We start from the raw sequence: 56,910 nt of genomic DNA, 5'->3' as shown, positions 1-56,910 counted from the left end.
GCGAAGGCCTCGCCGTCGCGCGCGATGGCGCGGGCCCGTCGGACGTCGTCGTCGGCCTCGACCCAGATGCGGTGCGTAGCCAGCGCCGCCGCGATCCGCGTGAGGGACCCGCAGCCCTCGACCACGAGCGGCCGGTCGGGGTCGAGGTCGTGCCACTCGGCGGGCGCGTCGGCCGCCCAGTCCCAGCGGCGCCACCGGGGGCGCCCGCCCGGCCGCATCTCCGGCAGGACGTGCCGCTCGAGGTGCCGTGACGCCCGCTCGAGACCGTCCCAGCCCGGGTAGACGTCGTCGAGGCGGAGCAGCTGCGCGCCCGGCGGGAGCTGCGCGGCCGGATCGCCGTCGCGGACGAGGGCGTCGGCGAGCGTCGACTTGCCGGATCCGCTCGGGCCGTCGACGAGGACCAGCGCGGGGCGCCGCTCCCCCGCGTCAGGCGGCAACGAAGTCCCACGTCCCGGCCGCGACGGCCGCGCCGACGGACACCGCGGCGACGAGCACGGCCACCACGACCACCAGGTGCTCGCGCCGACCGACGACGCTGGGGCGCGCCCAGGTCCGGGCGCCCGGTCCGCCGAAGCCGCGCGCCTCCATCGCGGTCGCGAGCTTGCTGCCGCGGCGGATGGAGAGGACCAGCAGCGCGAACGCCTGCCCCGCGAACCGACGCACGCGGCCCCGGTCGGCGACCCCGCGGGCCCGCCGGGCGAGCTCGAGCGAGCGCCAGTCGTCGAGCAGCAGCCCGACCAGGCGGACGCCCGCGAGGGCACCCAGGACGAACCGCGACGGGAGGCGCCACACCTGCGCGAGGCCGTCGGCGAGGTCGGTCGGGTCCACGTCCGAGAAGAGGATGAGCGACGCGATGCCGACCGCGAGCACGCGGAGCGTCGTCGCGAGGGCCAGCAGCACGGAACCCTCGCTCACCACCACGAGGAGGAACTGCGCGTAGACGTCTCCCGAGGTGCGCCCGTAGAGCAGGATCGTGAGGCCCGCGCCCGGGGCCGCGATCCAGATCGGGATGCCCCGGACGAGGAGGGACCGGACGCGGATCCCGGTGAGCGGGAGCAGCAGCAGCTCGAGCGCGAGCGCGGCACCGGCGGACACCACGTCGAGGCTGAGGACGAGCGCGAGGGTCAGGACGAGCGCGGCGGCGAGCCGGGCGACCGGGTTCACGGCGGCGAGGCCGGTCGCACGCGCGGCGGGCGCTGGCTCGCGGATCGCGGCGCTCACCGGACCACCCGGAGCCGCGCGGGTGCCGCGGCGGCGGGAGCCAGGCGGAGCACGTCGTCCGCGAGCGCCTCCACGAGGTCCTCGTCGTGCGTCACGGCGAGCACGCCGACGCCCTCGCGGTCGACGAGGTCGGCGAGCAGCGCGACGAGCTCCGCCCAGGTGCGGGCGTCCTGGCCGAAGGTCGGCTCGTCGAGGACGAGGAGGCGCGGGGCCGTCGCGAGCGCGGTGGCCACGGACAGCCGGCGCTTCTCGCCCCCGGACAGCGTGAAGGGGTTGGCCTGGGCGAGGCCGTCGAGCCGGAGGCGCACGAGGAGCTCGTCGACGCGTCGCGCGGACGTCGCCGGGTCGGCGCCGACGGCGCGGGGCCCCACCTTCAGCTCTGCGCGGACGGTCGCCGCGAGGAACTGGTGCTCCGGGTCCTGGAAGACGGTGCCGATGCGGGCGGCGAGCTCGCGCGAGCGCCAGGCGGACGGATCCGCGTCGAGGCCGTCCGCGAGCGGGCCCTCGGCGACCACCCGGCCGGAGACGGCGGGCAGGAGCCCGCCGAGCGTGAGCGCGAGCGTGCTCTTGCCGCCGCCGTTGGGTCCCGTGAGCGCCGCGACGCGTCCCGCGGACAGGGTCAGCGAGACATCCTCCGCCACGGCGACACCACGCCGTCGCCCCACCGCGAGGCCATCGGCCCGGAGCAGCGGGGAGGGCGCCGCCGGGGCGCGGTCGGGCGCCGCCGGCTCCCGACCGGGGACCCACACGCCGGCCGCCGCGAGGGAGGCGCCCTGGTCGCGGAGCACGTCGTCGGGCGCGCCGTCGGCGAGGATCCCGCCGTCCGCCCCGAGGACGACCACCCGGTCGACCAGGTCCCGCCAGACGGCGACGCGGTGCTCGATGACCACGAGCGTCGTGCCCGTGGACGCGACCACGCGCTCCACCGCGCGGCGCACCTCGCCGACGCCCTCGGGATCGAGGTTGGCCGTGGGCTCGTCGAGGAGCAGGAGGCCGGGCCGCATCGCGAGGACGCCCGCGAGCGCGAGCCGCTGCTTCTGGCCGCCCGAGAGCGCGGTCGTCGACCGGTCGAGCTCGACGTCGAGGCCGACGGCGTCGAGGGCGTCGCGGACGCGGATCCAGATCTCGTCCCGCGGGACGCCCAGGTTCTCGCAGCCGAACGCGACGTCGTCGCCGACGCGGGAGAGGATCACCTGCGCGTCCGGGTCCTGCAGCACGAGGCCGGCACGACCACGCTGGCCGGCCGGATCCACGCCGTCGACGCGCAGCTCGCCCCGGCTCTCGCCCTCGTCGTCGCCCCCGAGGACGCCCGCGAGCGCATGCAGCAGCGTGGTCTTTCCCGCGCCGGATGCGCCGAGGAGCAGCACGCGCTCCCCCGGCTCGATGACGAGATCGACGTCGCGGACGGCCCAGGCGCTCCGGCCGGCGTGGCGCCAACCCCATCCGACGGCCTTGACGGCCGCACCGCCGCCGCCCGACCGCGACGCGGCGTCCGCGGGCGACCGGTCGGCGACAGGGGCGGCCGTCGAGCCGCGCCGGCCGGGTCGCCGCACGCTCAGACCCGGGCCGCGGTGTCGCGACCCGAGGCGAACCGCGACAGCGCGCCGGTGCGGGCGAGCGCCCGGGCGACCAGCCACGACAGCAGGCCGGCGATCACCGCACCGGACACGAGCGCCGCGATCGTGTAGACGACGACGAAGACCGGCGAGGAGCCCGGGTAGTAGGTGATGAGGTCGGTCACGGCCATGCCGAGGCCCGCCCCCATGCCCGCGAGGACGGCAACGTAGGCGCGCCAGTTGGCGTAGAGGAAGACGAGGAGCACGAGCTCGGCGCCGATGCCCTGCGTCAGGCCGGAGAGCAGCGTGCTCACGCCCCACACGTTGCCGACGAGCATGGAGACGAAGGCCGCCAGCAGCTCGCCGTACAGGGCGGCGCCGGGCTTGCGGATCACGATGCCGGTGAGGACGCCGGCGAACAGCCAGCCGCCTCCGGCGAGGGCCTGGAGCCCGGGCAGCAGCGGCTCGAACAGGCCGGCGACGGGCACCGACGCCGTGTTCCAGAGGACGAAGACGAGGCCGGAGGCGACGCCGAGGACGCTGGCCACGACGATGTCGATGACGCGCCAGCGGGCGCGGAGCCCCGAGCGGGGTGCGCGGGCGCCGGCATCGCCGGGGAGCGCGGATGCGGTGGACGAGGGTGATGCGGTCATTGGACGTGCCCTTCGGGTGAGTGTGAAGAGGGCACGGGTGCGAGATGGAAGCCTCCCTGCGCTGGCATGATCCAGATCAGGTTCTTACGGTCGAAGACTGGGTGTCTTCCTCTCAGCCCGGCTCACCGGACTCCCGTGTTCGAGGCGATCCTAGCGCGCGGTGGGGCGTCCGCCGCGCCCGGGATGCGCGGGCACCCCGGACGCACGGGAGCGCGGGCGCCCGAGGGCACCCGCGCTCCGCGGTGGTCGTGCGCGCCGGTCGGGCGCCCGTCGCTACCTGAGGGTCTTGATGAGCTTGACGAGCACCTTGCCCGAGATCCAGATGACGGGCGTGGCCACCGCGAGCAGCGCGATGACGTTCGGCTGGAAGCGCACCTCGCCGTCGGTGGCGATGTACGCGCCGATCGGCCAGGTGGCGCCGCCGCCCCCGCCGCCGCCCGCGACGTTGCCCTCGGAGTCGGGGAGGTCGCTGCCCCCGCCGAAGCCGTACCAGGCGAATGCCACGGGCACGATGGTCGAGCCGTCGATGTCGAGGGGGTCGCCGTAGACCGTCCCCACTCCGGCGTTCTTCACGTTCTCTGCGAGCTGTGCGACGAGGTTGGTCATGCGTCCCACCGTACCCCGCGAGCCCCGCCGGATGCCGGGCGATCCCGGTCCTCGCGGTAACCTCGCCCCTGGTGCGTCGTCGCGTCGCATCCGGCCTCCCCCGCCGCTGCGGCAGCTGCGGATCCACCGCCTGCCCCGCCCCCGACGGATCCGCGCCCGCGCGCGCGCCGTCGTGGGACGAGTCGACCCAACTGGAGGACCACTTGCACACCTGGCCCGGAAACCCCTATCCGCTCGGCGCGACCTTCGACGGGAGCGGCACGAACTTCGCGCTGTTCAGCGAGGTGGCCGAGCAGGTGCAGCTGTGCCTCATCGAGGAGGACGGCACCGAGACCCGCGTCGACGTCACCGAGGTCGACGCCCACGTCTGGCACTGCTACCTCCCGCACGTGCAGCCGGGCCAGCGCTACGGCTACCGGGTGACCGGTCCCTACGAGCCCGAGAACGGGCACCGCTCGAACCCCGCGAAGCTGCTGCTGGACCCCTACGCCAAGGCCACGTGCGGCGAGTTCGACTGGCACCCGTCCCTCTTCGCCTACGACTTCGGCGACCCGGCCAGCCGCAACGACGAGGACTCGGGCCCGCACATGATGCTCGGCGTCGTCGTGAACCCCTTCTTCGACTGGGACGGCGACCGCCTCCCCCGCACGCCCTACAGCGAGTCCGTCGTCTACGAGGCGCACGTGAAGGGCCTCACGCAGCTGCACCCGCGGATCCCCGAGGAGCTGCGCGGCACGTACGCGGGCATCGCGCACCCCGCCGTCATCGACCACCTGCAGCACCTCGGCGTCACCGCCATCGAGCTGATGCCCGTGCACCAGTTCGTGCAGGACAACACCCTGCTCGAGAAGGGCCTCCGCAACTACTGGGGCTACAACACCATCGGCTTCTTCGCGCCGCACAACGCGTACTCGTCCACGGGCGAGCTCGGCCAGCAGGTGCAGGAGTTCAAGTCCATGGTGCGGGCGCTGCACGCGGCCGGCATCGAGGTCATCCTCGACGTGGTCTACAACCACACGGCGGAGGGCAACCACCTCGGCCCGACGCTCTCGTTCAAGGGGATCGACAACCAGGCCTACTACCGGCTCATGGAGGACGACCCCACCTACTACATGGACTACACGGGCACGGGCAACTCGCTCAACGTGCGCCACCCGCACTCGCTCCAGCTGATCATGGACTCGCTGCGCTACTGGGTCACCGAGATGCACGTCGACGGCTTCCGCTTCGACCTCGCCTCCGCGCTCGCCCGCGAGTTCTACGACGTCGACAAGCTCGCCACCTTCTTCGAGCTCGTGCAGCAGGACCCGGTGGTGTCGCAGGTCAAGCTCATCGCCGAGCCGTGGGACGTGGGCCCCGGCGGCTACCAGGTGGGCAACTTCCCGCCGCAGTGGACCGAGTGGAACGGCAAGTACCGCGACACCGTGCGCGACTTCTGGCGCGGCGAGGCGTCGTCGCTCGGCGAGTTCGCGGCCCGGATCACCGGATCCGCCGACCTCTACGAGCACTCGGGCCGTCGCCCGGTGGCGTCGATCAACTTCATCACCGCGCACGACGGCTTCACCATCGCCGACCTCGTCTCCTACAACGAGAAGCACAACGAGGCGAACGGCGAGGACAACAAGGACGGCGAGAGCCACAACCGCTCCTGGAACATGGGCGTGGAGGGGCCGACGGACGACCCGGCGGTGCTCACGCTCCGCGGCCGGCAGCAGCGCAACATGCTCGCGACGATGATCCTGTCGCAGGGCGTGCCGATGATCCTGCACGGCGACGAGCTCGGCCGCACCCAGCAGGGCAACAACAACACGTACGCGCAGGACAACGAGATCAGCTGGGTGCACTGGGACCAGGCGGACCAGCCGCTGGCGGAGTTCACCGCCTCGGTGGTGCGCCTGCGCAAGGAGCACCCGACCTTCCGGCGCGGCCGCTTCTTCGACGGCCGGCCCGTGCGCCGCGGCGAGGGCGAACCGCTGCCCGACATCGTCTGGCTCGACGCCGACGCGACACCCATGGTGGACGACGACTGGGAGTCCGGCCTCCGGGCGATCGGCATGTTCCTCAACGGCAACGGGATCCGCGGGCGCGACCGCCGCGGCGAGGACATCTACGACACGCACTTCCTCCTCTACTTCAACGCCCACGACGAGCCGGTGTCGTTCACCCTCCCGTCGGACGAGTACGCGGACGCGTGGGAGACCGTGATCGACACCGCGGGCGTCGGAGCCGACTCGACGGCGCTCCGCGCGAGTAGCGTCGTGGACGTGGCGGCCAAGGCACTCGTGGTGCTGCGCGCCTACACGGAGCCCGAGGTGGAGCCCGACCACTCGGTCGCGGCGAGCCTCGCGGTCCTCACCCACGCGCAGGCCGACCGGCCCGCCGCAGACCCAAGGAGCGACATCAGTTGAGAACCCCCATCTCCACCTACCGGTTCCAGGTGCGGGAGTCCTTCGACCTCGCGGCCGTCGCGGCGCAGCTGCCGTACGTGAAGGACCTCGGCGCGGACTGGGTCTACCTCAGCCCGATCCTCACGGCGGAGCCCGGATCCGACCACGGCTACGACGTGGTCGACCACGCGCAGGTGGACCCGGCGCGGGGCGGGGCGGCGGGACTGAAGGCCGTCGCCGACCGCGCCCACGAGCTGGGGATGGGCGTGCTGGTGGACATCGTCCCGAACCACGTCGGCGTCGCCACCCCGGTGGAGAGCCTCTGGTGGTGGGACCTCCTGACCCACGGCACCGCGAGCCGCTACGCCGAGGCCTTCGACGTGGACTGGGACTTCGGGCGCGGCAAGGTGCGGATCCCCGTGCTCGGCGACGGCGAGTCCGAGCTCGACGAGCTGACGCTGGTCCGCGGCGACGACGGCACCGTCGAGCTGCGCTACTACGACCAGCGGTTCCCCGTCGCGCCCGGCACGGCCGAGGACGACGCGGACGCCCGCACGGTGCACGAGCGCCAGTCGTACGAGCTGATCAACTGGCGTCGCGCCGACGCCGAGCTCAACTACCGCCGCTTCTTCGCGGTGAACACGCTCGCGGGCATCCGCGTCGAGCTGCCGCGCGTGTTCGAGGAGTCGCACGCCGAGATCTCCCGCTGGTTCCGCGAGGGGCTCGCGGACGGCCTCCGGGTCGACCACCCGGACGGCCTGCTCGACCCGAAGGGCTACCTCGACGACCTGGCGCGGATCACGGACGGCGCGTACGTGCTCGTGGAGAAGATCCTCGAGCCCGGCGAGACGCTGCCCACCGACTGGGCCACCGCCGGGACCACCGGGTACGACGCGCTCGCCGAGATCGACCGCGTGCTCGTCGACCCCGACGGCCAGGTCGAGCTCGATCACCTCGAGGCGTCCCTCCGCGGCCTGCCCCAGGGTGAGCTCACGGACTGGGCCGACATGATCCGCGGCACCAAGCGCGGCATCGCCGACGGGATCCTCCGCAGCGAGGTGCTCCGCCTCGAGCGCCTCGTCGAGGACGCGCCCGCGGACGCCGCCGACGCGCTCGCCGAGCTGCTCGCCACCTTCCCCGTGTACCGCAGCTACCTCCCGGGCGGGCTCGCGCACCTCGAGGAGGCCGCCGAGGCCGCGCGTGCCAGCCGCCCCGACCTCGCCGCCACCATCGACGCGCTCATGCCGCAGCTGTCCGACCCGTCCACGCTCGTCGCGCAGCGCTTCCAGCAGACGAGCGGCATGGTCATGGCGAAGGGCGTCGAGGACACCGCGTTCTACCGCTACTCGCGGCTCGTCTCCCTTAACGAGGTCGGCGCCGACCCGTCGATCTTCGCCATCGACGTCGACGACTTCCACGCGCGCCAGCAGGAGCGCCAGCGCGTCGCGCCGCACGCGATGACCACGCTGTCGACCCACGACACGAAGCGCGGTGAGGACGTGCGCGCGCGCATCGACGTGCTCTCCGAGACGCCCGAGGCGTGGCGCGACGCGCTCGAGCGGCTCCGCGAGGTCGCGCCCACCGGCGACGGCCCGTTCGAGAACCTGCTCTGGCAGACGCTCGTCGGCACCTGGCCCGCGTCGCGCGAGCGCCTGCACGCGTACGCCGAGAAGGCGTCGCGCGAGGCCGGCGACTCCACCACGTGGACCGCGCCCGACGAGGCGTTCGAGGAGCGCATGCACGCGCTCGTCGACGCGGCGTTCGACGACCCGCGCGCCCGCACCATCGTCGCCGGGCTCTACGACCGCCTCTCCGGCCCCGGCTGGTCGAACTCCCTGGCCGCCAAGGCCATCCAGCTGACGGCCCCCGGCATGCCCGACGTCTACCAGGGCAGCGAGCTGTGGGAGACGAGCCTGGTGGATCCCGACAACCGCCGCGAGGTCGACTTCGGCACGCGTCGCGCCGCCCTCGACGCCGTGCTCACGGGCGCCGAGCCCGCGATCGACGAGACGGGCGCCGCGAAGCTCCTCGTCACGGCGCGCGCGCTCCGCCTCCGCCGCGACCACCCGGAGCTGTTCACGGGCTACGACCCCCTGCACGCGGCGGGCGACGCCGCGGCGCACGTGATCGCCTTCGACCGCGGCGGCGCCATCACCGTGGCCACCCGCCTGCCCGTGGGGCTGGAGTCCGGCGGCGGATGGGGATCCACCACGATCACGCTGCCCGAGGGCGAGCTCGTCGACCACGTGAGCGGCCGCCGCCTCGACGGCGGACGCGTCTCCGTGGCCGCGCTCCTCGCCGACTACCCGGTCGCGATCCTCGCGCCCGCCTCCACCGCCGCCGACCTCACCCCCGGGAGCTGAGCATGACCGACGACCGCTTCGACATCTGGGCCCCGAAGGCCCGCACCCTCGCGCTGTCCGTGGGGGACGAGCGCCTGCCGCTCTCCCCCGTGGGCGACGGCTGGTGGACCCTCGACGCCGCGCGCGCCGAGGCCCTCCCCTCCGGCGACCTCGACTACGGCTACCTCGTGGACGACTCCGACACCCCGCTGCCGGACCCGCGCTCCCGCCGCCAGCCCGAGGGCGTCCACGGGCGCTCGCGCACGTACGACCCGTCGTCGTTCGCGTGGACCGACCAGGCGTGGACCGGCCGCCAGCTCGCCGGCGCCGTCGTCTACGAGATGCACATCGGCACCTTCACCCCCGAGGGCACGCTCGACTCCGCGATCGACCGGCTCGACCACCTCGTCGCGCTCGGCGTCGACCTGGTGGAGGTGCTGCCGGTCAACGGCTTCAACGGCACGCACAACTGGGGCTACGACGGCGTCCTCTGGTACACGGTGCAGGAGACCTACGGCGGCCCCGAGGCGTACCAGCGCTTCGTCGACGCCTGCCACGCGCGCGGCCTCGGCGTCGTGCAGGACGTCGTGTACAACCACCTCGGCCCCTCGGGCAACTACCTGCCCGTCTACGGCCCGTACCTGCACGAGGCGTCGGCGAACACGTGGGGCAGCAGCCTCAACCTCGACGGGGAGGACTCCGGTCCCGTCCGCGAGTACGTCATCGACAACGCGCTCATGTGGCTCGGCGACTACCACGTCGACGCGCTGCGCCTCGACGCGGTGCACGCGCTCGTCGACCACACGGCGACGCACCTCCTCGAGGAGCTCGCGGTGCAGGTGGACGTGCTCTCCGCGCACGTGGGCCGCCCGCTCACGCTCATCGCCGAGTCGGACCTCAACGACCCGAAGCTGATCACCTCGCGCGAGGCCCACGGCTACGGACTCGACGCGCAGTGGAGCGACGACTTCCACCACGCCGTCCACGTGGCGCTCACGGGCGAGACGACGGGCTACTACGAGGACTTCGCGTCGCTCGGGGCGCTCGCCAAGGTCATCACGCGCGGCTTCTTCCACGACGGCACGTGGTCGTCGTTCCGCGGCCGCGTGCACGGTCGGCCGCTGGACCTCGAGCGGATCCCCGCGCACCGCCTCGTGGTCGCGAACCAGAACCACGACCAGATCGGCAACCGGGCGACCGGCGACCGCCTGACGGCGACGCTCGACGAGGGCGGGCTCGCGCTGGCGGCCGTGCTCACGCTCACGTCGCCCTTCACGCCGATGCTCTTCATGGGCGAGGAATGGGGGGCGACCACCCCGTGGCAGTTCTTCACCTCGCACCCCGAGCACGACCTCGGCGAGGCGACCGCGAAGGGCCGCATCGAGGAGTTCGCGAGGATGGGCTGGGACGAGTCCGTCGTGCCGAACCCGCAGGACCCGTCCACCTTCCAGGACTCGAAGCTCGACTGGTCGGAGCTGTACGGCGCCGAGGCCGCCGCGTCGCAGCACGCGCGGCTGTTCGCGCTCTACAGCGAGCTGATCCGCCTCCGCCGCGCGCACCCCGACCTCACCGACCCCCGGTTCGCCGAGGTCGAGGTGGAGGTGCACGAGGAGGCGCGCCTGCTCGTGATGGACCGCGGCGAGCTGTCGATCGTGGTCAACCTCTCCGACGAGGAGCGCCGGGTGCCCGTCGTGGGCGAGCGTCCCGCGCTGCTGCTCGGGACCGCCCCGGGCGTCGAGCTCGGTGCGGACGAGGTCGTGCTCCCGGCGCGCACCGCCGCGATCCTCGGGCCGGTGGCGGACGCCGCGGAGGCGCTGCTCGCCTGAGCGACCGGGGCCCGGGCGGGCGGCGACGTGCTCCCGGGCCCTCCCCCTGCGCGGTCCCGCGCCCGTGCTAGGTTCGAAACAGGCCGGGCTGGGGGGCACGCCGACGTCGTTCCCGCGCGTCGGCAGCGGCGACATCCCTCGACGGAACGGACTCCCCTTGCGCATCTCAGTGATCGGCTGCGGCTACCTCGGAACCGTGCACGCGGCCTGCATGAGCCGGCTCGGGCACGACGTGGTGGCCATCGACGTGGACGCCGCCAAGATCGCCTCGCTCCAGCAGGGCGTCGCCCCCTTCTTCGAGCCGGGCCTCCCCGAGCTCCTCAGCGAGCAGCTGGCGACCGGGCGCCTGCGGTTCAGCACCGACGCGGCGGAGACCGCCGGGGCCCGCGTGCACTTCATCGCCGTGGGCACGCCCCAGAAGCGCGGCGAGAACGCGGCCGACCTCACGTACGTCGACGCGGCCGTCGAGGCGCTGATCCCGCACCTGGCCGACGGCGACGTCATCGCCGGCAAGTCGACCGTCCCCGTCGGCACGGCCCGCCGGCTCGCCGAGCGCGTGCACGCCCGCGTGCCCGGCGCCACGCTCATGTGGAACCCCGAGTTCCTGCGCGAGGGCTTCGCGGTGGAGGACACCCTCACGCCGGACCGCTTCGTCTACGGGCTCCCCGCGGGCGAGGAGGGCGAGGCCGCCCGCGCCGTGCTCGACGAGGTCTACGCCACCGCGATCGGCGCCGGCACGGCCCGGGTCACCACCGACTACGAGACCGCCGAGCTCGTCAAGGTCTCCGCCAACGCGTTCCTCGCCACCAAGATCTCGTTCATCAACGCCATGGCGGAGGTGTGCGAGGCGACGGGCGCCGACGTGACGCAGCTCGCGGACGCCATCGGGTACGACGACCGCATCGGGCGCCGCTTCCTCAACGCCGGCGTCGGCTTCGGCGGCGGCTGCCTGCCCAAGGACATCCGGGCCTTCATGGCCCGGGCCGGCGAGCTCGGGGCGGACCAGGCGCTGACGTTCCTCCGCGAGGTCGACTCCATCAACATGCGCCGCCGCGTCCGCGCGGTCGACGTGGCGCGCGAGGTGTGCGGGGGATCGCTGCTCGGCCGCAACGTCGCCGTCCTCGGCCTCGCGTTCAAGCCGGAGTCCGACGACGTGCGCGACTCCCCCGCGCTCAGCATCTCCGCGCAGCTGCAGCTGCAGGGTGCGCGCGTGCTGGCGACGGATCCGTACGCGAACGAGAACTCGCGCCGCCGTTTCCCGGAGCTCACCTACGTGGACACGTGGCAGGAGGCCGCACGCGACGCCGACGTGGTCATGCTGCTCACCGAGTGGAAGCAGTACCGCGCCATCGACCCCGCGGAGCTCAAGGCCATCGTGGCCACGCCCGTGATCGTCGACGGCCGCAACTGCCTGGATCCCGTCGCATGGCGCGCGGCCGGCTGGCGCTACCGCGGCATGGGCCGGCCCTAGTCCTCGCGGGTCGGATCACCCCTGGGCCAACGCCCCGACGATGATCGCGAACACGCTCACCAGGGCGGCGAGGACAGCGCCGTTCAGCAGGATCCCGGCGATCGCGCGGTCGTGCCCGTCGGGCTCGCTGCACAGGGCCATGATCCCCACGACGAGTCCCGCGAGCGGGCACACGACGGTGAACCCGGCGACGAGCGAGACGAGTCCGATGATCAGCGAGGACGTCGCCAGCCCCTTCTGCTGAGGGACGAGCCCGCCCACGTCCACCGGAGCCGGCTGAGGCCAGCGTGGATCGGACCGGCGGGCGGCAGGCGGATCGGGATCGGGGCGGCGGACGTCCACGGCTCTCCTCGCGTCGGGTGGGTGACGCGGGAGAGTAGCCGATGTCGCGCTCCGGGGAGCGCGTCATCCACGCTTCCGTGGAGCGCGCGCCCGATCAGCGCGGAGTGGTCGCCGCGAAGCCCATGAGCGCGCCGCCCGCGACGATGATCGAGATCCCGATGGCCACGGGGATGAGCAGCAGCAGGCCGTTGAGGATGAGGCCGGTGATGGCGAACCCGCGGCCGGCCGGCTCCTTGCGGATGCCGATGACGCCGAAGACCAGGCCGATGAGCGGGCACAGGAACGTCCAGAAGAAGAAGACCGAGACGAGGCCGAGGATCATCGAGGTGAGGCTCATGCCCTTGGGGGGCGCGGCCGCGTAGACGGGCTGGCCCCAGGCCACCGCCGCCGGGGCGGGCGGCACCGGTGCGGGCGCGAGGCCGTACGGCGGGGCGGCCGGGGCGGACGCGCTCGGGTGCGGCTGCACGGACGGCGCCGCCGGTGCGGCAGGCGCGGGAGCTGCGGGCTGGTCGTCGGATGCGGGCGCGGCGGGATCGGTCACGGTGGTCCTCGTCAGTAGGGCGGATGTCACCGGAGGTTATCGCGTCCCGAGGGCGCGGAGCGCGGATCCGATGCCGTGGTACCGTCCGCGCCGGGCCGCCGCAGGAGCGACGCCGGCCCGATGGCGCCCCGGCCGAAGCGCGCCGCTGCCTGGTCGACCGTGCGCTCGGCCTCGCGCCAGCCCTCGTCGGCGTCCCACAGCGCGACGGCCCGGTTGTCGGCGTCGTCGAGCTGCTCGGCCCGCACGCCCACGAGCCGGATCCGGTCGCCCGGGCGTGCGACCTGCTCGTAGACCTCGCGGATCTCGTCGTAGATGCGCCGCGCGACGTCCGTCGGCTCGGACAGCGTGCGCGAGCGCGTGATGGTGCGGAAGTCGGAGTAGCGGAGCTTGAGCGACACGGTGCGCGTGGTGAGCCCGGCACGCCGCAGCCGCTCCGCGACGCGCGTGGCCTGGCCGAGGAGCTCGCGGCGCACGATCGCCGGATCCGCCACGTCGTCGGAGAACGTGTTCTCGTGCCCCATGCTCTTCTCCTCGCGGTGCGTGCTGACGCGTCGCGGGTCGCGTCCCCAGGAGAGGTCGTGCAGCCGGGCGCCCGCGGACTCGCCGAGCATCGACTGCAGCGCGGGCAGGGGCGTGTCGGCGATGTCGGCCACCGTGCGGAGGCCACGGCGGAGGAGCGCCTCCTCGGTGGTCTTCCCCACGCCCCACAGCGCGCCGACCGGCAGCGCGTGGAGGAACGGGAGCGTCTCGGCGGCCGGGATGACGAGGAGGCCGTCCGGCTTGCAGCGGGTGCTCGCGAGCTTGGCGACGAACTTGGTGGACGCGGCGCCGACCGAGCAGGTGAGGCCGGTCTCCGCGTGGACGCGGCGGCGGATCATCGCGCCGATCTCCGCGGGCGAGCCGAACAGGTTCCGCGCCCCGGCCACGTCGAGGAACGCCTCGTCGATGGACAGCGGCTCCACGAGCGGCGTGACGTCGCGGAAGATCCCCATGACGACCTTCGACCAGTGCGCGTACTTCTCCATGTGCCCGCCGATGACCGTGGCCTGCGGGCAGAGACGGAGGGCCTGCGCCATGGGCATGGCCGACCGGACCCCGAACCGGCGCGCCTCGTACGTGGCGCTCGTGACGACGCCGCGCCCCGCCGAGCCGCCCACGATGACGGGCGTGCCGCGGAGCTCCGGCCGCTCGAGCAGCTCGACGGCGGCGAAGAACGCGTCCATGTCGATGTGGAGGATGGTCGCCTCGGAGTCGTCCGCGCTCGCGTCGGACGTGCGCCTCGTCGATCCGTCCTGCCTGCTCATGTCGTCCTCACGCTAGCCCGGGCCGCCGACATCGGTCGACGTCGGCGGAGCCGCGGCGCGGCGCGGGCGGAGGGTCGCGGCGCGCGGCGCGGATCAGGCGGCGGGCTGGGCGCGGTGCCCGGCGTCGTCGTCGCACTCCGCCTCCGCGGCGACGTCGACGCCGCCGCCGTCCCGCCGCCCGTCCCGCTCGTCCTCGAGCCGCGCGATGCGCTTGAGCGCCGCCTCGTGGCTCGTCGACTGCGCCCCCATGACGCGGCCGGCCACGCCCAGCATCACCCGCGTCGACGCCAGCGCCGGCAGCGGGAACGGGCCGAAGGAGGCACGGTCGAGGCCGAGCAGCTCGCGGTACCGCGGCTCGAGCGAGGCGACGGCTCCCGCGAAGAGCACCCGGTAGGCGGGGAGCATCGACGGGCGCAGCGGCGGCTCACGGAGGAACGAGATCGTCTCGCGCGTGCGCTCGTCCGCGCGGAGCATGCCCTGGTCGTGGAAGGCGTCGATCTGCGCGTGCAGCTCGGCGTGCGAGCGCGGCGGCGCCTCGACGCCCATCAGCTCGCCCGCCTTGGCCCACTCGTCCACGTACCGGTCGGGGCCGCCCGGGATCGGCGGGCCCCACTGCATGTGCGTGCTGAGGAAGGCGTCGGTGAAGACGATGTGCACCCAGGACAGGAGGTCGGGGTCGTTCGCGCTGTAGGGGCGCTCGACGCCGTGTCCGTCCACGAAGGTGCCCCGGACCTTGCGGTGGTACCCGCGGACGCGCCGGCTGACGTCGACGGCCGTGTCGCGGTCGCCGAACGAGGTGGTGACCACCCAGCGAACGGTGCCGGCGAGTCGGCCGAGCGGATCCTCGCGGTACCGCGACCAGTCGTGCACGCCCGCCATGGCGCCCGGATGCAGGGTCTGCATGAGGAGCGCGCGGATCCCGGCGACGAGCGACGGCATGCCGCCGTGCACGGACCAGACGGCGGATCCCGGGCCGAACCAGCCCGCGTCGTCGCCCTTCTCCAGGTCCTGGATCCACTGGGGTCGCCCCTCGGAGTCGGCGGAGAAGGTCTCCAGGATGTGGGACTTCCAGCGGTCCGCGTATCTGCTCACGTCATCGAACCTATCCCGCGTTTCCCAGCCTGGGGAGGTCCCCGCGGCACGGATCCCGAACGGGGGCGTGACGGCTCCCTGGACGCGTCCCCCGTGCGGGGGCCATGTCGGCTGTGCGGCGGATCAGCCGTCGAGGAGGGCGACGAGGGCCGCGACCGTGCGGGCGTTCCGCGCCGTGACGGAGGCTCCGAGGCCGCGCCAGAAGGAGGCGGGGATGCGCGAGCGCGAGACGCCGTCCGGGTGCCAGGAGTACACCGCGCGCTCGGCGACGCGCACCAGGTCGGGCGCGATGCCCTCCGCGGACGGGGGCGCGGGCGCCGGACGCAGCGGCCGGTCGAGGAAGGAGACGAGGAGCAGGGACGGGTCGTCCGCGACGCCGGCGAAGGGGATCGCCGAGGCGATGGCACGGAAGTCGACCGCGCCGACCACGTGCACGTCGGCGGTCACGCCCGTGGCGAGGCGCACCGCGTCCTCGATGGCGACCGCGGCGCCCCGCCCGGCCGGGCGCACGTGGTCGACGACGGCGTTCCCGCTGCGGAGGTGCGTCCGCACGCCGGTGTAGCCGAGGCCCTCGAGCGCCTGCGTGAGCGCGGACATGGGCACCTGCTTCGCCCGCCCGACGTTGATCCCGCGCAGCAGCACGACCGACCGCTCCATCCGGCACCCGCTCCCCCGGCGCCCTCGCCGTCCGCACCAGTGTGGCCCGGGATCGGCGCGGACGGAACGGCGGGACGCCACGCGGACGGGCGTCCGCGCGGGCTCAGTCGCCGGACGGGCCGAACTGCTCCACCCGGATCGCCTCCCGCGGGACGCCCGCGTCGAGGAGGAGGCGCGTCGCCCCGCCGGCGAAGGCGGTGGATCCGCAGATGAACGCCACGCGCGCTCCCGCCGCGAGATCGGCGACCTCCTCCGGCCGGAGCCGGCCGAAGCCCCGTTCCCCGTGCCGCTCGCGCGTCGTCGCGACGAGCGCGCCGGCCGCCTCGAGCTCCCCGCGGCACGGCACGTCGTGAGCGGTCCGCGCCGAGACGGCGGCGCGCACGAGCCCGGGGACGCCGAGGTGCCGCGCGTGGCGGATCATCGACACGATCGGCACCGCGCCCGTCCCGCCGCCGAGCGCGACCACGGGCGTCGCGCCGTCCCAGACGAAGAAGCCGCCGATGGGGAGGCGCATCTCGATCTCGTCGCCGACCCGCGCGATCTCGGCGAAGAAGCCGCTGACCTCGCCGTCCTCGTAGCGCTCCAGGAGCAGCTCGATCCCCCGCTCGTGCGGCGCCGACAGGATCGAGTACGAGCGCTGCGCGACGTAGCCGTCCTCCGCGCGCAGGCGCACGACGCAGTGCTGGCCGGGGAGGTGCGGGATCCGGTCGGGCACGTCGAACCGCAGCAGCACGGTCCCGGGCGTCGGGTGCTCGAGCGCCGTGATGGTCGCGGTGCGCCACTCGCCGCCGACGGAGGCGGGGACGGCGGGCAGGACGGGCTCGGCGGGCACGTGGTCGGCCGGGGACGCGCCCGCGAGCGCGCTCAGCGGTCGCCCTGGTAGCGCTGCTCGTGCCACGGGTCGCCGCGGTCGTGGTAGCCGTTGCGCTCCCAGAACCCCTGCTGGTCGCGGTCGAGCAGCGTGAGGCGCGCGATCCACTTGGCGCTCTTCCAGAAGTAGAGGTGCGGCACGAGGAGCCGCGCGGGTCCGCCGTGGTCGGCGGTGAGCGGGCGGCCGTCGGCCTCGAACGCGATCCAGGCGCGGCCGCCGCGGAGGTCCTCCAGCGGGAGGTTCGTCGTGTAGCCGGAGTGCGAGGTCGCGAGGACGAAGCGGGCCTCCGGCAGCGGGCCGGCGGCGTCGAGCAGGGTGTCGACGCTGACGCCGGCGAAGCGCGTGTCGAGCCGGGTCCAGGTGGTGACGCAGTGGATGTCGCCCGCGTACTCGGAGCGGGGCAGCGCGTGCGCCTGGTCCCAGTCCCACGTCGTCGGCCGTTCGACGAGGCCGTCGACGGCGATCGACCAGCGCGACTCCGGCAGGTTCGGCACGGCCTCCGCCGTGAGGACGGGCCAGCCGCCCCCGGTGTCGTATTGGCCGGGCGGGAGGCGGTCGGCCGGGCCCTTCCTGGGGCGGCCGACGAAGCCGCGGGTGATGCCGGTCATGCGCGCCTCCTGGAGGGCGGTCGGGGACGGGTCCCGTCCATCATGCCGCGCCCGTCCGCCCGGCGGCCGCCCGGTGACGCTCCCGACGACGCCCGGCGCGTAGCGTGGTCGCGTGACCGCATCGCTCGTCCTCCTCAGCGACACCCACCTCCCGAAGCGCGCGAAGGACCTCCCGGCGGCGCTGTGGCGGGCGGTCGAGGCCGCCGACCTCGTGATCCACGCCGGCGACTGGGTCGACGAGCCCGCGCTCGACGCGCTCGAGGCGCGCTCGCGGCGGCTGGTCGCGTGCTGGGGCAACAACGACCCCGCGGGGCTGCGGGCGCGTCTGCCCGAGACGGCGCGCGTGGTCGTGGAGGGGATCCGCATCGCCGTCACGCACGAGACGGGCGCGTCCACCGGACGCGAGCGGCGGATGGACGCGGCCTTCCCCGAGACCGACGTGCTCGTGTTCGGCCACAGCCACATCCCGTGGGACACCGTGACGCCCGCCGGCCTCCGGCTGCTGAACCCCGGCTCCCCCACCGACCGGCGGCGCCAGCCCGACTTCACCTGGATGACCGCGACGGCCGACGCCGGGCGGCTCGACGTGGAGCTCGTCCGGTCGGCGACGCGGGACTGACGCGCTGCCGCTGCCGCCGCCGCTGCCGGATCGGACCTGGCGGGCGCGACCTCAGGCCGTCGGGTCCGCAGCGTCCGCTCGACCGCAGAAGTCGAGGATCGCGCCCTCGAGCACGTCCGCGAGCACGCGGACCGAGGCGACCTCGGCCCACTCCTCGGCCGCGTGCGCGCCGCCGCCGGTGACGCCGAGCAGGATGCACGGGATGCCGGCCTCCTGCACGAGTCCGGCGTCGGTCCAGAACGGCTCGCCGCGGTGCGCGACGGGTGCGCCGGTGACGCGCGCGCCGCGGTCGAGGACGGCGCGGGCCAGCGGCCCGTCGACGTCGGCCTCGAAGGCCGCGCGGGCGACGAGCGGCACCAGCTCGGCGTCCATATCGGGCGTGCGGGCGAGGACGGCGTCGAGGATCCGCCGCAGCTCCGCCTCCACGCCCGCCGGGCTCTCGCCGGGCAGGTAGCGCCGCTCGACGGTGAGCGTGCAGGCCTCGGCGACGGTCGCGGCGTCCGTGCCGCCGTGGATGCGCGATACGCGCACCGCGCCCGTGCCGAGCAGCGGGTGCCGCGGGCCCGCCGCGAGCCGCGCGCCGAGGGCGTCCAGCTCGCGGAGCACGAGGCCTGCGTGCGCGATGGCGTCGACGCCCTGCTCGGGCATGGAGCCGTGCGCGGCGCGTCCGCGCAGGCGGATCTCGTACCAGCCGAAGCCGCGGTGGGCGACGATCGCCTCGGACTGGCTGGGCTCCGAGATCACGGCGCCGTCGACGACCGTGCCGTCGGCGGCCAGGGTGCGGAGCGCCTCCTCGGTGCCGATGCTGCCGAACTCCTCGTCGGCGACCAGGGCGAGCACGATGCCGCCGCGCGTGCCGATCCGCCGGGCGCGGTCGGCGGCGACCATCATCGCCGCGAGCCCGGCCTTCATGTCGAACGCGCCGCGGCCGAGCAGGCGGCCGTCCTCGACGCGCGGCAGGAGGCCGCCGCGCTCGGGGTCGCCGGGCGGCACGGTGTCGAGGTGCCCGTCGAGCAGGATGGTGCGCCCGCCGCCCGTGCCCGCCGCGGTCGCGAGGACGGTGGGGCGGCCGGGTACGTCCTCGAGGATCCGGACGGCGAAGCCGCGGGCGCGGAGCCAGGCGGCGACGTGCGCGGCGACCGCGGCCTCCCCCGCGGCGCCCGGGACGAGGTCGGGGTTCGTGGAGTCGATGCGGATGAGGTCGGCGGCGAGGTCGACGGGGTCGACGGCGGACGGGTCCGCCGGGCCGGGGATGGCCGCCTCGCTCACGGGCGCGGCGGCAGGTCGTCGGCGGGCAGCACGGGCGCGCCCGCTCCGGCGTCGGCCGCGTCGGCGTCGTCCGCGAGACGCAGCGCGCTCTGCGGCACCACGACCCGGCGGCCGGGACTCTCGTCCTCGTCGGCGCCGAGCTCCACGAGCCAGGCGCGGCCGCGGGCGGTCGGCACCGGGCTGACGCTGCGGAGCCCGTCGGACGCGGATGCGACCACGAGGCCCACGGGCTCGCCCGCGAGCGTCGCGTCGCCGGTCGCGGCGGCGCCGTCGACGATGACGACCACGGCGCCCACGCCGATCGCGTGCGTGCCCTCACCGCCGCGCTCGTCCTCGGAACCGTCCCGGCCGCGTCTCATCCACATGCGCCCATCGTCCCATCGGACGCTCCCCGCCGCCGCCCGGCACGCGGCCCGCCGCGGTCACGGGGAGCCCGTCCGGCGCATCCGGCGCGCCCGGCCCCGCCCGCCGCACGGACGACGCCCGGCCGCGGCGGCTAGCGTGGGGATCCCACCCGCAATGAGGAGTCCGCGTGCCCCGTCCCACCGACATCATCATCAGCCCGCTCGACGGGAAGCGCGCCGTCGTCACCGGCGGCAACAGCGGCCTCGGCCTCGAGACGGCACGCCGCCTCGCCGCGGCCGGCGCCTCCGTCGTCCTCACGTCGCGCGACCCGGAGCGCGGCGAGGACGCGGCGGGCGCGATCCGCGACCGCCACCCCGGCGTCCACGTGGAGGTCGGCTCCCTCGACCTCGCCGACCTCGCCTCCGTGCGCGCCTTCGCGGCACGCGAGATCGAGGCCGGGCCGATCGACATCCTGGTCGACAACGCGGGCGTCATGGCCCCGCCCGACCGCCGCGAGACCCGCGACGGCTTCGAGCTCCAGCTCGGCACGAACCACCTCGGCCACTTCGCCCTGACGGGCCTCCTGCTGCCCGCGCTCCAGTCGGCCGACGCCCCGCGCGTCGTCGTCGTGTCGAGCCTCGCGCACTGGATGGGGCGCATCGCGTTCGGCGACCTCCAGTCGGAGGAGCGCTACAGCCCGTGGGCCGCGTACGGCCAGGCGAAGCTCGCCAACCTGCTGTTCATGCGCCGCCTGCAGGCGCTGTCCGACGAGCGCGGCTGGGGGCTCACCGCCGCGGCCGCGCACCCCGGCGTCACGTCGACCAACCTCGCGAAGAACGGCCCCGGGTCCGGCCCGCAGGGCGTGATGAGCGACCTCGCCGCGAAGTTCGGCCCGGCCGCCCTGGGCCAGGACGTGCGCGTGGGCGCCCTGCCGCAGATCCAGGCGGCGACGGGCCTCGGCGTGCACCCGGGCGACTACTACGGACCCGCGGGCGCCGGGGGCATGAGCGGCATGCCGCACCTCGCCGCGTCGAGCCCGTGGTCGAAGGACGCCGAGCTCGCCCGCCGGCTGTGGGACGCGTCCGAGCAGCTGACGGGCGTGGTCTACCCGGCCTGATCCGCGGAGCGGCCCGCCCGACGGCCGATCGACCGGGCGGCCACGCGGCGCACGACGAGCGGCTGCACGAGGGCGAGCGCGACTCCCCCGAGGCCAAGCGCGACCCAGGTGCCGGCCACGCCGATGCGCGCCAGCAGCTGGGTGCCGAGGAGCGGTCCGACCATCGCGGCGATGCCCCAGCTCACGCCGTACGCCGAGAGGTAGCGGGCCCGGGAGGCGACCGGCGCCAGGGCGACGACCAGCGCGGGCGCGCGTCCGAGCAGGAGCAGGTCGCCGACGCTCCACACGACGGCGGCGGCCGCCAGCCCGAGCGGACCGCCGGCGGAGCCGGTCACGGCGAAGCCGGTGCCCAGCAGCGCGAAGCCGAGCGCCATGGCGGGCCCCGGACGGAGACGCGACAGGGGCCCGCTCCGGAGCAGCGGCTGTCCGAGCACCACGACGAGCGCGGAGAGCGCGAACAGCAGGCCGGCCCGCGACGGCTCCGTCCCCCGCGCCGCGAGGGTCAGGGGCAGGAGCACGTCGAGCTGGAGGTAGAGGACCGCGAAGCCGGTGCCCGAGGCGAGCATGCCGAGGAGGACCGGATCGCGCCATGGCGACCGCGCGGCGCTGTCGTCGGCCATCGCGCCGCCGTGGGCCACCCCGCTGCGCGTGCGAGAGTCCGCAGCCCGATCCGCCGATGCCCTGGGTCCCGCGGCCGGGGCCGTCAGGCCGAGGCGCACCAGGGCAGCGCAGGCGAGGCAGCTCGCCGCGTCCGCCACGAAGAGGAGACGGAGGTCGACGCCGCCGACGGCCGTGGCGAGGACGCCCGCGAGGACGCCCGCCGCGGCGAGGCACGCCGCCAGCATCCCGTACGCCGCGACCCGGTCCCCGTCCCCCTCGACGAGGTCCGCGACGAGGGCCTGGCTGGCCGGCTCGTAGAGCTCGAAGGACAGCCCGAGGAGCACCGCCGCCACGGCCGCCGTCCGCAGGTCGGGCGCTGCGGCCAGCGCCAGCTGGCAGACCGCCGTCAGCACGAGGCCCGTCACGATGGCGGTCCGCCGCCCCACGGCGTCCGCCAGCCGGCCGCCCAGCAGCCGGGACGGGATCGTCGCCGCGCCGAAGAGCGCCACCACGGCGCCCGCCGCGGCGACGGAGGCGCCCATCTGCCCGGTCAGCACGACCGCGAGGAACGGCAGGGTGGCCGCGCCGAGCCGGTTCACGCTCCGGGCCGCGATGAGGACGCGCACGGGCCGCGGCAGCGCGCTCCATGCGGCGAGGTGACCCGCGCCCACCGTCCGCAGGGCGCGGGCGATGCCGCTCCGCGCATCGCGTCCCGTCATCCCGCTCCCCGTCTCGCGGCTCCACGTCGGCGGCCGGTGCCACGGTAGGGGCATCCGCCGTCGTCGCCGCGGCCCGTCCCCCACCCTGGCGCGCCTGGCCGATCCGCGGTCGCGCCCGGGTCCCACCCGGCCGCATTCCCTATGGTGGGGACATGAGCCTCGACGCCGACCGCCCCTGGGTACGCAGCTACGCGGACGGGGTGTCGGCGGACATCCCGCACGTCGTCGGATCGCTCGTCGACATGGTCGAGCGCAGCATCCAGCGGCACGCCAAGGCCGTCGCGCTGGAGTTCTTCGGGCGCGAGACGACCTATCGGGAGCTCGGCGACTTGATCAGCCGCGCCGCGGAGGGACTGCGCAAGCTCGGCGTGAAGAAGGGCGACCGCGTCGCGCTCGTGCTGCCCAACTGCCCGCAGCACGTGATCGCGTTCTACGCGGTGCTGCGGCTCGGCGCCATCGTCGTCGAGCACAACCCGCTCTACACGCCGCGCGAGCTCCGCCACCAGTTCGAGGACCACGGCGCTCGCGTCGCGATCGCCTGGAACACCGTCGTGGGCACGATCCAGGACATGCCGAGCGACGTGCCCGTCGACACGATCGTCTCCGTCGACCTGCCGGCCGCCATGCCGCTCGCCATGCGCCTCAAGCTCCGCCTGCCGGTACCCGCGGCCCGACGCGCCCGGGCCGCGATCACCGCGCCCGTCACGGACACCGTCACGTGGGAGCAGCTCGTCGACCACCGCCGCATCGCCGCCTCCCGCCCGCGGCCGGCGCTCGACGACGTGGCGATCCTCCAGTACACGAGCGGCACCACGGCGAGCCCCAAGGGCGCGATCCTCACCCACCGCAACCTGCACGCCAACGCGATGCAGGGCCGCGCCTGGGTGCCGGGCCTCGCCGACGGCGGCGAGACCGTCTACGGCGTGCTGCCCATGTTCCACGCCTACGGCCTCACGCTCTGCCTCACCTTCGCCATGGCGATCGGCGCCCGGCTGGTGCTCTTCCCGAAGTTCGACGTGGACCTCGTGCTCGCCGCCGCGCGGAAGCACCCGCCGACGTTCCTGCCCGCCGTGCCGCCCATCTACGAGCGCCTCGCGCGGGGCGCGAAGGAGAAGGGCGTCGACCTCACGGGCGTGCGGTTCGCGATCTCCGGGGCCATGAACCTGCCCGTCGCCACCGTCGAGCTGTGGGAGGGCCTCACGGGCGGCTACCTCGTCGAGGGATACGGGCTCACCGAGACGTCGCCCGTCGCGCTCGGCAACCCCATCGGCCCGTCCCGGCGGCCCGGCACCGTGGGCGTCCCGTTCCCGAGCACCGAGGTGCGCGTCGTGGATCCCGAGGACCCGACGGCCGACCGCTCCCCCGGCGAGGAGGGCGAGCTGCTCATCCGCGGCCCGCAGGTGTTCCAGGGCTACTGGCGCCGCCCGGACGAGTCGCGCGCCGCGCTCCTCGAGGGCGGCTGGTTCCGCACGGGCGACATCGTGCGCGTCGACGCCGACGGCTTCACGACCATCGTCGACCGGATGAAGGAGCTCATCATCACGGGCGGCTTCAACGTCTCCCCCAGCGAGGTCGAGGACGTCGTGCGCGGCGCGCCGGGCGTGCAGGGCGTCGCCGTGGTCGGTCTCCCGTCGCCGGACGGCGGCGAGGACGTCACGGCCGCGGTCGTGCTGGATCCCGGCGCGACCCTCGACGAGGCCGCGATCCGCGCCTACTGCCGCGCGCACCTCACCGCGTACAAGGTCCCCCGCCGCGTCATCCAGGTGGACGCGCTGCCGACCTCCCTCATCGGGAAGGTGCTCCGCCGCCAGGTGCGCGAGGAGCTGCAGCGCGAAGGCTGACCGCCGCCTGGCAGGTCCCGGCCGCGACGCCTCCGCGGGGCACCGCGGTCCTACGGTGGACAAGCACGTTTCGTGCACCAACCATCGAAGGAGCGCAATGACCAGAGGCATCGCCGTCGTCACCGGAGGATCCGCGGGACTGGGACGGGCCACCGTCCGGGAGCTCGCGGACCGCGGCTGGGACGTCGCCGTCCTCGCGCGCGGCGAGGACGGGCTCGCGGGCGCCGTCGCCGACATCGAGGCGCGCGGACGCCGCGGCCTCGGGATCTCCACCGACGTCGCCGACCGCCTGGCCGTCGAGGCCGCCGCCGACCGCGTGGAGGACGAGCTCGGCCCCATCGACCTCTGGGTCAACGACGCCATGGTCGGCGTCTTCGGCGAGTTCCTCACGACGGATCCCGCCGACTTCGAGCGGGCCACGGCGGTCAACTACTTCGGCTTCGTCAACGGCACGCGAGCCGCGCTCTCCCGCATGGTGCCGCGCGACCGCGGCCACGTGATCCAGGTCGGCTCCGCGCTCGCGCACCGCGGGATCCCGCTGCAGGCCGCGTACTGCGCCGCGAAGCACGCCGTGCAGGGCTTCACCGAGTCGGTGACGACCGAGCTGATCCACAACGAGAGCGCCGTGAAGATCTCCACGGTCGACATGCCCGCCCTCAACACGATCCAGTTCAACTGGGTCAAGTCGCAGCTGCCGCACCACCCGCAACCGGTGCCGCCCATCTTCGAGCCCGAGGTGGGCGCGCAGGCCATCGCCGCGGTCGCCGAGAAGCCGAAGCGCCGCAACTGGGTCGGCGAGCCCACCGTGATGACCGTGCTCGGCAACCGCTTCGTGGCGAACTGGCTCGACGGCTACCTCGCGAAGACGGGCTACTCCGGCCAGCAGGCCGAGGACAAGACGCAGCCCATGCTCACGACGAACCTCTACACGCCGACGGCTGGCGATCACGGAGCGCGTGGCATCTTCAGCGACCGGGCGCGCATGACGAGCCCGCAGGTCTGGATCATCCGCAACCGCGCCACGACCGTCGCGATCGGCGCGGGCGCCCTCCTCTCCGGCGTCGTCGCCGGGGTCGCCGCGCTCCGGCGCCGATAGCCTCGACGCATGGGTGACATCGACGCGATCGTGGTCGGATCCGGACCGAACGGCCTGGCCGCCGCCGTGACGATGGCCCGGGCCGGGCTCTCCGTGCAGGTGCACGAAAGGGCGGACACCGTCGGCGGCGGCAGCCGCACCGCGGAGCTCACTCTCCCCGGCTTCCACCACGACATCTGCTCGGCCGTGCACCCGATGGCGCTCGCCTCCGGGTTCTTCCGCGCCTTCCAGCTCGACCGGCGGATCGACCTCGTCGTGCCGGAGATCTCCTACGCGCATCCGCTCGACGGCGGTCGCTCGGGCATCGCCTACCGCGACATCGACCGCACCGCCGACGCGCTCGGCGTGGACGGCCGGGCGTGGCGGCAGCTGATGGGGCCGCTCGCCGCATCCGCCGACCGCGTCGCCCAGTTCACGAACGGCCCGCTGCTCCAGGTGCCGCGCCACCCGCCGACCGCGATCCGGCTCGGCCTCCGGGCGCTCGAGCAGGGCTCCCCCGTCTGGAATGCGCGGTTCCGCGGCGACGTCGCGCCGGCCATGTTCACCGGCGTGGCCGCACATGCGATCCAGACCATGCCGAGCGTGTCGACCGCCGCCGCCGCGCTCTCCCTCGGCGCGTACGCCCACGCCCGCGGCTGGCCGGTGCCGGTCGGCGGCAGCCAGTCCATCGTCGACGCCATGATCGCCGACCTGCGTGCCCACGGCGGCGAGGTGATCACGGGATCCGAGGTCCGCCGGCTCCGCGAGCTGCCCGCCGCCCGCGCGGTGCTGTTCGACACCAGCGCGCGCGCCCTCGCGCGCATCGCGAGCGATCGCCTGCCCGCCGGCTACCTCCGCGCCCTCCGCCGCTTCCGCTACGGCAACGCGGCCTCCAAGGTCGACTTCGCGCTCTCCGGTCCCGTGCCGTGGACGGATCCCGAGCTCCGCCGCGCGGGCACGCTCCACGTCGGCGGCACGCGCGCGGAGATCCAGGCCGCCGAGCGCGACGTGGCCGCGGGGCGGCACAGCGACGATCCGTACGTGCTCGTGGCGCAGCCCTCCATCGACGATCCCGGCCGCGCGCCCGCGGGGAAGCACGTGCTGTGGGCGTACACGCACGTGCCCGCGGGATCGACGGTCGACCAGACCGAGGCGATCACGCGCCAGATCGAGCGCTTCGCCCCCGGATTCCGCGACCTCATCCTCGCCTCCTCCAGCATCGACGCGGTCGGCATGGAGGAGCACGACCCCAACTACATCGGCGGCGACATCGCGGCCGGCGCCGCGAGCGTCTGGCAGCTGCTGGCGCGTCCGGTGCTGTCGCCGGACCCGTGGCGCACGCCGGCCGCGGGCGTCTACCTCGCGTCGAGCTCGGCGACGCCCGGGCCCGGCGTGCACGGCATGGCCGGGTACCAGGCGGCGCGGAGCGCGCTGCGGCACGAGTTCGGGATCACGCGGGGGCCGGACCTCTCGTCGTGATCCGCCGGCTCCCGGCCTAGCCGCGCCAGCGCCCCACGTGCTCCCACGCGCCGAACATCGGGACGATCTCGTACATCTCGTCGACCGGCACCTCCCGGTACTCCCGCACCTCGACGTCGTCGCGCACGCAGTCGGTGCGGGTCCAGCGCCCGTACCCGTCCTCTCGGTACTGGAACTTCTCGATGAGCACGGCGTCCCTCCGTCGCAGGTATCCCTCGACGGCCGGGTAGTGGTGCTCCACCACCTGGCTCTGGAACAGCTGGTCGCCAGTGCGCGTGAGGCTGAAGCTGTAGCGGATCCGGTGCCATTCATCGAGGTAGCGCGCCTTGATGCACGCGGCGTAGGGCATCACCTCCAGCAGGAAGTCCGGCGGCGTCGTCACGTCGCGGCCGTCGTGCCAGGCGGCCACGGTGAACCAGTTGGCGGGCCCGGGGACCCGCGCCGCGTACCGCAGCCAGGCCTCCTCCTCGGTCATCACGTCGATGGGCCGGCCCCTGCCGTGGTGCCACCGCGCGCAGTACACGTAGATCACGTCACCGCTCCCCCGGCTCGGGCTCATGGACCCTTCCTCGCGCGTCGCGCACGATGACGTCCTGCTCCCGCGCGTGCTCGAGGAACGCGGGCGGGAGGCGCCGACGTTGCACGGGGAGCTCCAGCACAAGGTCGCCGTCGAGCTCGCCCACGCGGTCGCCCGCCTGACCGGGGTGGTAGAGGGCCACCAGATCGTCGATCAACGCCCGTGCCTTCTCCGCGGAGAGCCGAGAGATCTGCACGCGCGGCTTCGAGATGATCTCCTGATCCGACATGTAGGTGTTCACGACGAGCGTCGCCTGCAGGGCCCGCTGCCACGGACGGCGGAAGCCGGCGGGGAGCGGCGGCACCAGGGACGGGGCCGGAGACGGCGCCATCACGCCGTCCTCGAGGAGCACCGAGTTGAGGATGCGGCCCTCGACGGTCCGGATGACGACGCGCTTCTCGGTCGCCTCATCGAGGAGGGGCTGGGGGACGACCTCCGCCTGGGCCGCGATCTCGAGGACGGGCCTGCCGCCGATCGGCGCCGCCTCCCGCGCGACCCCGAAGCCGGAGTGGTAGTCCTGCGCAGGGGGTGGGAAGTCCATGGTGATGAGCGCTCCTCAGGAGTCCAGGCGACGGGCGAGACGACGGGTACCCAAGGTGGCTGAGATGCCGAGACGGCGTCCGCCGTTTCCCCAGTTGTGCGGCTGCGTGCCGAACTCGGCTGCCTGCCTGCCTGCCTGAGTGCGAGCGGCTCGGCCGGAGTCGTCGTCGGGCGCCGTCGCCACGAGCCTCGGGACGGGATCGACTCATCCGGTGCTGGTCGGACGACGCGTGGGCCTGCGCCGGAAACGCATGCGTCGTCTTTCCCTGCCGAATACCTTCGGCAGGCACCCAGCCAGCCAGTTGTGGCTCACTGCACCCAAAGATTCCAGGGAACAGGAGCAGGAGTGGTCCGTCACTTTTGCCCGCATGCACTTCGACAAACAATAGCGACTACATCACACGAGCAGGTAATCCACCCCGGTATTCTACGAACGCGCCCCAATCTCCAAATACCGGAGTGGCTTCCCAGTTGGCAGACAGATCAACATCCCGATACTCCCGAACCTCGATCGTGAGACTAGCGGTCACATCGAGCGTGTGCTTCATAGAAGCGCCCTCGACTTTGAATTCCAACTCCCCCACGACCGCCGCGCGCGCTACACCCGAGTAGGCGACATCGTTTTCATACGTGTAATGTATTATGCTACTAAGAAGCATCTTCTCATCAAACCGCTTGAAATGATACACCACGCCTGTGCGATTATGATCATCTAGTATCCGCGTGCGAATGAACGCGCCGAACGGTAGGACCTCCAAGACACCCATGAGCACATCCTCATACTCACCGTCTTCACTCACGGCAGCAACGGTGAACCAGTTCTTCGGCTCAGTGGTACCCGTCTCATAACGCATCCGCGCTTCATTTTACATGAGCAATTGCCGAGGCTCTCGGCGCCGATCGTCCCAATGCTCGCAATAAATGTACTTCATACACTCCGCCACATGGCTCATCAAGAGCGACTCATCTATTCGCGTGAATCCGTAACTGAAGGGACCACATCACGCGAGCAGGCAATCCACCCCATTATTGGCCTGTCAACCCACTGTTCGCAGTAGATGCATTTGATAGACGACCCTGTCCTACCAGGAGTTTTTCGGGCATCACGGCTAAGGCGGCTAACGGGATCGCGAGCTTTGACTCGTCGTACGCCCGAAGCGCCGGTCAGATGAGCTTCCCTTGACTTCATCACCACGCGCGTCTATCGCCTTACTGATGCGCTCATCTACCAGCGATTGAACTTCCCCAAAGAAGCCCAGGCGCCGAACTCGGGTACCGGCTCCCAGTGCTTGGACACGTCGACATCACGATACTCGGACACATGCGTCAACGGATCAGCATCGTCCATCAGAACTTCCTTGGTGTAACCGTCGGGCTTGTACAAGTATTGCGCGACGTAGACCGCCTCATCCGGACCATAATACTGAGGCTCGATAGGATATCTATGCTCCGTCACATGACTCAAGAAAAGCGACTCGTCTAGGCGCGTGAATCCGTAGTCAAACCGCTCACTGCAGTACGGATCGAGGAATTTGACGTTGACATAGGATGCTTCGGGTAGAATTTCTAAAACATATTCGGGAGCCGCTCCCTCTATTTGCGGATGTTTTGAAGCAGCGACCGAGAACCAGTGATCAGGTTTTGCTACCTCACCTCTGTAACGCCGCTTCGCTTCTTCTTCAGCAATCGGATCGACCGGCCGACGCAACGCAGTTTCCCATCGCTGGCAGTACTGGTAATTCATTTACCCAACTCTCTCAATCGCAGAATATTCTTATTATACACGTGTCCGGATGTATCACGGATCACGACCCTTTTGTAGTCAGCGTAATCTAAGAACTCTTGAGGAATAGGTCGCAGCTGAGGTGGTAGTTCGAGGACGGGTCTCCCACGCAGCGGCAGGCCCCACAGAGATCGGTTTGCTTCACTGAAAACAGTATTTGCCCGCAATCGCAATGGCGTCTTTACAATTTCCCCCGGAGCATACTTCGCATTGAGCTCGTCGACGCCACCCCGCGCCGTTCTCGCGAGCACTTCAGCTATTTGTGTATGTTTTCTGGAGACTATTTCCTTACCGGGGATATAGGAGTCGACGCGGAACCCAGTTTCGAGCGTTACTTCATTGTGAGGATACTTGTAGTGGTTCTCATAGTTGAAACGTATGCCCCGGATTATATTTCGAAGTCGCGGATCAAGATTTGGGTTACTTAGCGCGTGGTCAATCCAATCCGGAATGACGGGACCCTCGAACAAGACAACGTCCTGTCCACCATAGCGCACGAGTTCGTCGTGACGCATTGGTGCGTCTACTACCTCGTCGCCATCAAGATGCTGGGCTTCCCGAATGCTTGCATGGTCACGCAACACGGAATGCTGCTCCTGCATGGATTCCTGATGATGAGCATGAGCAAGCCCCTGATGGTCTGCGAGAGGCGCCGACTCGTGCGGTCGCGAAGCATCACTAGTGCTTACGTTCATGATCTCTGAGCGCGGATGAGCATCACCGGGTGCGCTGATATTCCGACTCGACCCGATGGATCCATGATGCTGCGCATCGGTGGACACGTGAGACCCTGCCCGCGGCTCCACGTCCATGCGCATCCCCGTCGGCACCCGCATCCCGTCCGGCGTCACCATGTGCTCTACCGAGACGCTCACCTTCGGCACCCGCGCCAGCAGATCCCGGAACCCCGTCACGGATCCCGACACCGACGACGCCGCACCCCGGGACATCGCCGCCACGAGATCCCCGACCCGTCCCGACACCGCGCCGGTGCCCCTGAGCACACGCCCTAGCCCCGATGATGCCTCCCCCGCACGAGCCGCATCGGCGGCACCCTCGGCACCCATCTCCGTGGCGCGCGCCCCGAACCGCAGACCGCGCGCACCGCTCGCCAGGACCTTCAGCCCCGCACCCGCCTCCGCGCCCGGCATGAGCACGCTCCCGACGTTGAACTCCAATCCGCCCAATGCCCGACCCGGGTTCGTCTTCCAGGCCTCCTCGCTTCCGAGGAACCCCTCCACCACCTGCCCCCTCTGCGCCCGGAATCTCGGCGCCAACGTCTTCAATAGATCCGGAGCGCCCTCGCCGGGATCCGTGAGAGGCGAAGGCAATACAAACGTCGTCACCAGGTACACGGATGCCGCGGCTCCCCGCCACGAGTTGAGCGCGAGGTCCCCGTCGAATGCCTTTCGGGTGTGGGCGTTGAAGCCGACCATGGCCAGCCCACCCTTCACCGACTCTCGGAAGGCATCCTGCGCGCCGTGCGCCTGCGCCTCCTGGCAGGACCGCTCCTTCATCGTCCCGAAAGGCAGCACCGTCCCGATGCTCGTGTCCAAGGCGGCTGGCGCGGCCGGCCCTTGCCCTGCTCCGCGGGACAGCCAGTACATGGGGGAATCCAGCCCGGAGAGCGCGGCCACGCACGTGTCGCGGGCGTGCGCCAGCGCATCCACCTGCGCCGCGACGCGCCGCATCAGGTCGTTGTTCCTGTCCGCGAACTCCGGGATGTAGTCAAAGATCTTCGTGCCCTCAGCCGTGGTGCCGACGACACTCGTGATGAACTGCTCGGCCTCGCCCGTGAGCTGCAGCAGCTCCGGCTTGATCCGGTCCACCTCGTCCGCGAACGCGGTGAGCGCGTGGGACGCTGCAAGGAACACCGCGCTCAGCGACTCCGTGCCCGTCTTCACCGGCGCCATCGTCTCGATGAGGCTCGGGGCCTCGGGTGCCCGGTACGAGGCCGAGATGCCCGACCACTTCGACACCACGTCAGCGCCGTGCGTGGTCACCGCCGTGGATGCGGAGGTGAAGCTCGCAGCGGCACGGCGGATCAGATCCGCGTCGAGACCCGCGCCGGGGATCGCGAACGGGTCGATGTACCCGTCCGCACGGCGGCCGGAGTATCCGCCGGAGTCGCTCGGCATCATCGCTGGACGCCCGACCGTTCGGTGAACCAGCTGAAGTCGCCCGAGCCCGCGGATTCCACCGCGTGCGTCTGCGCCGCCCGCACGTCTTCCGACATGGTGTCGTCGGCCGCGACGTAGTCCGCCGTGGCGGTGGACACGCCGAGCAGGCACGCCGAGATGCGGTTGCCCACGGTCGTCATCCTCGGTGCCTCCCGTTGCAGGAGCGCCGAAACGGCGGTCGCGACCTCGACGCAGTCCGACGTGCCGTTCGTGACGTCCGTCTCCGCGGATTCCAGGCTCGAGAACGCCTCCACGAGCGCCCCGGCCGCGTCCTGCACGTCCTTCACGACGGCCGACACCCCCGCGGGGTCAATGCTGTAGCTCGACGTCCGATCCACCGTGCCCTTCTGTGCTCAGTCGATGCGCGTGACCGTCCGCCGCGGCGGCGATCGCGGTGATGAGCGCCCCGGCGTCTTCCGCTCCCCAGCCGCGCGCGTGCGCCTCCGTCCAGTGCCTGTCCTGTTCGACGCCGACGCCGAGGATCCGCACGGCGTCGCCCGCGTGCTCGAGCGGCCGGGAGCCGGTCACGGTGAGCTGCCCGCCGCGCAGGTTCGAGAGGAGCACCGCTCCCCCGTCCCAGAGCGAGGCGATCCGGAGGTCCGGATCCGTGGCAGCTGCCCCGACGACGCACTCGCCGACGGTGACGGGCCGGGGCGAGAGGATCACCCACTCGCCGTTCACGGGGTCTCCCCCGCCAGGGCCGAGACGACGGTCTCCGGCCCGAAGGCGCGGAGCGCGGTCTCGAGGTCGGCCCACGCTGGCGCCGGTCCGCTCCCGAACTGCAGGAGCAGGGACGGCGTGCGCGGATGCCCGATGCGCGTCAGCACGCCGGCGGCCTCCAGGCCGGCCGTGGGGAAGGCCCAGTCGCGGACCGCGCGTGGGCCCACGAGGGCCGCGCGCGGCTCGACCGCGTGCGGGGGGTCGGCGGAGAAGGTCAGGTCCTCCGCCCCCGCCATGGCGACGGCGAAGGCGAACTGGATCTGGGCGACGCCGTGCAGACGCCGCATCAGCCGGGCCGCTCCCTCCGCGGGGATCGCGCCGCGCACCACCAGCTTCGTCTCCTCGTAGATCCCCGAGGGCGCCTGCCAGGCCCGGAGGGTGCCGCTGGCTCCCGGCCCGTGGACGACGATCCGCGCGACGTCCGGGAACCGTCTGCGCACCCACTCGGTCATGCCCCGCGGCGACCAGTCCGACGCCGCCGGCTCGACCGCGCCCCAGCCCTCCAGCCGGGTTCCCGTCTCCGAGGCGACGACCTCGGCGACGCGTCCCGCCTCGAACGCGGACGCGTCCACGTACCGGGCGCTCACGGTGACCTGCGTCCAGGCGGCGGACGCGCCGTCGCGACGGCGCTCCCCCGCGGCCGCCGCCGCCGTCCACGCCTCCGACGGACCGGCGATCAGCGTGTCCGTGCCGGCGAGACGGAGCCCGTCGCCGGCGGAGACGGCCCATCGGCCGTCGAAGAGCCGCAGCGCCTGCAGCATCGCGAACGTGAGCCGCGTCTGCGGTGGCGTCACGATCAGCACGCGCTTCGCGGCTGCCCCCGCGTCGGCCAGGAGGCCGGACCGGAGGGCGCTGAGGTGCAGGATCCGCGCGGTGCTGCGGATGACGAGGAAGCCGTCACCCATCTCCTCGATGAGGGGATGGGTGACGGCCGGTGTCGCATCCGCGACGGTGTCGCTCATGCGGTGACGCTCGACGCCTAGCCGATGGCGTCGACCGCCGCCTTCCCGCGCGACATGGCCGTCTGCGCGGTCTCGTCGTTGCGTGCCATCGCCTGGCGGAGCGCGTGGATGATGTCCCGCACCTGCTGGGCGACCGCATTCCAGCGGGCTTCCTTGGCCGCGTACTCCGTGGAGACGCCGTCGGCCTGGTAGTCGGCCATGGCGGCCTTCACGTCGGAGTCGCGCTGGTCGAGCAGCGACTCCAGGTGGCTCGCGACGGCCTGGAACTCGTCCTGGGCCGACTGGGATGCCGCGATGTCGTAGTCGCGGCGGTCTGCGCTGTTCCCGCTCATGTTCGTCGGATCCCTTCTCTAAGCCCGGCCGGAGAAGCGGGCGGAGTCGAAGCCCGCCCCGCTCTGCGCCGCGCGCGTCTGGTCCGACATGTCGGAGTCGCCCTGCTGGAAGGCCGTGTCCTGGCCCTGGATGCCGCCGAGCACCGCGGCCAGCGCCGCGTTCAGCTCGGTGGCGATGGAGTCCGTGTGCGCCTTGAACTGGTCGAACGCCTGGCGCCCCGCGCCGTTGAAGCGGCCCTCGAGCGGTGCCGCCGACTGCTCCAGCCGGCGCACGAGCGCGCCGAGGTCCTCGTGCGACGAGCTGGTCCGCTGTCCCAGCTGCGTGAGGGTGGATGCCCCCATCGCGAATTTCATGCCCATGTACCGCTCCTCTCAGCCACGCGGATGCCGCGCGCTGCTCGCCGATGCGACCGGACGACAGCCGTCCGATCGCACCGGATGGTACCCCCGATCCGGGGGCGCGGGAACGGTTAACAGAGGTACGGATTCTTGACGCTAGGATCGCGCTGGCTCGGGCGTCGGGCCGGTACCCGCTGGGAGGCATCGATGGCGCATGCGCTCCTCGGCGCGGTCACCTGCGGACGGTGCGGTGCGCGCGTCGCCGTGGCCGTCTCCACCTGCGCCCGCTGCGCGTCACCCCGCCTCGACGCCGCGCCGGGCACGGCGACCGGCCCCTACCAGGGCATGCTCATCGGCGTCGTCCCCGCCCCGGCCGGACGGCGGTATGCCGCCCGGGCGATGGACGCGGTCCCGCCCGCGGCCCTCCTCGCGGCGGCCGTGATCGGCGCCGGCGACGCGCGCTGGCCGGTGCTCGTCGTGCTCCTCCTCGTCGGAGCGGCATTCGCCGTGCTGACCGCGAACGCCGCGTCCTCGCTCCGCAGCGGCCAGACGCTCGGGCGACGCCTCCTCCGGCTCCGGACGGTCGACGACCTCTCCGGCGCGCCGCTCACCGCCATGGACCGGTTCGGCCGGATCCCCCGGCTGCTGCGACAGCGCACGACCGTGACCGCCGACCTCCGTGCCGGACGGGACCCCCTCGGGGTCGCCCGGCCCCCGGCCGACGCGCTCGGCGACGACGTGGCAGACGACGACGCCGGTCCGACCGTGGACGAGGCCGTCCGCCGTGCCCATCGCCGGACGACGTCGATCCGGGTCGAGGCGCCCGCGCCGACGGGAGCCGCCCTCGTGCTGGACTCCGGCGAGCGGCTCGCCGTCACGGAGCCGCTGGTCGTGGGCAGGAAGCCCGAGGCGCAGGTCGACGGCGTGACGCACGTCGTGCACATGTGGACCGACCTGTCGCGCACCGTCGCCAAGTCCCACGCGCTGTTCGCGTGGTCCGGCTCGAGCATGTGGATCACCGACCTGGGCAGCCTCTCGGGCACCGCCGTCATCACCCCCGAGGGCGAACGCCGTCCTCTGGTCGCGGGCGTGCCGACCGCGGCGAGCGTCGGCTGGACCGTCGAGCTCGGCCGCCGCCGCATCGTCATCGAACCGGACGCCCCCGAGGCCACCGCCTCCGAGTCCCCGACGGCCGTCCCGGACGCGACCGACGCGAGCCCGGCGGACGCCGTGTCCGACCCCGGACTCCGCTCCCGCACCGGCTCCCGTCCCCCGACCGCGGCCCCGTCCCCGGCCGTCGCCCCCGCACCGACCCCCACCGAGAGGACGGCGCCCCGTGCCGACTGATCCCGACGTCATCCTCCTGGAGACGATCCGCACCCACCGCTCCCGGCTCCGGTCGGCGTTCATCTTCGGGGAGCTCACCGAGCGCCGAATCGTGGACGACAACTCGAAGCGGTTCATCGCCAGCGTCGTGGTCGCGGCCGTCGTCTGCGCGGGCTGCGTGGGCGTCTCGTTCGTGGGGCACCTGCTGGGCGCAGCACCCGCGGGCGGACTCGGCGGCGTCGTCTCCACCCCGGTGCCCAGCCCGTGAGCACCTTCACGCGCGTCACCGTCCTCGGCTCGCACCGCCGCGTCGACCTGGTCGCCCCGAGCGACGAGGCCGTCGCCGCCCTGATCGCGCAGCTCGTCGAGCTGCTGGGCGAGCGGACGGAGTCGGCGGCCCGGCCGATGACGCTCATCCGCGCCTCCGGCGACCAGCTCGGCGCGGAGGAGTCCCTCGACGACCAGGGCGTCCTCGCCGGCGACGTCCTCCGGCTCGTGCGCGTGGACGACGCGCCGGCGCCGCCCGAGGTCGCCGACGTGACCGACGTGGTCGCCGAGGCGCGCGACGACCAGGGCTCGCTGTGGGCGGACGTGCACCGCATCTCGGCGTGCTGCGTCGCGATCGCGCTGCTCGCGGGGGTCGCCGGTACATCGCTCGTCTCCCCGGACGCCGTCCCGGAGCTCGGCGGCGGCGCGCTCCTCCTCGCGGTCGCGGCCGCGGTGCTCGGGCTCGTGGGGGCCGCGCGTCCCGCGCTCGTGCTCACGGCCGCGGCGGCCGGTCTGGCCGTGCCCGCCACCGTCGCGGCGGTGGACGCCTGGATGCCGGGGGGCGCCTCGCTGCCCGTGCTCGCGTTCGCGACCTCCGGAGCGGCCTGGCTCGTGGTCGGCGTCGGCATCGGGGTCGGCCTGCGCCGGCGCACGCTGCTGCGCGGGAGCGTCGTCGGGGTCGCCGCCAGCGCCGTCGCCCTCGGCGTCGACCTGCTCGGGATGACGGTGCCGCAGGAGTCCGCGGTCGTCGGCACGGCCGCCGTCGTGCTGATCGGCCTCCTCCCCTGGTACTCGATGACGGCATCCGGCCTCACGGGCCTCGACGACCTCGTCATCGCCGGCACGCTGTCCGACCGCGACACGCTCCGGAGCACGGTCGACGAGGCGTACCGGTCCCTCAGCTGGGCCAGCCTCGCCGCGGCGGTCCCGGCGGCCATCGCCGCCGGAGCGCTCGTCGGCACGACGGATCCGTGGCCGATCGCCCTCGGCGTGTGCCTCACCGTGGTCCTCGCCCTGCGCACGCGCGCCTTCCCGCTGGCCTGGCAGGCCCTGCCGCTGTGGGCCGCCGTCGCCGCGGTGATCGTGATCGCGGCCCTCGCCCACGGCTCCGAGCGCGACGCCGTCGCCGCGGGCCTCGGAGCGGTGATGCTCGCGTGCGCCGCGGTCTGCGTCGCGCGGCCGTCGCTCCAGACGCGCGCACGCCTCCGCCGGGTGGGCAACCGCGTCGAGACCCTCGCCGTCGTCGCGCTGGTGCCGTGCGTCATCGGCGTCTTCGGCGTGTACCCGTCCCTGCTCGGGACCTTCTGACGATGGGACGCCTGATCAGCTCGCTCGGCACCACGGCCCACATGCTCCTCACGAGCCCCGCCTCGGCCTTCCGCGAGGCGACGGAGGCGGACGCCGCCGTGCGCATCCCGCTGCCGGTCTCGCGCCGGGTGGGCTTCGCCCAGCTCGCCGGCGGGAGCGGCACCTCCGCCGCCGCCGCCGCGGTCGCCGCCGCCCTCGCCTCGCGTCGCGCCGGCGTCTCCCTCGCCGTCAACGCGTCGGGCGGATCCACGCACGTCCTGCGCCGCCTGCCGGCGGAGGACGCGGATCCCCGCGCCCGGCGCGACGCCCTCCCCACCACGCTGCGACAGGCCGCGGCCGACCTCGCGTTCCCCCTCCCCCGCCTCGCCGCCCTCGACCTGCAGCGCCGGGACCGGCCGACCACCGCCGCGGAGGCCCGCACCTGGTTCGACGAGGTGAACCCCATCTCGCGGTTCTTCGACCTCGTCGTCACCGACTGGGGCGTGCGACCGGCCGCCGCCGACCTCGCGCTCACGGCCCTCGCCAGCCACGTGCTGTGCCTCGTCTGCCGGGCGGAGCGACACGCGCTGGAAGATGTCGTGGCCATGGTCCCCGCCCTCCGCGCCGAGCCCGACCCTCCGCGCATCGTGATCGTGAGCGTCGACGTCGGCGCGCGCGGCCGGCACGACGCACGCGACGTGATCGCGCGCGAGGTCGGCGTCCCGCTCATCGGCATGCCCTACGACGCCGCCTGGTCCACCGCCATCCCCACGCCGAGCCGGCGCCTGTCGCTCGCCTCGCGCACCGCCGTGCTCCGGCTCGCGAGCACCGTCATGGGGGAGGCGGTCGCCTCGCTGCCGTCCAACCGGGCGCCGTCCAACGGCGCGCCGTCCGACCGACCGGCCGACGACGCGCGCTCGGCGGCCGTCGCGTGAACCGCCTCGTCCACCGGCCGAGCCGCGTCACGCGCCCGCTCGAGCAGCCCGAGCAGGAGGCGCTGGCCGCGCCGCCCGCCATGCAGGACGGACCGCAGGGCGGCTTCCCCATCCAGTCCCTCATCCCCATCCTCGGCGCCACGGTCAGCGTCACGATGATGACGCTGCTCCGCGGCCAGCAGATCTACATGGTCATCGGCGCGCTCGTGCTCGTCGTGGCCGCGGTCGGCGGGCTCGCGATGGCGTTCACCCAGCGGAGCAGCTCCGCCCGGACGCGACGCGTCCAGAGGGAGCGCTACCTCGACTACCTGGAGCGCGTGCGGTCCCGCACCCGGGCGCGCGCCTTCGAGGCCCGGGAGCAGGCCGCCCTGCTGGACCCTGCCCCCGTCGCGCTCACCGAGATCGTGCGCGACCCGGCCCGCCTGTGGGAGCGGCGTCGCAGCGACGCCGACTTCCTGCGCGTGCGCCTGGGATCCGGCACGCGGCGCTGGCTCGAGCTGGCGCTCCCCCCGGAGGCGAACCCCGTCGAGCCGTACGACCCGATCATGGCCGCGGAGGCCGAGCAGGTCGTGGCGCAGCACGAGGTGGTGCGCGGGATGCCCATCACCGTCGACCTCGCGGGAGCCGGGCACGTCTCCGTGATCGGGCCCCGGGACGACGTGCTGAACGCCGCGCGCGCCCTGATCGCGCAGCTCGCGGTCTTCCACGCGCCCGACGACATGGTGATGGCGCTCACGTTCCCCGAGCACGCCGCGTCGGACTGGCGCGGCGTCGACCGTCTCCCGCACCTCGTGGTGGAGGACGTCTTCGACGGCCCCGTGCCCGCGCGCCGCGTCGCCCCCACCCCGCAGGCGCTCCGCACGGTCATCGGCGAGGACCTCGCCGACCGCGCCCAGCTCGCCGCCACGGCCCGCCGCGGCGGTCTCGACCAGGGGCCCGCCGACATCCCGCGGCTCGTGGTGTTCATGGACGACTACGGCAGCATCGCGGGGTCCCTGCCCGTGCCCGACGCCGAGCTCGACCTCCGCGACCTGCGGATCACGATCGTCCACCTGCTGAGCGACCGGCTGCACGAGCCCTCGGACGTGACGCTCCGCATCCTCGTCGGCGACGGATCGGCCGTCATCTCGGACGCGCGGCTCGCGCACCCCGTCTCCGAGGTCACGCCCGACCGGATGCCGGTGGCGCTCCTCGACGTGCTCACGCGCGCCCTCGCGCCGCTGCGCCTCAGCATGTCGCGCAAGGACGAGGCGGAGTCCGCACGGGCCATCGACATCTCCGAGCTGCTCGGGATCGGCGAGGTGAGCGCGCTCGACCCCGCCGTCACGCAGGCCCCGCGCTCCCCGCGCGACTTCCTGCGCGTGCCGGTCGGCCTCGACGACTTCGGCGAGCCGCTCCTGCTCGACATCAAGGAGGCCTCGCAGCTCGGCATCGGGCCGCACGGCCTGTGCGTCGGGGCGACCGGATCCGGCAAGAGCGAGTTCCTCCGCACCTTCGTGCTCGCCCTCGCGTCCTCGCACAGCCCCGAGGACCTCGCGATGATCCTCGTCGACTACAAGGGCGGCGCCGCGTTCGCGCCGTTCGCGAGCCTCCCGCACGTCGCCGGCCTCATCGACAACCTCGCCGACGACCCCCAGCTCACCCAGCGCGCCCGCGCGAGCCTCGCGGGCGAGGTGGTCCGGCGGCAGAAGATGCTCAAGGACGCGGGCAACGTCCCCTCCATCACCCACTACGCCGAGCTCCGCACCACCCGTCCCGACCTGCCCGGCATGCCGCACCTGCTGCTGATCATCGACGAGTTCGGCGAGCTCCTCACGGCCGAGCCGGACCTCATCGACCTGCTCATCCAGATCGGGCGCATCGGCCGCACGCTCGGCATCCACATGCTCCTGTCGAGCCAGCGCCTGGAGGCCGGCAAGCTGCGCGGCCTCGACACCTACCTGTCGTACCGGATCGCGCTCCGCACGTTCTCGGAGGCCGAGAGCAGCATGATCATCGACACCAGCGACGCCTTCCGGCTGCCCGCGGTGCCCGGCTACGCGTACCTGAAGTTCGACACCACCCTCCGCCGCTTCCGCTCCGGGTACGTCTCCGGGGCCATCGCCGCGTCGGATCCCGACCCCCAGTCCACGGGTGCCGACGCGCCCCGCGGGATGATCCGGCTGCCCACCTACAACGGCATCGCCACGCGCGAGAGCAGCCAGAGCGCCGAGGAGGCGCTCGCCCGTCCGGTCGTCGGCCGCGTCCTCGTCGACCTCGCCGTGGAGCGCATCCGCACCCGCGGCGAGCCCGTCGCCCCCGTCTGGCTGCCGCCGCTGCCGGAGCGGCTCACCCTCGCCTCCCTCGTCGACCGCGCCGACCAGCACCGCGCGCTCGCGGTGCCCGTCGGCCTCCTCGACGAGCCCGATCGCCAGCGCCAGGAGCCGTGGATCCTCGACCTCACGCGCAGCGGCGGCCACGCGGCGATCTTCGGCGCGCCGCAGTCGGGCCGCACCACCTTCCTCCGCACGGTCGTGGCCGGGCTCGCGCTCACGCACTCCCCCGATCAGGTCGCCGTCTACGGCCTCGACTTCTCCGGCGGAGGCCTGTCGCGCGTCGAGGGGTTCCCGCACGTCGGCGGCATCGCCACCCGGACGAGCCGCGAGAAGCTGCAGCGCGTCGCCGAGGAGATGCGCCGCATGCTCACGGAACGCGAGGCGGTCTTCCCCCGCCACGCGATCGACTCCCTGGCGACGCTCCGCCGCCTGCACGCCGAGGGCCGCGTCCCGGAGCTCGACGCGGCCGACGTGGTGCTGGTCGTGGACGAGGCCGGCGCCCTGCGCGGCGACCACGAGGACCTGGAGCCGGTCGTGCAGGAGCTGCTCCAGCGCGGCGGGTCGTACGGCATCCACGTGGTGCTGGCGCTCACGCGCTGGAACGACCTCCGCACGACCCTGCAGCCGTTCATCGGCACGCGCATCGAGCTGCGGCTCAACGACGCGCTCGAGTCGCTCGCCGGGCGGCGCCTCTCGGAGACGCTGCGCGCCGAGCAGCCGGGACGGGCGATCACCGACGACCGGCGGTTCGCGCAGATCGCCCTGCCGGTCCTCGAGACCGAGCCCGGCCTCGACGTGGGCGACGCGCTCGAGCGGCTCGCCCGCGACACCGCCGCGCGGTGGCAGGGATCGGGGGCGCGCGCCATCCGCCTCCTCCCGGAGAACCTCCCCGCCGCGCTCCTGCCCGACGCCGTCGAGGTGCCCGTCGCCGTGCCCGTCGGCCTCGCGCAGGAGACCATGCAGCCCGCGCTGCTGGACCACCGCGGTCCGGATCCGCACCTGCTCGTCTTCGGCGACCCGGGCGCCGGCAAGAGCAACCTGCTCCGGGTGCTCATCGACGGTTCCGTGCAGCGCAGCAGCTCGGACGAGCTCGTCGTCGCGCTCGTCGACTTCCGCGGCGCGCTGGCCGACGCGTGCCCCGACGACTACCTCGGCGGCTACGCGGGGGACGCCACGCAGGCCGGCGAGCTCATCACGGCGATCGCCGGGGAGCTGACGCGTCGACGTGCGGAGCACGACACCGCGGCGGCCCGGATCCTGCTGGTGATTGACGACCACGACATCGTGGCCGCCTCCGGCGCCGACGCCCTGCGCCCGCTCCTGCCGTTCATCGCGAGCGCGCGCGACCTGCGGCTCACCGTCGCCCTGGCGCGGCCGGTCGCGGGCACGTCGCGGGCGTTCTTCGACATCGTGCTGCAGTCCCTCCGCGACAACGGGGCGACGGCGGTCGTCATGTCGGGCGAACGGTCGGAGGGGCAGATCGTGCCCGGCATCCACGCCGAGCGCATGGTGCCCGGACGCGCTCGGGTCGTGCGTCGCGGCGCCCGCGCGCAGCTGATCCAGATCGCCCTGCACGAGGTCGCCGCCCCGGCGGAGGAGGAGATGGCCGCGCATGGCTGAGACGCCGAGCCCCCTCCTCCGCCCCCGCGAGCGCGCGGCCGTGCGCGTCGTCTTCGCCGGCACCTCGGGCGGCGTCGGCACCACGACGACCGCGGCGCTGGTGTTCGCGGCCCTCCAGGGCGGCACCGCCGGCGCGCCGACCCTCACCGACCACACGGGCGGGACGCTCGGGGGGCGTCTGCCGCTCGGCGACGAGGCCGGTGCCGTCGATGCGCGGCTGGTCCTCCACGACCTCGGCCCGCACGCCCGCGGCGAGGGCATCGACCTGCTCGAGTCGCCCGCCACCCTGCTGGCCATCACGACCGCGTCGACCCCCACCGGGATCGCGGCGGCCACGGAGCTGCTCACGGACATCACCGCCCGGTACGGGATCGAGGCGATGGCGCGCGTCACGATCGTCGCGAGCCGCACCAACGGACGCCACGACGTGCAGTCGGAGTCGCGCCGCCTGTTCGCGACCCACGGGCGCACCATCGTCTACGACATCCCCGACGACCCGGGGCTCGCGGTCGGCGGTCGCATCCCGGTCGCGCGCCTCCGGCGGCGCACCCGCGAGGCCCAGGCCCGGCTCGCGAAGCACCTCGACGACGTGGCCCGCCGGTTCCACCAGGCGCGCTCGAGCCCGTGAGCGCGCGCGGCACGGCGGCCTCGCGCGGGTCGTCGTCCTCGGGCCGCTCCGGCAGACTGGTCCCATGTCCGTGACCCGACGCCGCATGACGTGCTCCCCCTCCGACGTCGCGGAGGTGGTGTCCGACGGCTGGCTGTTCCCCGCATGGGTCGTCGGCGCCTCGCGGATGCGCGCGGTCGACGACGCCTGGCCCGCCGTCGGCGCGAAGCTGCACCACTCGTTCGGCTCCTGGCCCGTCCTCCTCGACGACGCCACCACGATGCTCGAGTGGGACCCGCCGCGCAGGATGGTGATGCAGCCCAAGGGCTGGCCCGTCGGAGAGGCCCGGGTGACCCTCGAGGTGCGGACCCTGCCGGACGGCTGCGAGGTGCGGATGACCGAGGTGGCCGTGCGCGGACCCGGCCGGCTCGTCCCCGCGCCGATCATGGACCTGATGCTGCACGCCCGCAACGTGGAGACGCTCCGCCGGCTCGCGTACCTGGCCGAAGGGCGGCGCGCCGGCCGTCGGTGATCCCCTCGCGTGCGCGCCTCGAGGGACGATGCCGCCGACCCCACCCGGTCGCCCGCGCGTCGCCGGCCGCGCGACCCCCGCGGCCTAGGGTGGACGCGTGAGCACCCCCACCGACCGGCCCTGGCTGGCCAGCTACGCGCCCGACGTCCCGCACGAGATCGACCTGCCGCAGGGGTCGCTCGTCGACATCGTCGACCAGTCCGTGCTCCGCTTCCCCGGCGGCACCGCGCTCGACTTCCTCGGCGCCGAGACGAGCTACGCCGAGCTCGGCGACCTCATCGCGCGGGCCGCGCAGGGACTGCACGACCAGGGCGTCCGCGCGGGCGACCCCGTCGCGATCGTGCTCCCCAACTGCCCGCAGCACGTCGTCGCGTTCTACGCCGTCCTCCGCCTCGGCGCCGTGGTCGTCGAGCACAACCCGCTCTACACGCCGCGTGAGCTGCAGCACCAGTTCGAGGACCACCGCGCCCGCACCGTCATCGCGTGGGACCGGTCGGTCGCGACCATCCAGGCGCTCCCGGACGGCGTGCGCCCCGAGCGCATCGTCTCCGTCGACGTCACGCGCGCCATGCCCCGCCGGACGCGTCTGCTGCTCCGGCTCCCCGTCCCGAAGGCCCGCGCCGCGCGTGCCGCCATCGCCGCGAAGGTCACCGGCACGACCCCCTGGGAGCGGATCGCCGCCGCCGCACCGCTGCCGGTCGACCACCCGCGGCCCGCCGCCGACGACCTCGCGGTGATCCAGTACACGAGCGGCACCACCGGGGCCCCCAAGGGCGCCGAGCTCACGCACCTCAACCTCAGCGCGAACGCCGCCCAGTCTCGCGCGTGGGTGCCCACCGTGCCGCGCGGCACGAGCGTCGTGTACGCCGTGCTGCCGATGTTCCACGCGTACGGCCTCACCCTCTGCCTCACCTTCGCGATGAGCATGGGATCCCGCCTCGTGCTCTTCCCCCGCTTCGAGCCCGACCTCGTGCTGCAGGCGATCCGCCGGCACCCGCCCACGTTCCTCCCCGCGGTGCCGCCCATCTACGCGAAGCTCCGCCAGGCGGCCGAGACCGAGGGCGTGTCGCTCGCAGGCATCTCCATCTCCATCTCCGGCGCCATGGCGCTGCCGGAGTCCGTGGTCGTCCCGTGGGAGGAGCAGACCGGCGGCTGGCTCGTCGAGGGCTACGGCCTGTCGGAGTGCTCCCCGGTGCTGATGGCCAACCCCGTGGGCGATACGCGCCGCGCCGGGACCGTCGGCCTGCCGCTGCCGAACACCGAGGTGCGCGTGGTGGATCCGGACGACCCGTCGGTCGACCGGCCCGCGGGCGAGCCCGGCGAGCTGCTCGTGCGCGGGCCGCAGGTGTTCCGCGGATACCACGGCCGGCCCGAGGAGACGGCCTCGGTGCTGCTCGAGGGCGGCTGGTTCCGCACGGGCGACGTGGTGACGATCGACGCGGACGGCTTCGTCCGCATCGCCGACCGGATCAAGGAGCTCATCATCACCGGCGGCTTCAACGTCTCGCCGTCCGAGGTGGAGGACGCCGTGCGCGAGCTCGCCGGGGTGCGCGACGCGGCGGTCGTCGGGATCCCGCGCGACGGCGGCGACGAGGAGGTGGTCGCGGCCGTCGTGCTCGACGAGGGCGCGACGCTCGACGAGCAGGCCGCGCGCGCCGAGCTCCGCGGGCACCTCACGCCGTACAAGGTGCCGCGTCGGATCGTGGTGCTCGACGAGCTGCCGACCTCCCTGCTGGGGAAGGTGCTGCGCCGCGAGGTGCGCGAGGGGATCGTGGCCCGGGGCTGACGGCCACGCCACGGCGGAGGGAGCGCGGCACCGCGACGCGCGCCGCCGCGCCGCCGCCGCATGTCGCCGTGCCGCTCCCGTCCGCGCCGCTAGAAGAAGTCGCCGCCGCCGAAGTCGGCTCCGCCGCCGAAGTCGCCACCGCCGAAGTCGCCGCCCCCGAAGTCACCGCTGCCCGCGTCGCCGGCGCCCGCGTCGCCGGCGCCCGCGTCCGTCCCGCCGGCGTCGGCCGCTCCCGCGTCCTGCGCGCCGGCGTCGCCCGCGCCGTCGGCCCCGTCGGCTCCGGCCTGGTCGCCTCCGACCGCATCCGGGATCAGCGCCTGCGCGATGGCCGACCCGACCACGACGCCCGCGATCGTGCCGAGCATGGATCCCGCGATCATGCCGCCCATGCCCATCCCGCCGCCGCCGCCGGCGAGGCCGCCGCGGGGGCCGAGGGTGCGCTCGAGCGTGCCCGGGGCGCGCATCTCGGATCGGGTGGCCGAGCGCGCGAGAGACTCGGGACGGTCGTCCACGGGCGCGTCGCCCTCGGCGGCGTCCGAGCTCAGCTGGCGGAAGAGGATCTCGCGCTGCTCGGGGGTCAGCTTCCGGAAGGCCTCCAGGTGGACCTCCTCGATGCGCTCGGGCGGCGCCGTGCGGAGGAGGTAGCGGTAGCGCTCGACCGCGACCTCGTCGGCGCTGCGCTCACGCGGCGCGGGCGCCGATGCGGGGTCCGGCGCGGATCCGCGTCGGTCGTGGGGCTGCTCGTCGCGGCCCAGGAGCCTGTCCAGGAATCCCATGGTGGTGCCTCTCGCAGAGGGCCGGATCGGCGGGGTTCGCCGACCGCATCAGCCGCGGCCACCGTATTCCGTCCACTGGGGAGACCCGTGGGAGGGGCGTGGGGATCCGGTCAGCGCTCCGCGCGACCGCGCCGCGCACGACGGCGGACGGCGCGCCCGACCAGCAGGAGCAGCAGGATCCCGAGCACCGCGTACACGGCGTAGTCGAGGTACCGGGCGTACCGGTCGATGAGCTCGTACTGGCTGCCGAGCGCGGCGCCCAGCCCGATGAGCGCCCCGTTCCAGAGCCCGCTGCCGGCGATCGTGTAGGAGCTGAACGTGCCGAGGTGCATGCCGGCGGCGCCGGCCGGGAGCGAGATGAGGCTGCGGACCCCGGGCACGAGCCGCCCGAAGAAGACCGCCGAGCGGCCGTGCCGGTGGAACCACGCTGCGGCGTCCTCGAAGTCGTGGCGCTCCACCAGCGGCAGCCTCGAGAGCACGCGGATGGTGCGCTCCTCGCCCGCCTTCCGGCCGAGCAAGTAGAGCAGCAGGGCGCCGAGGTACGCGCCGAGGGTGCTCGCGACGATCACGAGGACGATGTTCATGCGCCCCGTGGCGGCCACGAAGCCCGCCAGCGGGAGCACGACCTCGCTGGGGATGGGCGGGAACACCGTCTCGACGAAGGTCATCGCGCCGACGCCGACCTCGCCGAGCGCCTCGATGACGCGGGCGGCGGCGCCCACGAGCCCGTCGAGGCCCTGGAGCGGATCCTCGCCCGTCGCGGCGGGGCGCACCCCGGCGATCGTCGTCGGCAGCAGGGTCGGCGGCAGGAGAGCGGTCACCCGACCACGGTACCGGCCGCCTCGCCCGAGGGGCCGGCGGGCGGACGGCGGCATCGACGCGAGACGGCGGGCGACCGGCGGGACGCGCCCGGGCACCGTGGACGGGGGCGCGCCGCGGGGGCGTCCCGTACCGTGGACGCGTGCCGTCCCCGATCCGACTCCCCCGGTCCCTCCGCACCTCCGTCTCCCTCCTCGTCGCGCTCGGTGTCGTCGCCGGCCTTGGCGCGTGCACGTCTGCGACCGATCCGGACGGGGTGCAGCGCCCCGTCACGGGCGCGCCCGACGCGGCCCTCACGGTGGTCGGCGACGCCGACGACTCCGGCGCGTCGGTCGCGATGAGCGGCAGCCTCTTCCGTTCCGCGCCCGTCGCCGTGCTGGCGCCGGCCGGCGACGTCGCCGCGCAGGAGCTCGGCGCCGCGGCCGCCGTCGCGCTGGGGGCACCGCTCCTCGTGGACGGCGCCGGTGCCGTGCCCGAGATCGAGCGCCTCGGATCGGACGACGTGCTCGCCGTGGGCGGCGTCGGCGAGGGCGCGACACAGGCCCTGCCCGGATCCACCACCGTCGTACGGGCGGCGCACGCCGAGGACGTGGCGCGCCTCACCGGGGCCGACGTCGGCGCCGCTCCCGACGCGGACGACGCGGCCGCCGCCGTCACACGCGCCGCCGCGCTCACGGCCCCCGCCGACGCGCTCCCGTCGTCGGCGGATCCCGACGCGGGGCTCCCCCGCACGGCGCCCGCCGCCGCCCTCGACGCCGCGCACGCGCTCGCGACCGACGCCGCGTCCTCGCTCGCCGCCGTCGCCACGGCCCGTGCGGCCGGGGTCGGCGTCACCGTGCTGCCCGAGGCCTCGCCGGATCCGCGCTCCTCCGCCGACGCGATCACCGCCCTGCACGACGCCGGGGCCGCGCACACGCTCGCGATCGGCGCCCCGTACGCCGACGACGCGTCGCTCGAGGGCCGGATCCGCACCGCCGCCACCGGCGACCAGCTCCCGGGCGGCGGCCAGCTCGTCTTCCCGGACAAGCGCTACGTCGCCCTGTACGGCGCGGCCGGCTCGGGCGCGCTCGGGGTCCTCGGCGAGCAGGGCCCGGCCGACGCGGTGGCGCGCGCGAAGGCGCAGGCCGCCGAGTACCAGCCCTTCTCCGACGCGCCCGTGGTGCCGATGTTCGAGCTCATCGCCACCGTCGCCTCGGGCTCCGCGGGCACGGACGGCGACTACTCCTCCGAGGTCCCGGTCGAGACGCTGCAGCCGTGGCTGGACGCGGCCCGCGACGCCGGCGTCTACGTGGTGATCGACCTGCAGCCCGGCCGCACCGACTTCCTCACCCAGGCGAAGCGGTACGAGTCCGTCCTCGCGCAGCCGGGCGTGGGCCTGGCGCTCGACCCCGAGTGGCGGCTCGGCCCGGACCAGGTGCCGCTGAAGCAGATCGGCAGCGTCTCCGCCGCCGAGGTCGACGCCACCACCGACTGGCTGGCCGGCCTCGTCCGTGACCGGGGGCTCCCGCAGAAGATGCTCGTGCTGCACCAGTTCCGGCTGAACATGATCACCGACCGGGCGTCGCTCGACATGACCCACCCCGAGCTCGCGATGCTCATCCACGCCGACGGCCAGGGCGGCCAGCCCGACAAGCAGGCCACGTGGCGCGCACTGCACACCGACGCTCCCGCCGGGATGCGCTGGGGCTGGAAGGACTTCATCGACGAGGACAAGCCCATGCTCACGCCCGAGCAGACGATGCGGCACGTGTCCCCCACGCCGGACCTCGTCACCTACCAGTAGGGACGCGGCCGGCCGGCGGGACGGGGCCCGCCGGCTCAGGACTCGGTGACGACGCCCGCGTCCACGTGCCAGTGCCGGTCGAGGCGCACCGCGTCGAGCATCCGCCGGTCGTGGGTGACGAGCAGGAGCGTGCCCTCGTAGGAGTCGAGCGCCTGCTCCAGCTGCTCGATGGCGGGCAGGTCGAGGTGGTTGGTCGGCTCGTCGAGCACGAGCAGGTTGACCCCGCGCGCCTGCAGGAGCGCGAGTCCCGCGCGCGTGCGCTCCCCCGGCGACAGGCCGTCGACGGGACGCGTGACGTGGTCGGCCCGCAGGCCGAACTTGGCGAGCAGCGTACGGACCTCGGCGGGCGAGAGATCCGGCACCTGCTCGGCGAAGGACTCCGCGAGCGGCAGCTCGCCGCGGAGCGACGCGCGGGCCTGGTCGATCTCGCCCACCTGCACGCTGCGGCCGGGCGACGCGTCGCCGGAGTCGGGCGCGAGGCGGCCGAGGATCAAGCCGAGGAGCGAGGACTTGCCGGCGCCGTTCGGGCCGGTGATGCCGATGCGGTCGCCGCCGTCGACCTGGAGGGAGACGGGGCCGAGCGTGAACGCGCCGCGCGTCACGGTCGCCTCGCGGAGGGTCGCCACGACGGCGCTCGACCGGGGCGCGGACCCGATGGTGAACGCCAGCTCCCACTCCTTGCGGGGCTCCTCGACCTCCTCGAGGCGCGCGATGCGGCTCTCCATCTGGCGGACCTTCTGGCCCTGCTTCTCGCTCGACTCGGCGCTCGCCTTGCGCCGGATCTTGTCGTTGTCGGGCGCCTTCCGCATCGCGTTGCGGACGCCCTGCGACGACCACTCGCGCTGGGTGCGGGCGCGGGATACGAGGTCGGCCTTGGTGTCGGCGAACTGCTCGTACGCCTCGCGCGCGTGGCGGCGGGCGACCTGCCGCTCCTCGAGGAACGCGTCGTAGCCGCCCTCGTAGACGCGGACGCTGTCCTGCGCGAGGTCGAGCTCGACGACGGTCGTGACGCAGCGGGCGAGGAACTCGCGGTCGTGCGACACGAGGACGACGCCGCCGCGGAGGCCGCGCACGAACGACTCCAGGCGCGCGAGGCCGTCCAGGTCGAGGTCGTTGGTGGGCTCGTCGAGGAGCACCACGTCGAAGCGGCTGAGCAGGAGCGCGGCGAGGGCGACGCGGGCCGCCTGCCCGCCGGACAGGCCCGCGGTGGGGAGCGCGGGATCGAGGTCGAGGCCCAGCTCCGCGAGCGTGACAGGAAGGCGCTCGTCGAGGTCGGCCGCGCCGCTCGCCATCCAGCGGTCGAGCGCCGTGCCGTACGCGTCGTCGGCGCCGGGCAGGCCCTCGCCGAGAGCGACCGCCGTACGATCCAGCTCGGCCGACGCCTCGGCGCACCCCGTGCGGCGGGCGACGTAGCCCGCGACGGTCTCGCCGGGAATCCGCTCGTGCTCCTGCGGCAGCCAGCCGATGAAGGCATCGGCGGGCGAGAGCAGCACGCGGCCGTCCTGCGGCGCGTCCACCCCCGCGAGGAGCCGCAGCAGCGTGCTCTTGCCCGCGCCGTTCGCGCCGACGAGCCCCACGACGTCCCCGGGCGCGACCGTGAGGTCGAGCCCGGAGAACAGCGTGCGGTGCCCGTGTCCTCCGGCGAGGCCACGGGCGACGAGGGTGGCGGTCACGAGGCCTGCGCGCGCTCCAGCACGAGCTCGCGGACGCGGGCCGCGTCCGCCTGGCCGCGCATGGCCTTCATCACGGCGCCGATGACGGCGCCGGCGGCCTGCACCTTGCCGTCGCGGATCTTCGCGAGCACGTCGGGCTGTGCCTGGAGCGCCTCGTCGATGGCCTGGATGAGCGGGCCGTCGTCGGACACGACCGCGAGGCCGCGGGCGTCCACGACCTCCTGCGCCGTGCCCTCGCCGTCGATGACGCCCTCGAGCACGTCACGCGCCAGGCGGTTCGTCAGCGTGCCGGCCTCGACCAGCTCGATGACGGACGCCACCTGCTGCGGGCTGATGAGCGTCGCCGCGTCCACGCCGCGCGCGTTGGCGATGCGGGCGATCTCGCCCGTCCACCACTTGCGCGCGGCCTGCGGGGCGGCCCCGGCCTCGACCGTGTCGACGAGCTCGGTGAGGAGCCCGGAGTTCACGACGTCCTGGAACTCCAGGTCGGTGAAGCCCCACTCGGCCTTCAGCCGACGGCGGCGGATCGCGGGCGCCTCGGGGAGCGCCGCCCGGAGCTCCGCGATCAGCTCGGCGCTCGGCTGCACGGGCAGCAGGTCGGGCTCCGGGAAGTAGCGGTAGTCGTCGGCGTCGCTCTTCGGGCGGCCGGCGGAGGTGCGGCCGGTGTCCTCGTGCCAGTGGCGCGTCTCCTGCGTGATCGTGCCGCCCGCGGCGAGGATCGCGGCCTGGCGCTGGATCTCGTAGCGGATGGCGCGCTCGACGCTGCGGAGCGAGTTGACGTTCTTCGTCTCCGTGCGGGTGCCGAGCTTCCCGGATCCGCGCGGGCTCAGCGAGATGTTCGCGTCGCAGCGGAGGTTGCCGCGCTCCATCTTCGCGTCGGAGATGCCGAGCGCCACGACGATGTCGCGGATCGTCGACACGTACGCCTTCGCGAGCTCGGGGGCCTCGCCTTCCGCGCCGTAGATGATGTCCGTGACGATCTCCACCAGCGGCACGCCCGCGCGGTTGTAGTCGACCAGCGAGTGGTCGGCGCCCTGGATCCGGCCCGTCGCGCCGCCCACGTGCGTGAGCTTCCCCGCGTCCTCCTCCATGTGCGCGCGCTCGATGGGCACCGTGACGATGCGGCCGTCGGGCATCTCCACCTCGACGGAGCCGCGGAACGCGATGGGCTCGTCGAACTGGCTGATCTGGTAGTTCTTCGCGAGGTCCGGGTAGAAGTAGTTCTTCCGGGCGAAGCGCGAGCTCTCCGCGATCGAGCAGCCGAGGGCGAGCCCGAGGCTGATCGAGTGCTTCACGGCCTGCTCGTTCACGACCGGCAGCGAGCCCGGGAGACCCAGGTCGACGGGAGTGATGTTGGTGTTGGGCTCGCCGCCGAAGAAGTTCGGGGCGTCGGAGAACATCTTCGTGCGCGTGTTCAGCTCCACGTGCACCTCGAACCCGAGCACGGGCTCGAACATCTCGATGGCCTCGTCGTAGTCCATCAGCTCGGCTTTGGCCATCAGTGCGTGTCTCCGTCCGTGGTGCGGCGCGCGGCGCGCGCGAGCTCGGGTGCCTGGGCGAGCAGGGGCCCGCCCCACTGCCGCTCGAGGATCTGCTCGAGGGCGGCGCCGACCGTGTAGAGGCGCGCGTCCTCGCGGGCGGGCGCCATGAACTGGATCCCGACGGGCAGGCCGTCCTCGGGCGCGAGCCCGATGGGGAGGCCGATGCCGGGGACGCCCGCGAGGTTCGCAGGGATCGTCGTGAGGTCGTTGAGGTACATCGCCAGCGGGTCGTCGAGCTTCTCGCCCAGCTTGAACGCCGTGGTGGGCGCGGACGGCGTGACGAGCACGTCGACCTGCTGGAACGCGGCGTCGAAGTCGCGCTGGATGAGCGTGCGGACCTTCTGCGCGCTGCCGTAGTACGCGTCGTAGTAGCCGGCGCTCAGCGCGTAGGTGCCGAGGATGATGCGGCGCTTGACCTCGGGGCCGAAGCCGGCCTCGCGGGTCGCCGCCATGACGTCCTCGACGGTGCCGCCGCCGGGCGGGTTCACCCGGAGGCCGAAGCGCACCGAGTCGAACTTGGCGAGGTTGCTCGACGCCTCCGCGGGGAGGATCAGGTAGTACGCGGCGATGGCATGCTCGAAGTTCGGGGCGGACACCTCGACGATCTCGGCGCCGGCCTCCTCGAGGAGCGCGAGCGCCTCGCGGAAGCGCTGCGTGACGCCGGGCTGGAAGCCCTCGCCGTCGAGCTGCTTCACGACGCCGACGCGGACGCCCTTCAGGGCGCCCTCGCGCTGCCCGGCGCGGGCGGCGTCCGCGAAGGACGGCCACCGGTCGGTGAGCGAGGTGGAGTCGCGCGGGTCGTGCCCGCCGATGACGTCGTGGACGAGCGCCGAGTCGAGCACCGTGCGGGACACGGGGCCGACCTGGTCGAGGCTCGACGCGAGCGCGATGGCGCCGTACCGGCTGACGCCGCCGTAGGTGGGCTTGACGCCGACCGAGCCGGTGACGGCCGCGGGCTGGCGGATGGATCCGCCGGTGTCGGAGCCGAGCGCGACGGGTGCCTCGAACGCGGCGACCGCGGCCGCGGATCCACCGCCCGAGCCACCGGGGATGCGGTCGAGGTCCCACGGGTTGTGCGTGGCGCCGAACGCGGAGTGCTCGGTGGAGGAGCCCATCGCGAACTCGTCCATGTTGGTCTTGCCGAGCGGCACGAGGCCCGCGGCGCGGAGGCGCTGGACGACGGTCGCGTCGTAGGGCGGCGTCCAGCCCTCGAGCATGCGCGAGCCCGCGGTGGACGGCATGTCGATGGTGCAGAGCACGTCCTTGATGGCGATGGGCACGCCCGCGAGCGGCCCGAGGGCGGCGCCCTCGGCGCGCTGCGCGTCGATCTCCGCGGCGCGCCGGAGCGCCGCTTCACCGGATACGTGCAGGAACGCGTGGACGTCGCCGTCGACGTGGTCGATGCGGTCGAGGTGGGCGCGCACGGCGTCGACGCTGGAGACGTCGCCCGATGCGAGGCGGTCGGCGAGGGCGGACGCGCTGAGGCGCGTGAGGTCGTCGGTCATGGTGCTCCTACTGCTCTTCGCCGAGGATCGCGGACACCTTGAAGCGGGAGCCGTCGTGCTCGGGCGCGCCCTGGAGGGCCTGCTCCGTGGTCAGCGTCACGCCCGGGACGTCGGGGCGGTACACGTTGACCAGCGGGATCGGGTGGCTCGTCGCGGGCACGTCCGGCCCCGCGACCGCGGTGACCTTCGCGACCGACTCGACGATGAGGCCGAGCTCGGTCGTGAGCGTGTCGATCTCCGCGTCGCTCAGGCGGATGCGCGCGAGTCCCGCGAGGTGCTGCACCTGCTCCCGGCTGATCTGCTCCGTGGGGGTCGGCGCCGGGGGGTTCTCGTCCCCCCGCGTCGCGTCGGCGTGCTCGGGCCGGGTGTCGGACATGCGTCTCCAAAGGACTGTGTGCGGGGGTACCGGGAGATTCTATTAGCGTGACCCCCATGCCCACCGCAGCCCGGATCCCCGCCCCCCGTCGATCCGCTGCGCGCCGTGCCGCCCGCGCGGGCACCGGCCGCGTCGGCGGGACCCGTGTCCGCGCGGGTCTCGCGGCGTCCGCCGCCGCGCTCGCCCTGGTGCCCCTCGCGGGCTGCGCGCCCGTGAGCGACGTGCGCGGCAACTGGCACCTCGTCGCCGCACGCGACTCGGGCGGTGCGCTGGCGATCGGCGACACCCTCATCACCATGCGCGTGGGCGGCGGGGAGATCAGCGGGCGCGGTCCGTGCAACGACTACTCGGGCCCGATCCGGGACCCGGGCGAGGGGATGCTCGCCGCCGTGGCGCCGGGCGCCATCCCCTGCGATGACGCCGGTGTCGAGGCGGAGTACTTCCACGACCTCGCGGAGGTCACCTCCTGGCGCGTGGACGACGGCCACCTCGTCGCGTCCGGCGCCGACGGCGTGCGGCTCGAGTACGCCGAGCGCAGCCGGGGCTGATCCCGCGCGCCTACCGGCCGCTCGCGTCGGTCGCGACCGCGTCGCGCACGGGGCGGTCGATCCCGATGAGCGCGAGGTTCCGGAACGACTCCGTGCCCCGGTCGAAGTACCCGTTGTGGCCCGCGACGCCGGCGAGGGCCCCGTCGGCCGACACGCCCGCCGCGCCGCCCGTGCCCCGCACGCCGAACGGCCGCGCGCCGAAGCCGGGGCTGCCGGGATCCGCGCCGAACCAGGACGACCCCGCGACCGGATCCCCCGGCGCCTCCCCCACGAACACCCGGTCGGCCGGCACGCTCAGCTCGGAGACGTCGCGGACGACGCCGCCCGGCGAGCCGACCAGCGCGAGCGCGTCGGCCGACGCCCGGCCGCTCGACAGCGCGAGGAGCGCGGCCGTCGAGCCGTACGAGTGCGCGATGACGGTGAGGCGCGGCGGCGCCTCGACGCGTGCCCCGCGGATGCCCTGGATCGCGGCCTCCAGACGCACGGCGCCCTCCTCCGCCAGGGCGAGCGAGCCGATGCCCGTGAGGTCGGGCGTGCGGTAGCCGAGCCACGCGATCGTCGCGACGCCGCCGCCTCGGCCCGGGCCGCCCAGGAGGCGCGTCTGCTCCTCCTGCAGGCGCGCGGCCACCTCCGTCCAGTCGACGAGGCGCTCGGAGACGGCGTAGAGCATGCCCGGCACGACGACGTCGACGTACGCGGCGGTCGCGAGGTCGCCCGTGACGACCGCGGCGCGACCCGGCCAGCGCGTGTCCAGCGCGAGCAGGGCGCGCTCGGGCCCGGCGCCGGGCGCGAGGGCGGCGCGGACCCCGGCGAGCATGCCCAGCTCCCGCCCGATCACCTGCTGCGCGCCGCGGCCCGGCGTCCTGCGCGCCACCTCGTGCAGGTGGTGTCGGCGCTCGGCGAGGTGGCGGCGGTTGGCGGAGTCCCGCACGTCGACAGGCAGGCCCTCGAGATTCCCGATCAGCTCGGGGACGCCGTCGGCCAGGTCGTCCCGGTCGTCGGGTGCCAGCGCGTCCCACCAGGCCCGGACGGTCGAGGCCGTCGGCGGGCGGCGCACGAGGTCGTGGATCAGGTCGGGGGTCGTGCGTGCGAGGCGCCGGAGCTCGGCGGCGTCGAGGGCGGGCAGGGCCGCCAGGAGCGCGACGGGCGGCATGCGGCGCAGTGCCGGATCGGTCGCGCGGCCGTGGCGGAGGAGCTGGAGCACGCGCGGCGGAGGCGGCGTGCGAGCGGCGAGGGTGGGATCCGCTGCGTCCGGCCCGGCGAGGAGCCCGGTGGATGACGGAGCCGCGAGCATGGACACCGCGTGCACGGCGGAGGTGGGCGGGGAAGCCGCGGGCCCGGCCGCCGCGGCGGACGCGGCGGTAGCGGCGGTAGCGGCGGTAGCGGCGGACGCGGCGGTGGCGGCCGACGCGGCGGGGACGCCGAGGGGGCCGACCGGGCCGAGGCACAGGGCCGCGGCGGTCAGCAGCGCGGGGACGCGAGGAGACACGGGTGGGAGCCCCCAGGAGAGCCGGCCGGGATGCGCCGGGATCCGGCCGACGCGCTCCCATGCTACCGACGGGATCGCGCGCCGCCCGACCCGTCAGGTGGTGGTGGTGGCGTCCGCGTCGCTCGCGGTGGAATCCCCGTCGGCGGCACCTGCGGCATCGGACCGGGCCCCCGCGTCCGGCTCGGCCGCGGGCTCCGGCTCCAGCTCCAGCTCCGACTCCGCCTCGGGCTCCGCCTCCAGCTCCGGCTCCGGAAGCGCGATGGCCTCCGGCCCCTGCTCCACGAGCAGGCGGAACTCCGCGGCGTCGATGATCCGCACGCCGAGCGCCTCGGCCTTGCCGAGCTTGGATCCCGCGCCCGGCCCGGCGGCGACGTAGTGCGTCTTCTTGCTCACGCTGGATCCGGCCTTGCCGCCGGCCGCCATGATCGCCTCGAGCGCCCCCTCGCGGGTGTACCCCTCGAGCGACCCGGTGGCGACGACAGTGAGGCCGGCGAGCACGCCGCCCGCGGCGGCCGCGGCGCCGGGCCCGGGGTGGCCGGGCACGGACGTGACGACGCCCGCCCGCTCCCAGCGCTCGACGATCTCCCGGTGCCAGTCGACCTCGAACCAGTCGAGCAGGGCATCGGCGATGATGCCGCCCACGCCGTCGACCGCGGCGAGCTCCTCGCGGCTGGCGGCGCGGATGGCGTCGAGCGAGCCGAACCAGCCCGCCAGGGCGCGCGCGGCGACCGGGCCGACGTGTCGGATGCTCAGGGCCACGAGGATCCGCCACAGGTCCTGCGTCTTCGCCTTCTCCAGGTTCTCGAGCAGCACCTCGGCGGACTTCGACGGCACCGACAGCTCGTCGCCCCAGGGCTCCGCCGGGTCGAACGCGCCGTCGCGCTTCGGGACGCGCTTGCGGCGGAACGGCGTGACGCGCTTGGCCTCGCCCGTCTTCTCGTCCACCTTGACCATGCCGGTCTCGGCGTCGCGGACCACCACGGTGATGGGCACGAGGTCGGCCATGGTCAGCTCGAAGAGGCCCGCCTCGGTCTCGAGCGGCGGGTCCTCCGGCTCGAGCGGCTGGGTGAGCGCGGCCGCGGCGACCTCGCCGAGGCCCTCGATGTCGAGCGCGCCGCGGGAGGCGACGTGCTCGACGCGCCCGCGGACCTGCGCCGGGCAGCTGCGCGCGTTCGGGCAGCGGAGGTCGATGTCGCCCTCCTTCGCGGGCTTCAGGGGCGTCTGGCACTCGGGGCAGAGCGTGGGCATGACGAACTCGCGCTCGGTGCCGTCGCGGAGCTCGACGACCGGCCCGAGCACCTCGGGGATGACGTCGCCGGCCTTCCGCAGCACGACCGTGTCGCCGATGAGCACGCCCTTGGCCTTCACCACCTGCTGGTTGTGCAGCGTGGCCTGGCGCACCTCGGATCCGGCGACCTCCACCTTCTCCATGACCGCGAACGGCGTGGCCCGGCCGGTGCGGCCGACGCTCACGACGATGTCGAGGAGCGTCGTGTTGACCTCCTCCGGCGGGTACTTGTACGCGGTGGCCCAGCGCGGCGCGCGGCTGGTGGCGCCGAGCTCCTCGTGCAGCCCCAGGTCGTCGACCTTGACGACGATGCCGTCGATCTGGTGCTCGACCTCGGCGCGGTGGGCGCCGTGGCGACGCACGAACTCCACCACCTCGGCGACGTCGTCGAACACGCGGAAGTGCGTGGAGATGGGCAGGCCCCACCCCTCGAGCAGCCCGTAGACCTCGGACTGCGCGGACA

Annotated in this window: 52 protein-coding genes and 1 riboswitch (2 of these 53 running past the window's edge); of the genes, 19 read left to right on the top strand and 33 right to left on the bottom strand. The window is 73.9% G+C overall.

The genetic code is table 11. From position 1 onward, the window contains the following. The 5 genes from AWH51_RS14355 to AWH51_RS14335 all read right to left on the bottom strand — a co-directional run. Positions 1-437, bottom strand: the 5' portion of a protein-coding gene (locus AWH51_RS14355; RefSeq protein WP_063072736.1) for an AAA family ATPase. Its footprint begins 112 nt before the window's first position; the window shows 437 of its 549 coding nt (coding positions 1-437); the start codon lies at positions 435-437; its stop codon lies off the left edge, out of view. Next, entirely contained in the window at positions 427-1,221 is a 795-nt protein-coding gene (locus AWH51_RS14350; protein ID WP_081235146.1) for an energy-coupling factor transporter transmembrane component T family protein, read from the bottom strand. The genes AWH51_RS14355 and AWH51_RS14350 overlap by 11 nt, the downstream gene beginning before the upstream one ends. Continuing rightward, the gene (locus tag AWH51_RS14345; RefSeq protein ID WP_063072735.1) at positions 1,218-2,774 is read right to left on the bottom strand and encodes an ABC transporter ATP-binding protein; all 1,557 of its coding nucleotides are present in this window, start codon (positions 2,772-2,774) and stop codon (positions 1,218-1,220) included. The genes AWH51_RS14350 and AWH51_RS14345 overlap by 4 nt, the downstream gene beginning before the upstream one ends. Positions 2,775-2,776: 2 nt before the next feature. Next, positions 2,777-3,430, bottom strand: coding sequence for an ECF transporter S component (locus AWH51_RS14340; RefSeq protein ID WP_063072734.1), 654 nt, complete (start codon positions 3,428-3,430; stop codon positions 2,777-2,779). Positions 3,431-3,464: 34 nt separating this feature from the next. Continuing rightward, a riboswitch (TPP riboswitch) is annotated at positions 3,465-3,577 on the bottom strand. 126 nt (positions 3,578-3,703) lie between these two features. Beyond that, positions 3,704-4,036 (bottom strand): hypothetical protein, encoded by a 333-nt coding sequence (locus AWH51_RS14335; RefSeq protein WP_063072733.1) that lies wholly within the window; start codon positions 4,034-4,036, stop codon positions 3,704-3,706. Positions 4,037-4,239: 203 nt separating this feature from the next. Between AWH51_RS14335 and glgX the strand changes: the two genes are divergently transcribed. The 4 genes from glgX (at position 4,240) to AWH51_RS14315 (ending at position 12,062) form a co-directional block, all read left to right on the top strand. Further along, the gene (gene glgX, locus AWH51_RS14330; protein ID WP_063072732.1) at positions 4,240-6,444 is read left to right on the top strand and encodes a glycogen debranching protein GlgX; all 2,205 of its coding nucleotides are present in this window, start codon (positions 4,240-4,242) and stop codon (positions 6,442-6,444) included. Next, positions 6,441-8,786: a malto-oligosyltrehalose synthase gene (gene treY, locus AWH51_RS14325; protein WP_063072731.1), complete on the top strand. Its 2,346-nt coding sequence runs from the start codon at positions 6,441-6,443 to the stop codon at positions 8,784-8,786. The genes glgX and treY overlap by 4 nt, the downstream gene beginning before the upstream one ends. A gap of 2 nt (positions 8,787-8,788) precedes the next feature. Then, positions 8,789-10,591, top strand: a complete 1,803-nt coding sequence (treZ, locus tag AWH51_RS14320; RefSeq protein ID WP_063072730.1) for a malto-oligosyltrehalose trehalohydrolase — start codon at positions 8,789-8,791, stop codon at positions 10,589-10,591. Between the two features lie 157 nt (positions 10,592-10,748). Beyond that, on the top strand, positions 10,749-12,062 hold the full coding sequence (locus tag AWH51_RS14315) for a UDP-glucose dehydrogenase family protein (protein ID WP_063072729.1): 1,314 nt from the start codon (positions 10,749-10,751) through the stop codon (positions 12,060-12,062). A gap of 15 nt (positions 12,063-12,077) precedes the next feature. On the opposite strand, the gene AWH51_RS14310 is transcribed toward AWH51_RS14315, so the two are convergent. The 7 genes from AWH51_RS14310 to AWH51_RS14280 form a co-directional block, all read right to left on the bottom strand. Next, positions 12,078-12,404, bottom strand: a complete 327-nt coding sequence (locus AWH51_RS14310; RefSeq protein ID WP_131798149.1) for a hypothetical protein — start codon at positions 12,402-12,404, stop codon at positions 12,078-12,080. Between the two features lie 94 nt (positions 12,405-12,498). Beyond that, positions 12,499-12,945: a hypothetical protein gene (locus AWH51_RS14305; protein ID WP_063072727.1), complete on the bottom strand. Its 447-nt coding sequence runs from the start codon at positions 12,943-12,945 to the stop codon at positions 12,499-12,501. A gap of 26 nt (positions 12,946-12,971) precedes the next feature. Next, positions 12,972-14,249 (bottom strand): DNA polymerase IV, encoded by a 1,278-nt coding sequence (locus AWH51_RS14300; RefSeq protein WP_063072726.1) that lies wholly within the window; start codon positions 14,247-14,249, stop codon positions 12,972-12,974. Between the two features lie 93 nt (positions 14,250-14,342). Beyond that, the gene (locus AWH51_RS14295) at positions 14,343-15,341 is read right to left on the bottom strand and encodes an oxygenase MpaB family protein (protein WP_063072725.1); all 999 of its coding nucleotides are present in this window, start codon (positions 15,339-15,341) and stop codon (positions 14,343-14,345) included. A gap of 123 nt (positions 15,342-15,464) precedes the next feature. After that, the gene (locus AWH51_RS14290) at positions 15,465-15,998 is read right to left on the bottom strand and encodes a DUF1697 domain-containing protein (RefSeq protein ID WP_063072724.1); all 534 of its coding nucleotides are present in this window, start codon (positions 15,996-15,998) and stop codon (positions 15,465-15,467) included. A 103-nt stretch (positions 15,999-16,101) separates the two neighbouring features. Further along, positions 16,102-16,896, bottom strand: a complete 795-nt coding sequence (locus AWH51_RS14285; RefSeq protein WP_063072723.1) for an FAD-binding oxidoreductase — start codon at positions 16,894-16,896, stop codon at positions 16,102-16,104. Beyond that, positions 16,863-17,477, bottom strand: a complete 615-nt coding sequence (locus AWH51_RS14280; protein ID WP_063072722.1) for a sulfite oxidase-like oxidoreductase — start codon at positions 17,475-17,477, stop codon at positions 16,863-16,865. The genes AWH51_RS14285 and AWH51_RS14280 overlap by 34 nt, the downstream gene beginning before the upstream one ends. Before the next feature lie 112 nt (positions 17,478-17,589). Here AWH51_RS14280 and AWH51_RS14275 point away from each other — a divergent pair, with 112 nt between their 5' ends. After that, positions 17,590-18,096, top strand: coding sequence for a metallophosphoesterase family protein (locus AWH51_RS14275; RefSeq protein WP_063072721.1), 507 nt, complete (start codon positions 17,590-17,592; stop codon positions 18,094-18,096). 51 nt (positions 18,097-18,147) lie between these two features. Here the strand turns inward: AWH51_RS14275 and AWH51_RS14270 are convergent, their stop codons facing one another. Together AWH51_RS14270 and AWH51_RS14265 are read right to left on the bottom strand one after the other, a co-directional pair. Beyond that, a complete protein-coding gene (locus AWH51_RS14270) occupies positions 18,148-19,365 on the bottom strand; it encodes a M20/M25/M40 family metallo-hydrolase (protein WP_254654596.1) in 1,218 nt (405 codons plus the stop codon). Beyond that, positions 19,362-19,730, bottom strand: coding sequence for a hypothetical protein (locus tag AWH51_RS14265; protein WP_063072720.1), 369 nt, complete (start codon positions 19,728-19,730; stop codon positions 19,362-19,364). The genes AWH51_RS14270 and AWH51_RS14265 overlap by 4 nt, the downstream gene beginning before the upstream one ends. 167 nt (positions 19,731-19,897) lie before the next feature. Here AWH51_RS14265 and AWH51_RS14260 point away from each other — a divergent pair, with 167 nt between their 5' ends. Beyond that, on the top strand, positions 19,898-20,827 hold the full coding sequence (locus tag AWH51_RS14260) for an oxidoreductase (protein WP_063072719.1): 930 nt from the start codon (positions 19,898-19,900) through the stop codon (positions 20,825-20,827). Here the strand turns inward: AWH51_RS14260 and AWH51_RS14255 are convergent. Next, entirely contained in the window at positions 20,815-22,146 is a 1,332-nt protein-coding gene (locus AWH51_RS14255) for an MFS transporter (RefSeq protein ID WP_063072718.1), read from the bottom strand. The two genes, AWH51_RS14260 and AWH51_RS14255, sit on opposite strands and share 13 nt — an antisense overlap. 152 nt (positions 22,147-22,298) lie before the next feature. On the opposite strand from AWH51_RS14255, the gene AWH51_RS14250 reads away from it, so the two are divergent. From AWH51_RS14250 to AWH51_RS14240, 3 genes are all read left to right on the top strand, one after another. Next, complete coding sequence (locus AWH51_RS14250) at positions 22,299-23,987, top strand: long-chain-fatty-acid--CoA ligase (protein ID WP_063072717.1); 1,689 nt, start codon at positions 22,299-22,301, stop codon at positions 23,985-23,987. A 97-nt stretch (positions 23,988-24,084) separates the two neighbouring features. Continuing rightward, positions 24,085-25,083 carry an SDR family oxidoreductase gene (locus AWH51_RS14245; RefSeq protein WP_063072716.1) on the top strand — a complete coding sequence of 333 codons (999 nt, stop codon included), beginning with the start codon at positions 24,085-24,087 and terminating at the stop codon, positions 25,081-25,083. Positions 25,084-25,092: 9 nt separating this feature from the next. Next, positions 25,093-26,541 (top strand): phytoene desaturase family protein, encoded by a 1,449-nt coding sequence (locus AWH51_RS14240; protein ID WP_063072715.1) that lies wholly within the window; start codon positions 25,093-25,095, stop codon positions 26,539-26,541. 16 nt (positions 26,542-26,557) lie between these two features. Here the strand turns inward: AWH51_RS14240 and AWH51_RS14235 are convergent, their stop codons facing one another. From AWH51_RS14235 to AWH51_RS14190, 10 genes are all read right to left on the bottom strand, one after another. Then, positions 26,558-27,100: a hypothetical protein gene (locus AWH51_RS14235; RefSeq protein WP_063072714.1), complete on the bottom strand. Its 543-nt coding sequence runs from the start codon at positions 27,098-27,100 to the stop codon at positions 26,558-26,560. Beyond that, positions 27,075-27,659 carry a hypothetical protein gene (locus AWH51_RS14230; RefSeq protein ID WP_063072713.1) on the bottom strand — a complete coding sequence of 195 codons (585 nt, stop codon included), beginning with the start codon at positions 27,657-27,659 and terminating at the stop codon, positions 27,075-27,077. Before AWH51_RS14230 ends, AWH51_RS14235 begins: the two co-directional genes overlap by 26 nt. A gap of 391 nt (positions 27,660-28,050) precedes the next feature. Beyond that, entirely contained in the window at positions 28,051-28,512 is a 462-nt protein-coding gene (locus AWH51_RS14225) for a hypothetical protein (RefSeq protein ID WP_063072712.1), read from the bottom strand. Between the two features lie 371 nt (positions 28,513-28,883). Then, on the bottom strand, positions 28,884-29,402 hold the full coding sequence (locus AWH51_RS16105) for a hypothetical protein (RefSeq protein WP_131798148.1): 519 nt from the start codon (positions 29,400-29,402) through the stop codon (positions 28,884-28,886). Next, on the bottom strand, positions 29,399-31,582 hold the full coding sequence (locus AWH51_RS14215; RefSeq protein WP_063072710.1) for a hypothetical protein: 2,184 nt from the start codon (positions 31,580-31,582) through the stop codon (positions 29,399-29,401). Before AWH51_RS14215 ends, AWH51_RS16105 begins: the two co-directional genes overlap by 4 nt. After that, positions 31,579-31,959 (bottom strand): DUF6507 family protein, encoded by a 381-nt coding sequence (locus AWH51_RS14210; protein ID WP_131798147.1) that lies wholly within the window; start codon positions 31,957-31,959, stop codon positions 31,579-31,581. Before AWH51_RS14210 ends, AWH51_RS14215 begins: the two co-directional genes overlap by 4 nt. Beyond that, positions 31,931-32,302 carry a hypothetical protein gene (locus AWH51_RS14205; protein WP_063072708.1) on the bottom strand — a complete coding sequence of 124 codons (372 nt, stop codon included), beginning with the start codon at positions 32,300-32,302 and terminating at the stop codon, positions 31,931-31,933. The genes AWH51_RS14210 and AWH51_RS14205 overlap by 29 nt, the downstream gene beginning before the upstream one ends. Continuing rightward, positions 32,299-33,303 carry a DUF6177 family protein gene (locus AWH51_RS14200; RefSeq protein ID WP_063072707.1) on the bottom strand — a complete coding sequence of 335 codons (1,005 nt, stop codon included), beginning with the start codon at positions 33,301-33,303 and terminating at the stop codon, positions 32,299-32,301. Before AWH51_RS14200 ends, AWH51_RS14205 begins: the two co-directional genes overlap by 4 nt. 17 nt (positions 33,304-33,320) lie before the next feature. Continuing rightward, positions 33,321-33,635, bottom strand: coding sequence for a pore-forming ESAT-6 family protein (locus AWH51_RS14195; RefSeq protein WP_063072706.1), 315 nt, complete (start codon positions 33,633-33,635; stop codon positions 33,321-33,323). Between the two features lie 18 nt (positions 33,636-33,653). Then, entirely contained in the window at positions 33,654-33,995 is a 342-nt protein-coding gene (locus AWH51_RS14190) for a WXG100 family type VII secretion target (protein ID WP_414146362.1), read from the bottom strand. A gap of 186 nt (positions 33,996-34,181) precedes the next feature. On the opposite strand from AWH51_RS14190, the gene AWH51_RS14185 reads away from it, so the two are divergent. From AWH51_RS14185 to AWH51_RS14150, 8 genes are all read left to right on the top strand, one after another. Further along, positions 34,182-35,321 carry an RDD family protein gene (locus AWH51_RS14185; protein WP_063072705.1) on the top strand — a complete coding sequence of 380 codons (1,140 nt, stop codon included), beginning with the start codon at positions 34,182-34,184 and terminating at the stop codon, positions 35,319-35,321. Next, the gene (locus tag AWH51_RS14180) at positions 35,311-35,568 is read left to right on the top strand and encodes a hypothetical protein (RefSeq protein ID WP_063072704.1); all 258 of its coding nucleotides are present in this window, start codon (positions 35,311-35,313) and stop codon (positions 35,566-35,568) included. Before AWH51_RS14185 ends, AWH51_RS14180 begins: the two co-directional genes overlap by 11 nt. Further along, on the top strand, positions 35,565-36,875 hold the full coding sequence (locus tag AWH51_RS14175; RefSeq protein WP_063072703.1) for an EsaB/YukD family protein: 1,311 nt from the start codon (positions 35,565-35,567) through the stop codon (positions 36,873-36,875). Before AWH51_RS14180 ends, AWH51_RS14175 begins: the two co-directional genes overlap by 4 nt. Positions 36,876-36,877: 2 nt before the next feature. Further along, a complete protein-coding gene (locus AWH51_RS14170) occupies positions 36,878-37,789 on the top strand; it encodes a hypothetical protein (RefSeq protein ID WP_063072702.1) in 912 nt (303 codons plus the stop codon). Next, positions 37,786-41,724, top strand: a complete 3,939-nt coding sequence (gene eccCa, locus AWH51_RS14165) for a type VII secretion protein EccCa (RefSeq protein ID WP_063072701.1) — start codon at positions 37,786-37,788, stop codon at positions 41,722-41,724. Before AWH51_RS14170 ends, eccCa begins: the two co-directional genes overlap by 4 nt. After that, the gene (locus AWH51_RS14160) at positions 41,717-42,352 is read left to right on the top strand and encodes a hypothetical protein (protein ID WP_063072700.1); all 636 of its coding nucleotides are present in this window, start codon (positions 41,717-41,719) and stop codon (positions 42,350-42,352) included. The genes eccCa and AWH51_RS14160 overlap by 8 nt, the downstream gene beginning before the upstream one ends. 64 nt (positions 42,353-42,416) lie before the next feature. Further along, the gene (locus AWH51_RS14155) at positions 42,417-42,863 is read left to right on the top strand and encodes an SRPBCC family protein (RefSeq protein ID WP_063072699.1); all 447 of its coding nucleotides are present in this window, start codon (positions 42,417-42,419) and stop codon (positions 42,861-42,863) included. Positions 42,864-42,960: 97 nt separating this feature from the next. Then, positions 42,961-44,649 (top strand): long-chain-fatty-acid--CoA ligase, encoded by a 1,689-nt coding sequence (locus AWH51_RS14150; protein WP_063072698.1) that lies wholly within the window; start codon positions 42,961-42,963, stop codon positions 44,647-44,649. 89 nt (positions 44,650-44,738) lie between these two features. On the opposite strand, the gene AWH51_RS14145 is transcribed toward AWH51_RS14150, so the two are convergent. Continuing rightward, positions 44,739-45,425 carry a hypothetical protein gene (locus AWH51_RS14145; RefSeq protein WP_063072697.1) on the bottom strand — a complete coding sequence of 229 codons (687 nt, stop codon included), beginning with the start codon at positions 45,423-45,425 and terminating at the stop codon, positions 44,739-44,741. A 110-nt stretch (positions 45,426-45,535) separates the two neighbouring features. Then, positions 45,536-46,246 carry a DedA family protein gene (locus AWH51_RS14140; protein ID WP_081235144.1) on the bottom strand — a complete coding sequence of 237 codons (711 nt, stop codon included), beginning with the start codon at positions 46,244-46,246 and terminating at the stop codon, positions 45,536-45,538. A 254-nt stretch (positions 46,247-46,500) separates the two neighbouring features. Here AWH51_RS14140 and AWH51_RS14135 point away from each other — a divergent pair, with 254 nt between their 5' ends. Further along, on the top strand, positions 46,501-48,027 hold the full coding sequence (locus tag AWH51_RS14135; protein ID WP_254654595.1) for a hypothetical protein: 1,527 nt from the start codon (positions 46,501-46,503) through the stop codon (positions 48,025-48,027). 35 nt (positions 48,028-48,062) lie between these two features. Here the strand turns inward: AWH51_RS14135 and AWH51_RS14130 are convergent, their stop codons facing one another. Genes AWH51_RS14130 through gatC form a run of 4 tightly spaced genes read right to left on the bottom strand, consistent with a single transcriptional unit; the run spans position 48,063 to position 53,122 of the window. Next, on the bottom strand, positions 48,063-49,700 hold the full coding sequence (locus AWH51_RS14130; RefSeq protein ID WP_063072695.1) for an ABC-F family ATP-binding cassette domain-containing protein: 1,638 nt from the start codon (positions 49,698-49,700) through the stop codon (positions 48,063-48,065). Further along, on the bottom strand, positions 49,697-51,199 hold the full coding sequence (gatB, locus tag AWH51_RS14125; protein WP_063072694.1) for an Asp-tRNA(Asn)/Glu-tRNA(Gln) amidotransferase subunit GatB: 1,503 nt from the start codon (positions 51,197-51,199) through the stop codon (positions 49,697-49,699). The genes AWH51_RS14130 and gatB overlap by 4 nt, the downstream gene beginning before the upstream one ends. Continuing rightward, positions 51,199-52,746 (bottom strand): Asp-tRNA(Asn)/Glu-tRNA(Gln) amidotransferase subunit GatA, encoded by a 1,548-nt coding sequence (gatA, locus tag AWH51_RS14120; RefSeq protein ID WP_063072693.1) that lies wholly within the window; start codon positions 52,744-52,746, stop codon positions 51,199-51,201. The genes gatB and gatA overlap by 1 nt, the downstream gene beginning before the upstream one ends. 7 nt (positions 52,747-52,753) lie before the next feature. Beyond that, positions 52,754-53,122 carry an Asp-tRNA(Asn)/Glu-tRNA(Gln) amidotransferase subunit GatC gene (gene gatC / locus AWH51_RS14115; protein WP_081235143.1) on the bottom strand — a complete coding sequence of 123 codons (369 nt, stop codon included), beginning with the start codon at positions 53,120-53,122 and terminating at the stop codon, positions 52,754-52,756. A 56-nt stretch (positions 53,123-53,178) separates the two neighbouring features. Here gatC and AWH51_RS14110 point away from each other — a divergent pair, with 56 nt between their 5' ends. Next, the gene (locus AWH51_RS14110) at positions 53,179-53,670 is read left to right on the top strand and encodes an META domain-containing protein (RefSeq protein WP_254654594.1); all 492 of its coding nucleotides are present in this window, start codon (positions 53,179-53,181) and stop codon (positions 53,668-53,670) included. 10 nt (positions 53,671-53,680) lie between these two features. Here the strand turns inward: AWH51_RS14110 and AWH51_RS14105 are convergent, their stop codons facing one another. Together AWH51_RS14105 and ligA are read right to left on the bottom strand one after the other, a co-directional pair. Further along, complete coding sequence (locus AWH51_RS14105; RefSeq protein WP_254654593.1) at positions 53,681-55,159, bottom strand: alpha/beta hydrolase; 1,479 nt, start codon at positions 55,157-55,159, stop codon at positions 53,681-53,683. Positions 55,160-55,252: 93 nt separating this feature from the next. Continuing rightward, positions 55,253-56,910, bottom strand: partial view of an NAD-dependent DNA ligase LigA gene (ligA, locus tag AWH51_RS14100; protein WP_063072692.1) — the 3' portion only. The gene runs 814 nt beyond the window's last position; only the last 1,658 of its 2,472 coding nucleotides appear in the window; its start codon lies off the right edge, out of view; its stop codon occupies positions 55,253-55,255.

This window comes from Clavibacter tessellarius, assembly GCF_001618005.1.
GTDB classification, from domain to species: domain Bacteria; phylum Actinomycetota; class Actinomycetes; order Actinomycetales; family Microbacteriaceae; genus Clavibacter; species Clavibacter tessellarius_A.
This window is presented reverse-complemented; position numbering and strand designations above follow the sequence as displayed.

Coding starts and splice junctions, on each gene's coding strand:
- AWH51_RS14110 (WP_254654594.1), top strand. CDS start 53,179: ATGCCCACCGCAGCCCGGATCCCCGCCCCCCGTCGATCCGCTGCGCGC.
- AWH51_RS14185 (WP_063072705.1), top strand. CDS start 34,182: ATGGCGCATGCGCTCCTCGGCGCGGTCACCTGCGGACGGTGCGGTGCG.
- AWH51_RS14170 (WP_063072702.1), top strand. CDS start 36,878: ATGGGACGCCTGATCAGCTCGCTCGGCACCACGGCCCACATGCTCCTC.
- gatB (WP_063072694.1), bottom strand. CDS start 51,199: ATGGCCAAAGCCGAGCTGATGGACTACGACGAGGCCATCGAGATGTTC.
- AWH51_RS14230 (WP_063072713.1), bottom strand. CDS start 27,659: ATGGACTTCCCACCCCCTGCGCAGGACTACCACTCCGGCTTCGGGGTC.
- AWH51_RS14290 (WP_063072724.1), bottom strand. CDS start 15,998: ATGGAGCGGTCGGTCGTGCTGCTGCGCGGGATCAACGTCGGGCGGGCG.
- AWH51_RS14145 (WP_063072697.1), bottom strand. CDS start 45,425: ATGGGATTCCTGGACAGGCTCCTGGGCCGCGACGAGCAGCCCCACGAC.
- AWH51_RS16105 (WP_131798148.1), bottom strand. CDS start 29,402: ATGAATTACCAGTACTGCCAGCGATGGGAAACTGCGTTGCGTCGGCCG.
- AWH51_RS14225 (WP_063072712.1), bottom strand. CDS start 28,512: ATGCGTTATGAGACGGGTACCACTGAGCCGAAGAACTGGTTCACCGTT.
- AWH51_RS14160 (WP_063072700.1), top strand. CDS start 41,717: ATGGCTGAGACGCCGAGCCCCCTCCTCCGCCCCCGCGAGCGCGCGGCC.
- AWH51_RS14200 (WP_063072707.1), bottom strand. CDS start 33,303: ATGAGCGACACCGTCGCGGATGCGACACCGGCCGTCACCCATCCCCTC.
- AWH51_RS14155 (WP_063072699.1), top strand. CDS start 42,417: ATGTCCGTGACCCGACGCCGCATGACGTGCTCCCCCTCCGACGTCGCG.
- AWH51_RS14250 (WP_063072717.1), top strand. CDS start 22,299: ATGAGCCTCGACGCCGACCGCCCCTGGGTACGCAGCTACGCGGACGGG.
- AWH51_RS14195 (WP_063072706.1), bottom strand. CDS start 33,635: ATGAGCGGGAACAGCGCAGACCGCCGCGACTACGACATCGCGGCATCC.
- gatA (WP_063072693.1), bottom strand. CDS start 52,746: ATGACCGACGACCTCACGCGCCTCAGCGCGTCCGCCCTCGCCGACCGC.
- AWH51_RS14255 (WP_063072718.1), bottom strand. CDS start 22,146: ATGACGGGACGCGATGCGCGGAGCGGCATCGCCCGCGCCCTGCGGACG.
- AWH51_RS14235 (WP_063072714.1), bottom strand. CDS start 27,100: ATGAGCCCGAGCCGGGGGAGCGGTGACGTGATCTACGTGTACTGCGCG.
- gatC (WP_081235143.1), bottom strand. CDS start 53,122: ATGTCCGACACCCGGCCCGAGCACGCCGACGCGACGCGGGGGGACGAG.
- AWH51_RS14340 (WP_063072734.1), bottom strand. CDS start 3,430: ATGACCGCATCACCCTCGTCCACCGCATCCGCGCTCCCCGGCGATGCC.
- AWH51_RS14280 (WP_063072722.1), bottom strand. CDS start 17,477: ATGACCGGCATCACCCGCGGCTTCGTCGGCCGCCCCAGGAAGGGCCCG.
- AWH51_RS14245 (WP_063072716.1), top strand. CDS start 24,085: ATGACCAGAGGCATCGCCGTCGTCACCGGAGGATCCGCGGGACTGGGA.
- treZ (WP_063072730.1), top strand. CDS start 8,789: ATGACCGACGACCGCTTCGACATCTGGGCCCCGAAGGCCCGCACCCTC.
- AWH51_RS14300 (WP_063072726.1), bottom strand. CDS start 14,249: ATGAGCAGGCAGGACGGATCGACGAGGCGCACGTCCGACGCGAGCGCG.
- AWH51_RS14335 (WP_063072733.1), bottom strand. CDS start 4,036: ATGACCAACCTCGTCGCACAGCTCGCAGAGAACGTGAAGAACGCCGGA.
- AWH51_RS14265 (WP_063072720.1), bottom strand. CDS start 19,730: ATGTGGATGAGACGCGGCCGGGACGGTTCCGAGGACGAGCGCGGCGGT.
- AWH51_RS14215 (WP_063072710.1), bottom strand. CDS start 31,582: ATGATGCCGAGCGACTCCGGCGGATACTCCGGCCGCCGTGCGGACGGG.
- AWH51_RS14190 (WP_414146362.1), bottom strand. CDS start 33,995: ATGGGCATGAAATTCGCGATGGGGGCATCCACCCTCACGCAGCTGGGA.
- AWH51_RS14240 (WP_063072715.1), top strand. CDS start 25,093: ATGGGTGACATCGACGCGATCGTGGTCGGATCCGGACCGAACGGCCTG.